Source organism: Butyricicoccus sp. AM32-19 (genome assembly GCF_003480365.1).
Taxonomy (GTDB): domain Bacteria; phylum Bacillota; class Clostridia; order Oscillospirales; family Butyricicoccaceae; genus Agathobaculum; species Agathobaculum butyriciproducens.
Map to the genome: position 1 here is coordinate 1 of NZ_QUIX01000018.1, position 54,427 is coordinate 54,427.

Here is a 54,427-nt window from a genome sequence, read left to right on the forward strand (position 1 = left end):
TAGCGGTCGAAGATGCAGCGACCGCGCTCATATCGTCATACGCGCTGCAGGACAGGCCCGCGAGCGTCGCCACGGTCTTGCCCATCGCCACGCCGCTGGCAGACAGCGCACGCCACATCAGTTCGTTCGCCATCATCGCCTTGCAGCGGTCCTCATCGCCGAGCAGCTCATCCCAGCTGTCGAACTCGTAATACTGCCCCATCCATGTGTAGACGGCATCATTCGCCACATCGCTGGCCAGCAGCATGGAGCGCAGCGTTTCGCTGTTGCGGTCCTCCTTGCCTACCGGCGTACCCAGCACGACGGACACACCGCCGAGATTCTTCGCAAACTCTTTCGCGTGGGTCGGATTTTCGAGCAGCGTTTCCATCTTGTGTACGCCCTTGCGGTAATTGCCCTTGAGGGCATTTGCATAGTTGATAAAGTCAAGCTGATTTACGCCTAACATTACCGTTCACCTCCGTATTCAATAGCCATGTAGCGAATTTTCACCGCTGTGGCTGTGGTTGTACTTCCGTTGACGAGCGTGTTCGCGCTATGCGACGGCGTTGATCCGGACGAGCCGCCGGTGTAGTAGCTTCCGGTGGAAAGCGTCCGCAGGCAGTACAGAAACCCGTCCGCCGTGATGCTTTTCACCTGCACGATGCCATCGAAGTCCTCTGCCTGGCAGACGACCTGCGGTGCGGCGTCGAACGCCTCCCTAAACTTAAACGTATTCCAGCCTGCGCCGCTGTTCGTGATAACACCGACCTCAAAGGCGGTGTCCTCCAGCTCGCCAACGTCACCGGAGCCGCCGCCGCTGGCCGCAAGCGCTGCGAGCATCTGGAACGCATCGTCCGGCACCATGGTTTCGGGATTGCCGCCGAGCATGGTACACGTTTCATCCTTTAGCAGCGTGTACGGATTGAGCGGATCACCCTCGACAACAGGATTGTCCGCACGCTCCATGACGGCGTATTTGGTCGAGCCGTCCTCAAACGTCAGCTTGATACGGCCCGGATTCAGGGCTTGTCTTGCTCTCATTTCACACCTCCCCGGCGTACAGATCGCCGCAGAAGTACCAGCACTGCATCGTGCGCTGCACCATGTCCTCTGCGTCGATCAGAATTTTCTCAATGTCATTGGCCTCATCAGCCGTGAACGGCCGCTTGCCGCTCGGTACGTTCGGCGTGCTCGCGAACAGCACAAGTGCCTTGCGGATAAGCCGCAGATTGTTCAGGTACCGCTTGGCGGCTGCCGGTGTGGCTCTGTCCGTCCACACCCAGTCCGTCCGCGGCGTGACTACCACATCAAAGCCGCAGGCACGCAGCCGTGCGGCAACGTACCGCATGGCCTGCCCGACACGGTTGAGGTCGGTAATGTTGTAGTAATCGCCCCGGGTGCGGTTTGTGATAAGCGTGTCGATAATACTCATGCGTTACCGTCCTCTCAGCGTAATGGTTTCCAGACCGCCGCCGGACAGGTCGGTCACAACGCGCTGGATATAGCCGGTCAGCGTGCGCCCGCCCAGACTGGACACCTCTGCCCGCTCTGCGGCCTGCTCCTGTCCGGGCAGGATCTGTCCCTCGTCGGTATAGCGCAGCTGATAATAGTCGTACAGCCGCCGGGCGGCGTCCTGCGCTTTGCCCGGGTCAACCAGTGTGGCGCTCGTGACGCTCTTTGCACTGGCCTTGGCACCGGCAGGCAGCGGTTCGGTCTTGACCGTGTAAACCGTCTTCGTGTCCTCGTACCCGTAACCGGACAGAATGACCTCTCCGGCCTTGGTGACGTTCACAATGCAGTAGTTCGGGTGCTTCTCCACGATAGCCGCACCGGAAACCGAAGTCACCGAAACCGGCGAGGAAAACGTGACAGTATGCTCCCCGACCTCAAAGGTCGCCTTGTTCAGCTCCTTCACCTCGTCCGTGATGAGCGTGTACTGGTGCGCGGTGATGTCCACCTGCGTGACAAGCGCCTCCATCGTAATTTTGTGCCCGACGATCTTCCGTTCCGGTGTGATGGTCTTGGTAATTTCGCTCGGTGCCGGATAGAACCGCACGATTTCCGTCCGTGCCGTATCGACCACCGCACCGATTGCAAACGCAATCTGCTGCAGCGCCGTCCGCTTGGAGCCAATGGCAAGGTAGCCGGTGAGCGTCACTCCGTCAAACGCCTTGTCAAGTTCAAATTCCACGTTCTCCGGCGTGAGAATATCGTCCAGCAGGTCGCTGACCGGCGTTTTCTCGTAGATACCGCCTTTGTACTCAACGGTATCCAGCACTCCGATCATATCCACGCACGAGAGTGCGGTCACCGCATCCACCGTGCCGGTTGCCTCCTGCAGATAATACTTGCCGAGCATGGTGCGCGTGCTGTCCACGGTCTTGTAGGCGGTCAGCTCCTGCTTCCACTGAAACAGGCGATACGCGCCTGCCGGGTCAAGCAGAGCAAAGCGGCTGTTCGGCGTATAGAACGATACCTCCGCCTTGTTGATCGGCAGCGTGAGCGCCACCGGACTGATCTCCTCTGTGAGATTTGCCGAGGTAACACGCGCATCGTCCAGAATCTCAAGCACACCGAACAGGATACTCGAGGCACGGAAAAACCGGTGCGCGTACTTCATGGATTTCACTGTCACGACCACCTTGTAGTAGTCCTCAACCTGCCAGTCGCAGAAATAATCGAATCGGTCAGGCGTGAAGTCCTTGTCAGCCAGCAGGCCGCCATCATAGCCGTACCATTTGATGTTCACGGTCTTAGGCAGCGTGGCAACGAATGTGAACGTAATACCGGCACTGCTGTGCGGTGTCGGCGTGCCGTCCTCGTTGTAGAACGTGACGGTCAGCGTGGGCGGGTTGGAAAAGGTCAGGTCGCCGCCGGATAGGTCGGTGCTCCACCATCCCCACTGTGTCAGGCGGGCGTTATCCGGCAGCCACTCCTTCGAGCCGTCCAGCGGAAAGCCGAAATCCGGCTCGAGTGTGGCGACATTCGGGAACACGATCGGGTCCTCCGCGTTGATGTCCTCGATACGGGCATAGTCCTGATTCTGCGACACGGCAAAGTGCGCGTCCCCTCTCGCCGTTACGTCCCAGAACCCGAACCGGAACTCACAGGTCGTTTTCATCGGCTACACCCCCAGCGGCTCGGTGCCGGTAAAGGACAGCGTGAGGTTGTCCCACAGAACGCCGTCCTCGTCCTCGGTGATGATCTCGTCGGAAACGCTGTCGAATGCGCCGACATAGGTTTCCGTGCCGGTGTGGCTGCTCGGCAGCTCTACGGCAATATCGTCGGTCGTCGAGCGCAGCAGCGCCATCAATCGGTCGTACTCTGCCGCACCGAAGCTGCCGAGGTTCAGCGCGAAATCCATGTAGGTGGCCTGCACCTCTCGATGGGTGCGGCCGTCCTCGGTTGTCACACGGTATTTCTCCGTGCGCCGCAGCGTGCGCGTTACCGACGCCACACCGACCGCGTAGACGGTGCCGTTCAGTTTGATATTCATGCTCAATCCTCCAGTGTATCGCCTACGCGGTTATCTTCTTCCTTGAGCCGCAGGCCGAGCATACGGACCAGCTCACCGGTCACGCCGTCCCCCTCGATGCGGGCGACCTTCTCGACCGTTTTCGTGCTGTTGTGCACCTCACGGGTGACACCGCCAGCGGCGGCTCTGCCCTCGCTCTGGGCGGCTGCGGCTACGCTGATTTTGCCGGTTTCTGCGGCAACGGCGTTCTGCATCTTGCGCCCCCAGCCGTCCATCTCGTCCTCGAAACCGACGATAAAGCCCTGCGCGGTCGGTGCGCCGACCAGATCGCGCATCTTGCGGGACGGACTGTGGATGTCCATGGCACGCTGCATCTCGCGGATGATGGCGTTGGCGATGGAACGCGCGGTTGCGATCGCGGTCTTGCCCGCCTCCGCCAGGCCCTCGTTAAAGCCCATCATTGCATCAACGCCGACGTCCTCCAGCTGATCGGTCAGCACGCCTAAATCCTCGGGCAGCCGATCGATAAAATCGTTCTGGAGTGTCGTGCGCTGGTCCTGATAGAACTGCGCGGCAACTTTCTGCGCGGCAGCCTGCTTTTCCTGCCACTTGACGATGTAGGCGTTGTACTGCTCCTCAGTCATTTGCAGCAGCTTCTGGCTGTACGCCAGACCGTCGTCGAGGCTCATGTCCGCAATGCCGGAGAGCAGCTCCTCCGGAATGTCGCGTTCCTTGAGTGCCTGCAGTGCATCGCCAAAGGCGTTGATCTGGTCGATGTCGTCCTGCAGGTCGCGAATCTTGAAGCTGTTGCCCAACTTGCCGCTCGTCTTCTCGAACAGGTCGCCGTAGTCGGCCAGTTTCTCAGCAAACTTGTCCTGCCGCTTCTCGATCTCATCGAGCGCTTTCTCGTACTCATCGCGGTACTTCTGCACGGCTTTCAGCTGGGTCTGGAGTGCCGTTTTCTGGTTCTCCTCGTCCTTTTCCAACTGTTCCTTGGCGTGCTTTTCCTTGAGCTCGGCAATCTCGTTGAGAATCTGCTGTTCGTTCTCCTTGGATGCCTTTTTCAGCTTGGCGTACTTCTCGTTCAGAGAATCCTGATACGCCTTTTCGCTCTCGGCCTCCTTGCGCTTAGTCGCGGCAACTTCCATATCGGTGAGCTGCTGCTGGAGATCCTCCTCCTGCTTGACAAGCGCGTTGTTCAACCGTTCGGCGGTTTTGAGCACAGTGTCCTGCGTTTTCTCCATACCGGCGGCAAAGCCGAGCATGGTAAACTTGCCGATTTCGGCGAACACCTTGGACGGGCTGTGAATCTTCAGCAGACCCTTAACGCTGTTCACGATGCCGGAGAAGAAACTGCTGACCTTGCTCCTGAGCCAGCCTGCCATCGAGGAAATACCCTGCCAGACACCCTGTGCAATCTGTACGCCGATGGACGTGATCGAACCCATCAGACCCCGGAACGCGCTGACGATCGCGGAAACGATTTGCGGCACAGCGGCAACGATGGTGTTGATAATGGTCGGCAGGTTGCGGACGAGCGCCACAAGCAGCTGCACACCGGCGCTTGCAATCTGCGGCGCGTTGGAAACCAGTGTGCTGACAACAGCCGTGATAATCTGCGGCAAGGCTGCCGTGATGGTCGAAATAATCGTCGGCAATGCCTGAATGAGTGCTACCAGCAGTGTGATACCGGCCTGCACGATCTGCGGCACGTTGCTGACGAGTGTTGTCACGATGCTGTTGATGATCTGCGGCAGTGCGGCTGTAATCGTCGAGATGATGGTCGGCAGCGCCTGCACGAGTGCAGTCAGCAGTGTAATGCCGGTCTGCACGATCTGCGGCACGGCGCTGACCAGGACGGATACCAGACCGTCAATGATGGTCGGCACAGCGGCCACCAGCACAGGGATTGCCGAGATAAGGCCCTCTGCCAGTCCCTCGATGAGCGTGATAGCTGCTTCGACCAGTGTCGGCAGCACCGCTAAAACGCCCTCGATAAAGCCGTTCAGCAGCGTGCCCGCCGATGCCACCAGCGTGGGAATGTTTGCAACAAGTCCCTGCACCAGTTCGTTGATGGCCTGTGCCGCGATGGGCAGCAGCGTCGGCAGAGCCGTACCCAGACCGTTCGCCAGCGCGGTGATGATCTGCACCGCTGTTGTCGCCAGCAGCGGCAGGACGGTCACAATGCCGTTCACCAGAGCGTTCACAATGCCCAGTGCGCTCGTCACCAGCGCCGGAAGATTCGACTGAATGCCCGTGACAAGCGAGGTGAGCAGCTGCACGCCTGCGTTTATCATCTGCGGCGCCAGACCGGCGATGTAGGACACCATCTGTGCCAGCGCATCACCGACCGCGCCCACAGCGGCAGTAATACCGCCCTGACTGAACGCATCCGAGATTTCACCGACCATGCTAGTGGCAAGCTGCACACTCTCGCGCAGCGGTCCGTTCATGCTCTCGTAGGCGGCAATGCCCAGACCCTCAAGGCCGGACTGCAAAATGGTAATGTCGCCCTGCAGGTTGTCCAGCTGGGTGTCTGCCATGTCCTGCATGGCGCCGCCGCTGTTTGCGATGGCATCCGCAAGGTTGTCGAACTCATCACCGCAGCCCGCAAGCAGCGCCTGTGCGGATTTGAGGTCAACCTTGTTGAAGATCTCGCTGAGTACCTTGGTCTTTTCGCCCTCGGTCATGTTCGCCATGGACTTGTTGAGGTCCTTGAACACCTCGTTGAGCGGGCGCATATTGCCTGCCGCATCGTAGACGTTCAGACCGAGCGAGTTCATCGCATCGGCGGCCTTGTCGGTCGGCGCGGACAGCGACAGGATAACGTTTCGCAGCGCCGTACCGCCCTCTGCGCCCTTGATGCCGCGGTTGGCGAGCACGCCGAGTGCAGCGTTCAGCTCGACCGTACCGCCTGCAAGGCTCTTTGCCGTGCCGCCGACGGTGAGGATGGCCTCACCGAGCTGTGCGACCGAGGTGTTGGCCTTGCTGGCGGTTTTCGCCATCTGGTCACCGAACTTGGTCAGGTTTTCGTTAGACGCCTCAATGCCGAGCGCCGCCATGGCGTCGGTTGCCAGGTCAGAAGCGTATGCTAAATCCATACCGCCCGCCGCTGCAAGGTTTAGGACAGCGGGCAGAGCGTCCGCCGCCGTCTGGGCGTCGTAACCGGCGAGGGCGAGGTAGTTGAGTGCCTCAGCAGCCTGCGAAGCGGAGAACGCGGTCGTCGCACCGGCATCCTTGGCCGCCTTACTGAGCAGCTCGAAGTCTGCGCTGCCGTTTGCGATCTCGTCGGTCGTGATGCCCATAGTGGCTGCCACCTGCGACATACTGCTCTCAAAGCCGCTGCCGACCTTGATGGCCGCCGCAGCCAGACCGCCGACAGCAGCCGTTGCGGCACCCACTGCCGTGCCGACACCCTTGAGGGCGCCGCCTGCAAGCGAACTCAGTCCGCCTAATGTCTTTTGAAACGCACTGGAATCGCCCTTAATGTCAATAATAACCGAGCCATCGGCCATAGTGTCACCTCTTTTACGGGACACCATCGGCACTCTGGCGCTACTTGGTGTTGATAATCACTTCAAATTCCTTTTTGCACTTCCGGCCCTTGCACCGTACCCAGATACCTGAGCACTGGGCGGTCTTAGGCTCGTACTGGATCGGCATAGAATAGCCGCAAAAAGGACATTTTACTTTTACTTTCTCAATGGGTATCACCCGCTTCCCTAAACCGGCGTGCAACGTATTCCTGCATCTGCCGGTCGCGCTCGGCAAGGCTCATTGCGCTTTCTACGCTGCGACTGTTCGTGAGGGCATAGAGTTTCCGCATCTTCTCGTAGAACTTCTTCTGTGCCTTGGGCATTCCCTTGAGGTCCGCCGTGCGGTAGCCCATGATCTTGACCAGCTCGCACTCCTGCGGCAAGGCACGGAACAGCGCACGGAATTTCCACCAGTGCATATTGCTGTCGGTCAGGTCGATGCCGTAGCAGGACAGGAACGCGGCGTAAATGTAGTCCGCATCCTGCTCAAAGCAGTACGCTTTCTTGTGATGTGCGCCGCCGCTTCCCTTGCCCTCTTTCGGGCTGTCTTCACCGCAGCGGTAGAACCACAGCAGCGCATCCAGCGCCGCACCGAGGTCGGCCGGAACGGTCGGGTAGCACAGCTCGAGCGCCGTCCGTACCTTGTCCGTGTCCGACAGATCAGCGTCCTGCATGGCAAGCTCAAACCGCACCCACACATGGAACGCGGTGTGGATGGGACAGCGCCTGCCGCCCACCTCCACACATACCGGCAGCTCCTCGGTCAGAATGTTCACGACGGCAGGCGGCGCGGTGCAGCACGGCGGGCAGCACGGTTGGGCGCAGCCGTCTGCGCGGACTGGATCTCCGCCGTGAGGGCGGTCAGATGCTCACGCTGCTTGGAAACGAGTTCGAGGAACTCCTTGAATGCCTGCAGGCACTCCATCATGTTGGTGCGCTGACCGAACAGCTCCTTGTGGAAGCCGTCACCGAACAGCGTGTCGAAGAACGCGAACACGGTATTGCACTGACGGCGGATACCGTCGGCAAGCGATTCGCCCTCCTTGGGTACAGCACTCTCGAGCACGGTCTGCACCGCACCCTCGTACACCTCGGCGGTGTCTGCATCGTAGATGTCAAAATCGACCTCAATATTGCGGAAAACCATGTTTTACTCCTCCTTAACCTGCTGCGGAATAGGTGTAGCTTGCCGGTGCATCGCCGGACTTCTTCAGCTCGATGTCGATCTCGCTGCTCTCACCGGCATCGCCTGCGCCGTCCGAGTTGACGATGATGGAGCACTTGCCCTTCTCGCCCTGACCGTTCAGCAGGCAGAAATAAACGTAGTCGCGGACAACGCTGTTGCCGGTGCCGTACTTAACGGCGTGCGACAGTGCAAAGTCCTGAAAATCATCGCCCACATAGCGGTCACCGGAAACGGCAAAGCTGCGCTGCGTGCCGGTCTTGGTGGTGGACTGGCCTGCGCGGATGTACTGCTTGTCCTGCGTTACCGGGTTGAGCTGTGCATCCAGGCCGGATACACCGATCTGCACCACGGCGTAGTCTGCCGCGCTCGCAGCGTTGCCTTCGGCGGAGCAGTCCACCGCAAGGACAAAGTCATCGTTTGTCACGAAGCCCTCAAAGCTCGTGCTCGGCGTGTGATTCTTCATCAGTTCGGAAAGTTTCATTTATCGTTCTCCTTTCTGGAAATAGGACAGGCGGCACTGGATCTGATACCGTGCCGTGTCCGTATCGGGTGCGAAAACATAGCCGGAGGTCGTGACCTCCAGTTTTCGCGCGTTTCGTCCGTCCCCGAGATCGGGGAACGAACGGGTTCGGTTCTGCTTGTCCAGCCACTCGGCAAATTCCTCGAAAAAGCACAGGTTGTCGAGCTGCTGGCGAACAAACTCGCCGTAATAAGTGCGGGTCGCCAGTACGAACAGGAACTGCCGCTGACTGGATCCATCCATGTACGCCTTGAGGACCGGCTTTACCGGCACAACGTCCACCGAGTAGGTGGCGGCCTCCGGCGGCAGGAAGTCCACGTTCAGCGTGCCGCCTTTCAGCAGCGGACAGGTTTGCAGGTACTTGCGTACCGCTTCGATAATGCTCATTTGGCTTTGCCTCCTACATAGCTTGCGACGGCTTTCACGACCTCGTCGCCTCTGTCGGCCATCATGCGCTTGTCCCAGTCCCTGCCGCGCATCGGTGCGCCGTTGTAGCTGAGCGCACGCCCTGCGCCGACCTTCTTCTCGCCGGACTTCGCCCACGGCGAACCGGAACGTGTGCCGACCATGACCTCACCGACGTACTGGAAGTGCGCGTACGGCCCTCGGTAGGTGATGCTCGAGCCATCCGGCGCGATGGTATACGCAGTTTTCATATGTGCGCCGGAGCCGCTGCTCATCGGCACATATGGGTCGCACAGCCGCACAACGGTCTGCGCGAGCATTTTCTGGGCGGCGTTGTCGCTGCCGAGGCCGCGTGCCCGCAGAATGGTTTCCGGCTTGATGTCGGTCCTGATACTCAGTTTCATTGTCCCACCACCGCCACATGAGGGATGCCGCCGCGGCGGTTGTCGGCTACGGCCATCACCTTGCGGGCGTGCAGCCGTGCCAGATCGGCAGGACGTTCGAGCGCTGTACCGTCCGGCAGTGCACCGTGTACGATGTGGTCACCCACCTCGGGCAGCGGTGCGCCGTCTTTCAGCACAGCCGCCGGAATCCGGACTTTCACGCTGTTCGCATATACCAGACCGGCGTTCTCGGTCTTGACCTGGGTGCGGTCGTACCAGCTCACACCGGATAGCGTGCTCACGGTGTAGCCCTCGCCGTTGTACTTGATGAGCGTGATAACATCGTTGCAGTAGAGCATTACCTCACCCCTCTGTACAGCAGGCCGGTCGGACCGAGGAACAGCGCCGCTGCTTCGTACAGCCGGCGGCCTTCGGTCTTTGAGTTGCTGATGCCCGCCACATAGGTCACGGAAACGCCGTCGTTGGTTTCCGAAGCAATACCGCCGCCCTGCTCATTCAGCAGGTAGGCATCCGCCACAGCGCAGAACGCCAGCTTTGCGCGTTCCTCGACGTCAGCGGTCAGCGTACCGGACGTCCGGCCCATGGTCAGCTCGTCCAGATAGGCGGACGACAGCACAGCCATACGGTCAAACTCCGCCTGTTCCATCTTCCCGTGATAGGTTTCGGTATAGAATTTGTAGTCCGCTGTCAGCACAGCGCCCGCCTCCTCTCTTACGGTGCCGGAGTGCCGTCCGGCTCGGTGTGTTTGTCCTTCAGGTGCTTCTCGAGGGATTCCTCGGTCTTGTATACCTTGCCGCAGTGCGGACAGGTGTAGACCGGCTCATCCTCGAACACCAGACCTACGATCTTACCCATAATGGCCTCCTTACGTTGCCTTGTGGTGCAGGTAGATGCCTGCGACCTTGTTCTTGTACACGTCCGCGATAGCCACCTGACGGTAGCCGAACTTATACGCATCGCCGTCCTGGTTGGCACCCGGCTCGATGATCTTGGGCGCGATGTGCTTGGAGAACTGGATCAGCGCAGGCTTGTGCAGGATCATGAAGTTGATGTCCTTGCCGCCTTCGGCCTTGGCGTAGCCGCCTGCCTCCTCGCCGGTCTTGCCGGACTTCTGCTCAATGGCAGTGTAGAAGCGGCTCTGCGGCACCTTGACCACCTTGGCGAAATTCTGCATGACCTCGCGGCTCTTGGTGGTGTCCATATCCTGCACATAGCCGAGCAGCAGCGGCGTGATGTACAGATAGCGCTCGTTTGCGGGCACCTCGTCCTCGTCCATCTTGGTGATGGCGGCACGCAGCGCCGCGATAACGGCCGCACCGTCCGCAAGCGATGCACCGGCAGCCACCTTGGAGATGCCGGTCTTGCCCGCATACTGGGCGAAGCGGAACGCATCCTCCTCGGGTGCTACCTTGGTGCGGATGAACTCGCCCGCCAGCTGACCGAACGCGATACCGGCGGTTTCGAGGTTGTCCATCGTGTCCACGTTGAACATACGGCCGCGGTCAAAGTTGCACTTGACCGTTTCGTTGGTGAGCGTTACATCGCCCTTGACGTAGCCTTCGTTGCGGGAATAGTCGCCCAGACCCTGCATGGACAGCATCGGGATGATCAGCTCGTTGGCATTCGCGCCCTGGCGTACCAGATCGGCATTGCCGTCCAGATCGGCGGTCAGCGAGGCCAGCTGATAGGTTTCGTCGAGCAGCGGCACAAACTGCTGCGCGAGAGTGATTGCATTAGGCATAAATCATTACTCCTTCTTAGTCGTCAGCCCGAACGCTGCACGCAGCGCATCCGAGCCGGTTGCGGGACCGCCGCCGCTGCCGCCCTTGGTAGCGATCGGGGTCTTGTCGTCGTTCTCCGGCAGAAACGCATTCGGGTCGGTTTCCTGATAGGTCTTGGTGAAATCCTCCAGACCCAGCAGTTTACCCTCCTGAACCGGCAGCTTCTTCGCGGTCAGGTCGGCCACAAAGGCTTTCCTTGCGCTCTCCGAGGAGAATTTCAGCGCGGCGGTCGCTTCCTTCACGGCAAAGCCGTATTCCGCTGCCGCCAGCTGATCCTTGAGCGTCTGGGTGTCCGTGTTATACTTGGATTCCCATTCGTCGGCCTTGGCCTTTACGCCCTCGATGTCCATGTCCTTGTAGGACTTGATGGTGTCGTTGGCGGTGGTGAGCTGCTCTTTCAGGCCGTCGCGCTCGGTGGTGAGGGTCGTGATCTGGTTGTTCTTTGCCTCGATGTCACGGCCGTTCTCGGCCATGATGGCGTCAATGGCACTCTTGGGCAGCTTTGCGCCCTCGCCCAGATCCAGACCTTCGAGAAATTCGCGTTTCATGCGTTGTCCTTCCTCCGCTACGCTTTTTTACGAGGGTCGCATCCTCCTGCGGTGTGCCCGTTTACGCCCGGCACTGGCGAATTTGGGTATGAAAAAACCGCCTTGTCGGCGGCTTGTTCGCGGTTTTGGGTATAAGAAAACCGCCTTGCTTTCGCTTGGCGGCTTAGGTATTCGGTTCGCTTACGCGGTACCAGCCGCATTTCGCGCACGCGGCATCTGCTTTGTTCAGGTCAAACGGTTCGGGCAGCAGTTCGGCATCCATGTTGTCCTCTCGGACTTCCTGCACCTCATAGCAGCCGCCTGCGCCGCCCCAGCTTATCTCACGCTGAAATAGCGGACAAAAGTGCCTTTCGGCGGGTTCTCGTGCTTTCATTGGTTCTCCTCCAGATAATCGTCGTACTTCTTCCGCCACTTCTGCGGAACAGCGGTAACCAGCTTGTGGTCAAAGTTCAGGACTGCGTAGCCATCCTCCGCCATGAATTTAAAGGTCTGGCGTTCCGGCTGATACAGGGTCAGCTTGGCGCTGTCCACAAAGGACTGTGCGCGTTCTGCCGTCATGTCGGCACGGTCGGTCTTGACCGCACGGTTCTCCACCGCATGAGCGCTTTCGCTCACGATCTTCGGCGCACCGGCAGAAACGATGATCTCCTTTTCGCTGATCCTCTGCTTGTATTCTACACCCTGCTGTTCCAGCAGGTCAATGATTGGTTTCTCTTTCAGGTACTCCCGCAGATTTTCCTCCGGACCGCTGAGTGAGAAATACCGGTTGGCCTTGTGCTGTGCCGAACGAGCCGAACCGCTTGCCTGCGCCGCTGTTTTGCGGCTCCAGCCTGCAATCTGCTCCCGATCACGCTGGCGTTTCAGTCCGGTCTGCGAGAGGAAATCCTTCTGCACGGTCTGCCACTGGGCGATCTTGACCGCGCTCTCAGTGGTATCCTGTCCGGCGGCCTTCATGGCGATATTCTCGCGCTTCCAGCGCCTCAGCTTGCGCTCAATGCCGCGCTGGGTCTGGAGTGCCTCGTACTCGGTCATTTTCTTGCCGTTATACTCGTAGTCCTTCGCCTTGTAGCTGTCGAGCAGCTTGTCCGAGTAGGTTCTCGGTAGCCCCTCGAAGAACGGGTAGAACGAATGCGAACAGTTCCAGCCGCCAAGCCCCTCGCCGGTGCCGTAGCCGGTCACCTGCACGAAATCCGGGTACTTGCGGCTCTTGCCCGACCGGCTGAACACCTGTCCCTGCCACTCGGCGTGAGATGGTCGTGCGCCGCTGTGCGCGGTGGTTTCCACCAGATCGCAACCGAGTTCGTCGGCTCTGGCCTCCTGCATCTGCAGGCAGGTCTGGTTGACGCCGGTAACGAGCGCACGCCGCACCGCGACCTCAAGCGTGTCAACGTGCCCGCTCGGATAGGTTATCGCGCCGACACCCTGCTGTGCAAGGTGCTTGATGGCGCTCCTGACCGCTGTGTTCGGGTCAAATGCACCGCTCGTCACCTGCATATAGGCGCGGTCGAGCGCGTTCTCGAACTGCCGTGTGGCCGTGTTGGCTGTTGTTTTTGTGAGGTTGCGGAACAGGCCGCCCGTCTTTTGCAGTCCGGCGTTCAGCACCTCCTGCACCGCAGGCGAGAGTTCCGACTTGCCGACCAGACCGGCAGCCTGATAGATCTTCTCATCAGCTGAGAGCGTTTCCACGCCTGCCTCCTGCATGATGGCGGCAATCTCTTTGCGGCTCTTGCCGGTCAGGCCGGACAGCTTGGAAATGATGTCTCTGCGGAGTGCGCCCATCTCCTCGAGCTGCTCCATCTGGTACTGCGCGGACGGAATGAACAGGTCAAAGCCGTTGATGCGCCGTGCCATGTCAGCGAGAATGTCCGCCTCTGCCTGTGCGTAGAGTTCCACCACGCTGTCCGGCAGCCGCTGGAGGTATTCCGGCGTGAGCATGGCTTACTCCTCCCCGAACAGCGGCGGCGATGCCGCAGGCATGAACGCCTTGGCCTCGTCCTCCGAGATACCGAAGTACCACGCGAGCAGCTTCTCCGGCGAGAGGTAGCCGCTGTCTACCAGTTCCTTGCGGCGCATATATTCCTTGTCGGTGTCCTGCAGTACGCCGTCGCCCCAGCTGAAGCTGACCTCGTACTCGCCCATCGGCGCGAGCTTGTACAGGCTGGCGTAAAAGTCCATCACCCAGATCAGATGCTCGAGTGCGCTCTGCAAGGCTCTCTGCACGTCGCACACAGCGGAGTAGGAACGCTGCTTGCTGCTCCTGATCTCCTCGGCGGTCTTGTCCACAGCCTGTGGGTCGGACAGCGTGCCGTAAGCGAGGTTGCAGTTGAACTCGATGCGCTTGAGCAGCTTGTCCAGTCCATTGAACAGCGAGGTGTCGCGGATGGCCGGATTGAACACCTTGTACAGATCGCCGCTCTGTCCCTGGTCGATCGCGAGTTCTCGGAACAGGCGCTTGCTGCGCGGCGGCAGCGTTGCCGGTCTGCCGTCCGGACCGCTTACCTGCAAGGCACCCTGACTGGCGTCGATGGCAAGCTCACTACCCTCGTACTCCCACAGGATGCGGCTGTACTGCCGGTCGGCTTCGCGGATCAGCCCGACGGCGCGGCTGTACACCGACACACCGAGCGGGCTTTCCGGGTCAACCGTGTTGCTGAACGGCAGCCGGAAGTACGCGAACAGCACGCCCTCGGGCGCGGTGCCGTCCTTGTAGCGGATGGTCAGCTCAGGTTCGAGGTCTGCCCATTCATCGACGGCGGCAAGGCTGCACGGATTGCCGAGCGTGCCCTGCGACAGCGACGAGTAAGCCAGATTGCGGATGTTGTAGCCGTCGTCGGTCAGCTGGTGGTGCTCCATGCGCGTGTAGTAGGTCTTTCCCTTGGTGACCTGCTCGACGAATACGGCTCCGGTCACCTCGCCGCGGCTGTTGAACGCCGTCGGCAGAAAGCGCCACGCCGGAACGCAGTCCACAGCTATCCGCTCGCCGTCCACATAGGGCTTGAACACCAGACCGCCGCCTGCGGCCGCTGTTTCGACCTGACTGCGGAGTTCGTTCAGCACCCGCTCGTACTCGCCCTGCAGGTAGTCTGCGCGTGCGCTGCCGGTGATGCTGCTCTCCAGCTCAACGGTCGTCAGGCGGGCAATCTCGCCCGCGATGGCGGCAGGCAGGCCGAGGCTCTGGGTCGTGTCGTCCAGCCACGGCGCACGGTCAATGAACATCATCGCCCACTGGTCAATGGCGGCCTGCATCTCCGTGCTGATGGCCACATCGACCTTGAGCGAGCGTTTTGCATCGTTGATATGCAGCATTTTTGTGAAAACACCTCGAATCCATGTTAAAAATCTTTGTAACATCACTGACCTCGTTTCTTCCAGACAGGTTCCAGTCCGTACCGCACCGCATCAATGTGGTGGTTGTTGGCATCGGGATAGCCTGCCGTGATCTCGCCGTCCGCGCCCCGCTCGTACTCGTACTCGCTGAATTCCTTCCAGGTGTCCGGGCACCGTACCGGGTCAATGACGATGCGGAGGAGCGACTGCAGCCACTTGTGCGAGTAGTCCACGCTGCCGGATCCCTTGATGGCGCCGCGGCAGAACAGGCCGTAGTTCTTGTAGTCCTGCACGGACTTCGGCTCGGCAGAATCCGCCGTGATGCGGTCAGCACCGGTCAGGCCGAACGCGAGCAGCGCATCGGCGGTTGCGCGGTTGCCCTGCTTGTACCGGGTCAGCTCCCCGAAGATGTACAGCGTGCGGCGTGCGGCATCGTAGTGCATCCGGTTGAACGCCCACGGGTCCGGGTAGAAGCCCCAGTCAACGCCGTTGTAGATGCGGTCGAAGCGGCTGATCTCCTCATCGGTGATGCGGCGGCTTTGCAGGTTGTCGAACACCTCAGCGCCCGAGCCGGTCACCTTGCCGAGATACTCATGCTCGTAGGCAGCTGGGTTTGTGTCGCGCAGGTGCTCGGCATCCATGATGAACTGCTCACCGAGCCATGCACGCGGCACGGTCAGATAGGTGCTGTGGTGATTGACCAGGTCGGATCTGTTCCAGTTTGCCGGGTTATTCACCCAATTCCTCTGAGATTTGGGCGGGTTGTAGGAAAAGAACACGGTGAATTGTTCGCCGCCACGCACAACGGACTGCCGCACACTGCGGATTTTCTCCGGGTTCTCAAACTCATCCAGCTCCTCAAACCACAGGTACTTGATATAGCCTTTGGAGACCTTGATGGACTTGGCCTTTTTGACCTTATCAGCGCCCCGGAACAGGATGACCTGCCCGGTGGGGATGTATGTGAGCCGCAGCGGGCTCACCGTTTCCTTCCACAGGTGAGCCACGCCCAGCTTGTTGATCGCCCATAGCAGCTGCTCAAAAACGCTGTCATGCAGCTGCTCCTTGTAGCGGCGGAACGCCACCGCATTGGTGATCTTGCCTGCCTGAGCATCCCTCATCATGTCAAGAATAATCTCCGTACCAACGAACGAAGACTTTGCGGAACCTCGCCCGCCGTCCAGCTTGTAGTAGGTGTGCCCGCCTGCGGCGATGTCGCGGTGCACCTCGTAGAACGACGGCGCGATGACGTCGGTCAGCTTAACCTGTTCCGCTGTCGGGAATGTCGTCAATAATCTGCACCCCCATATCTCCGGTCAGGTGCACGTTGTCGGTGAACATACCGAGGTGCTTGCCGAGCAGCTCCAGTGCTTTGAGCTTGTCCGCCATGCGGATCTCGCGCTCAATGCCCATCCCGGCATCGGTCGGGATCTGCTTGACCTTGACCGAGGCAATGGCGGCGGTATCGTCCGCGCTGGCGTTCGGCAGCAGCTTAGCGTTCTCAAAGTCCACCACATCGGCAGCGTTGACAAACGCCACCTTTGCCAGCTCACGCACAATGCGCTCTTGATTGACCCCCGTCCGGCGGGACAGCTCCGCCATGGCGGCATCAATGCGCGCGCGGATTTCAGGTTTGTGCAGGTTTTCCGAGCCGATAGACCCGGCGGTTTCCGGGCTGTATCCGGCACGGATCGCCGCCTGCGTGGCGCACAGGTCGATGAGGTATTCCTCGACGAACCGTTTCTGTTTGCTTGTCATGGTTTCACTTCCTTTCGGGCACGAAAAAGCACCCTTGTTTCCAAGAGTGCCTTTCCGGAGGTGTTTCCAATGCTATGAAGCAGGAGAAATGCGGGACCTTAGTTTCATTCCCGCTGAACTTCATGATACCAGTATAGCAGGAAACTATGTGAACTAACATGGCCTGTTCGCATTTTCTTTCAGAATTTTTTCTGCTGCCTGCAATGCTCTGCCATGCAGCCGCATGACCCAGCGCAGAGTGCGGTCTAAGTCAACCGCGATTTTCTCCCACTTCTCAAAGTTTAAGTACCGTTTTGTGAGAAGTGTCCGCAGGGTTGTATCCGGCACCTCGACAATCACCGCCGCGATCTCCTGCTTGATGCCCACCAGCTTGTCGATCTGGGCATCCACCTGTGCGGCAAAGTCGGCGTAGCGGCTCAGGCCGCCGTCTGAGGTACCGCCGCCGCCCGGTGCACCGCTCACCGATGCCACGCCGGACACGCAGCGGTCATATGCCCGGCGCTTGGCACTCTCCAAAGCCGTAATCTCGCGGTCGAGTGCCCACCCGCGGTTCAGCCAATCCTTAGTTGTCATAATCCTACCTCAACGTGATTCCGTAGTCTTCGAGTTCCTTTTCGAGATCGGCGATCGACACATAGCCCTTGGAAACGCTGTCCGCGAGGTAGTTTACCTCGTCCCAGACCCGCCGGAGCCGTGTGTAGCCGAAGCCCTCCTTATCCCGCAGCGCCGAGAAAAAGATTGCCCATGCTGTTGTTACCGCCTCGTTCTGCGCGGCTTTCTTTGCCTTTTGTACGTCCGCCAGTGTCGCCGGACGCCTGTGCGGATTGACACGCTTTTTCTTCATCGCCATACCTCCATGCTAAATAGCGCCGAACCTTGTCGCTGTATTTAGTCATGCGACGTCACCGTAACCGGAATGATCATCTCCGGCAGGAAATTCACCTCGTAGTGGAACTTGTCCACGTAAGCGCCGCTGACGTCCTCCACAACGTAGATCGTCCAGTCGTTGAGGTACACAAGGTGTTTCTTGTAAACGCCCTGCCCGGTCTCGACAGTCACCTCCAGCTCGTTCTCGCTGTTGTTCGAGATGGCGAAGTTGCCGATCAGCTCAAACACCGGCTTGTCCGTACGCGCGTTGATGACTTCCAGACGGCGCGTGACGTTGAAATTGTCCGCCTCCTTCGAGATGTTGTACGCAACGCGCTCGCTCTCCCTGCAGGCCGACAGACTACACATCATAGCACCGCAGAGCAGTGCCGCCATGATTTTCTTTTTCATTTTTGTTCCTCCAGATATTTTCTCATAATTCGGACCGCTACGCGGCACGCCTCGTCACAGTCGGTGCAGAGCCGCGCCTCCGGGTTCATATGACCGGTGCAGCCCATGCAGCCGCCGAGGCGCTTGAGCTGCGCAAGCAGCGTGTCGCGTTCCTTTGCGACCTGCTCCAGCGCGTGTTCATACAGGCTCAGCCGCACCGCGGCCTCCCGCGCGATCGCGCAGCCATGCACGCCGCAGTTGTGCTCATGCCCGCAGCCGAGGCAGACCAGCGAGCCGGTCTGCACTTTCAGACTTTGCAGTGACTTGATAAGCTCGTCAGTTTTCATCGGTCGTCACTTCCCATCTCAACTTCATTTCCGCCGGGTAGAGATCCGTTTCCGGACAGCGAGCGCCTGTCCAGCGCAGGCCGCCAGCCTTCCCCATACACTTCCAGCCAGCGGCTTTCAGGCTTGTCCCCGGTTCGCTTTCCAAAATGTACGTTATAAGTCGCTTGTATCCCATCGCCCGGGCAACTCGCCATGCGGCAGCGTAGAGCATGGAGCACGCATTGCGCGTGCCGTCCGTGCACAGACGATTGACCTCCAGTGTCAGTAATCATCCAAGTGGCGCGACACCGGTCGGCCTACAATAGCAACACCGACGATTTTATCTCCATCCGCACATGCAATCGAAAACTTATGTCCGACAGTCGGCTTGTGATGACGGTGATGATCTCTTACATAGGCATTTGCACCTCGCAGCGAGATCGGTATGATTTCAAGCGCCATGGTTCTCACCCCGTTCCAGCAGCTCCTTCCGCAGCTCCTTGAGCTTGTCCGTCAGCAGGCTCTCGGCCTTGCTCCCGGCTTTCAGCTTGCCGCCCTTATTGCAGAGATTGAAACGCGGACGATTGACGTTGCCCATGCTGCCGCCCGGAAAGAAGTCGTCGCCCTCATACCAGCTGGCCGTAAAGAACGAGCCGTCCGGCAGGTCGAGCCGGTACACGCTAAGCCCAATCTCGGGCGCTTTGTGCCAGATGCCCCAGTTACGCCAGTCAGACAGCACGGCCTTACGCTTGCTCTCGTTGGTCAGGGCGAGAATGTCCTTACCTGTCAGTCCCAGCATCATACCTCATTTCCTCCCATCCGCAGCAGCTCTGCGGCCACGCACTCCGAGCAGTGCTCGATCAGGTCGTCATGGTCCTCGATTTCTCGCGGAAATCTGCAATACTCGTCGCAGAACTCCTCCATCACCTTGTTTGCCCGCTGCTCCCAGCAGGCCGGATGGAACACGGGTGCAGTCCGCACACCCTGTCCACAGAATTTACATTTTGCCATTGTTCTCCTCCTCAAAACATCGTTTCAACTTCCCCGACGATCTTCTTCACCTCGGGGTTCTCGCTCTGCCGCAGCAGCTTCATTGCCGTACCGGCACGCAGCCACTCGGCCTCCTGCGCGAGGTTACGCTCGTAATCTTTTTTCAGCTCCTGCTTATACGCCACGCCCTCCTCACGGGTCAGGCCGCCGTGAAAATGCAGCTCATACAGCAGCCGCAGCGCCAGCCAGATCATGCGCTCGGCGGGTGTCAGACCGTCCGGCTCGGGTTTGCGGTCGTATGCCCGCTGGTTCATCTCCTCAAAGTCCATATCAGCCCTCCACCGGCTCGATGTGAATCCAGATGCCGGGCGTGTCCGCCCAGAATTTCTCCGTGATCTCCGAGCACACCAGCGCATCGTCCGTCCAGAAGTGCTCGGCGGTCATGCAGTCCTTGAGCAGCTTCTGCAGGTTGTCCGTATCCGGCTTTGTCGTACGGTAGCTGCCGTTCGGGTGTTTTCCTCGCGGGAACAGCCACTTCACTACGAGCCGCACACCGCCTGTATACGGCTGTTCCGGCCGGTGCTGCCCGAGGTGAGCGCACAGCTTTGCCCGAGCGGCGGCAAGCGCCTGCGGCTCGTAGAACTGCGGCTTGCCATGCACCACGCGCACCTGCTTCTCCTGCGCCGTACACGTCGGCGGGCGCATCGCCATGAAAAACTGCGTTACCATTTTCTTCTTCTCTCCTCTCGCGCGACGGGTCCAGTCGTGTGTGCGCTCTCCAACCATTTGTGAGGGGCGCCTTCCAAGCCCCCTCACATGGTGAGTGCGTTCACACACTGACCCACCTGGTTGTGTCACTTGTGACATTGTCAAAAATATATACGTAGTATATATATGGTCGTGTCGTCACTCTCGACATGACCATAATTTCAGGTCGTGTCGCAGGTTATGTCACTAACGACATGACCTGAACCGTAAGGTCGTGTCACAGGTTGTGTCGCAAGCGTCATAACCTTAACTTTCAGGTCATGTCGCAGGTCGTGTCATTCAAAATTTTTCCACTATTCTTATCCAGCGAATAACCATAATCCTTAATCCAACGGTAGACGGTTCTCGAAGTCGGCTTCTGCACCTCTCCGTTCTCATCCTGCTCGGTGTAGTATTCGATAACGTCCTGCACGGTCGGTGCATCCCCGCCCAGACACAGCGCGTTGTACGCCGTGTCGAACGCTTCCTTCTTGCTCTGCTTCGCCTGCTTCGCCTTGCCCTTGCGGGCCTTTGCGCCGCGCTGCCATGCCGGAGCGGCCTCGTCCGGATTGATGTCCTGCAAAGCGCCGTTGCCATCCGGCCGGTGCACCGGAAACTCGAACCACAGGTTGACCGGCGGGAACTTCGGGAACTCACGCAGCGTGCCCTCGATGCGCCACGCCGTCCGCGCCTGCACCTCTTTTCTCGTGTCCGCAATGCGGTCGAGCAGGTGATTATAGTCCACGCCGGAGAGCAGCCGCCTGCAGGCATCCATGGCGGCACGCTGGCTGCACAGGTCGTCCTGCGATACCTCGTCGCTCTTTCCTGCTGCCTCGAGCGCCGCGCCGCACACACGGCAGACGGCATTGTTCTCCATCTGAGTGCGTAAATCGTCCGACACCTCGAGTTCGATGAGGTCGAGCAGCGCATCCGGGTCGCGGGCGAACACGCCCGAGCCGCTCGCGCGGTCCATCGAGCGCTTGCCGCCCTGTGCACCCTTTGAATGGTGGTGGCAGTAGATGGTCGCGCAGCCGAGTTCGGTGCACACCTTGTCAAACTGGTTGCAGAAGTTCGCCATCTGGTCGGCAGAGTTCTCGTCGCCGGTGATGACCTTGTAAATGGGGTCGATGATGACCGCGATGTAGTCCTTCTTGACCGCTCTGCGAATCAGCTTGGGCGTGAGCCTGTCCATCGGCACGGACTTGCCGCGCAGGTTCCAGATGTCGATGTTGCCGAGGTGCTCAGGCTTCCAGCCGAGACAGCTGTACACATCCTTAAAACGGTGCAGGCAGGAGGCGCGGTCAAGCTCGAGGTTGACGTACAGCACTCTGCCCTGTGCACAGTCGAAGCCGAGCCAGCTTTTGCCCTCGGCGATGGCGATGGTCAGCTCGATCAGTGCGAACGACTTGCCCGCCTTGGACGGTCCGGCAAGCAGCATCTTGTGTCCCTGCCGGAGCACGCCGCTGATGAGTGCCGGTGCCAGCGGCGGCATTTCGTCCCAGACAGCGCTCATGCTCTCCGGATCGGGTAAATCGTCCGTTGCGCTCTCAATGAACTCGCGCCACTCGGCAAAGTTCGTCTTGCCGATGTTGGTGTCGATGAGAAACTGCTTGTGTCCCTTTCGCAGCACGCCCGGCATACGCGACAGGCGCGACGGATTGCGGTTCTGCTGGTCGAGTTCCAGACCGTTCTTGCGGCAGACCGTGTACAGGTATTCGACCCGCTTGCGGTACTCGGGATAGTCCGGTGCGTCGATGTGTACAATGGCGTGCACGCTCTTGCCGCCCGAGTGCACCAGACACGCCACCGGCAGCTCCAGCTCGCGGATGAGCGCGTTCTGGCGGTCGATGTCCATGCCGTCGCACTCGACGAGCGCATAGCGGAACGCGGTGACATTCTCGTTGCGGATGCCCTTGCCGTCGAGCGGGTTGAAGCGGATCCACGCGCCGACCGCCGGGTCGTAGTCACCGAGCACGCTGCCGATGTCGTCGCCGCAGGCAGAGAGCGCCTGCACCAGCTGACCGGCGGTTCGTGCCCAGTCGCCCTTGGTCGGCATGGCCTTGCCGTCCTCGTTCGAGAACGAGCGGGTGACGTAGCCGACGTGCTCCTCGCTGTCGAACAGCGTTTCGAGGTAGGTGATGAGCTGCTGCGCCGGATGCCACTCGGCGGGTTCGGCAATCTCCTGCGCCTCGACCCAGTGCGGGTCAATCACGCGGTAGGGTTCGTTCCCGCCGATCTCATCGTCCCAGCCGAGTTCACAGTCGCCGCCGTTCGGCTGCCAGCCGCCGCGCTGCGCCATCTGCACGATGGTTCCCGCCGTGATGGGCGTGTCCGTGCCGCGAAAGCTGTCCCACTTGCGGGCGCACTCGCCGGTGCGGTAGCGCCCGCCGTTCCGTCTTGACCAGTCCTCCCACAGACCGACGGGATAGCCTGCTTCTTTCAGCCCCATGCCGACGCCGACCCACTCGCTGTACGAGAGTTCTCTCGGGTCGATGTAGTCCAGCGCCTGCCGGAGATCGAGTTCGTCCTGCTTCATTTATCCTCCATTATCCCATGTAGGTTTTCGGGTCGATGCCGCGCGGAATGCGCCAGCCGTTGGCGGCAATGCGGTCGATGAGCTGCTTTGCCTGCTCAAACTGCCAGGTGCCGACGTGCGTAAAGCCCTTGCCCTCCAGAAAGCGAATCTGCTTGGGTGTTGTCAGACCCTCGGTGCGGCGTGCCGCCAGACGGTCGAGCAGCTTTGCTGCCTTGCCCGCGCATTCGATCTCGTCCGGACGGATGCCCCACTTTTCCAGTGCGCCGATCTGCTTTTCGCTCGGCGGCGCGATCTCCCAGCCAAAGGCGGGCGTGTAGCCTGCCAGATCCTCCGCCTGAATGGACAGCTCAAACTGTAACGGGTCCACCAGACGGCGCTTGCGGCTTTTCATCTCCGCCAGCTGCTTGGCGAGGGATTCCTCACGCTGCTGCACCACATCACTCTCGGCCTGCTCAGCGGCTTCCAGAATGTCCACCGGACCGCCCTGCTCGGCTGCGCTCTCGGTCATGCTCTCTGCAACTTCGGCGGTTTCGCAGACCAGATGCGCCGGTCTACAAAGCTCGTGCCGCTCGGTGTGCCACAGGAAATCCAGCAGCAGCAGGTCGGTCTTGCCGGGAAACAGGCGCGTGCCGCGGCCTACCATCTGGCTGTACAGGCTGCGTACTTTAGTCGGGCGCAGCACCACAACGCAGTTGACGCTCGGGCAGTCCCAGCCCTCGGTGAGCAGCATACTGTTGCACAGCACGTTGTACTCGCCGCGGTCGAATGCCGCAAGGATTTCCGCGCGGTCGGGCGATTCGCCGTTCACTTCTGCCGCACGGAAGCCGCGCGAACACAGAATATCGCGGAATTTCTGGCTGGTCTTGACCAGCGGCAGGAACACAACGGTCTTGCGGTCGGCACAGGTCTTTGCCATCTCGTCTGCGATCTGGTAGAGGTACGGGTCGAGCGCACTATCGAGGTCGCCCGGCTTAAAGTCGCCGGACTGCACGCCGACACCGCTTAAATCCATCTTGAGCGGCACGGTCAGTGCCTTAATGGGCACGAGGTAGCCCTCGCGGATAGCCTTTGTCAGCGAATACTCATACGCCAGCGACTGGAACACGCTGCCGAGGTTTCGCATATCACCTCGGTCGGGCGTTGCGGTTACGCCGAGCACCTTTGCGCTGTCGAAGTGATTCAGGATACGTCCGTAGCTGTCGGATACCGCGTGATGCGCTTCGTCGATGATGATGGTGCCGAAGTAGTCCCGCGGGAACGCCGCCAGCCGCTTGGGCCGCATAAGGGTCTGCACCGAGCCGACCGCCACGCGCAGCCAGCTGCCCAGACAGCTCTGCTCGGCTTTCTCGGTCGCGCAGGAAAGTCCGGTCGCGGTGTGCAGCTTGTCGGCGGCCTGATCGAGCAGCTCGCCGCGGTGCGCGAGGATGAGCACGCGGTCGCCCTGCCGCACCCTGTCCTCGGCAATCTTCGCAAAAATGACAGTCTTTCCGCAGCCGGTGGGAATAGAAAGCAGGGTGCTGTCGTCACCCTGCTCCCAGCGGTTCTCGACCGCCTCACGCGCCGCCTGCTGATACGGTCGCAGTTCCATATTAGAATGCTCCCGGCGTGAAGCCGCCCGCCTGCTGCATGGACGGCGCACCCAGCGGATCGAGGAACTCGTCCAGATCGTTGGTTTCGCGGTCTGCGCCGGTCTTGTCCTTGTAAGTACGCTTGGTAATGCGGCAGCGGCCGGTCTTGCCGGTGACGGCCGCCCAGTTCATACGCAGCTTTTCGCCGTGCTTACGCAGACCGATGCTTGTGAAGAACTGGCACAGCTTCCACTCAAAACGCTTGAGAAGAAACAGGTTGACGTTCATCTCACTCTCGCCGTCCGGCGCATCCACACGCAGGTGCAGGATAGCCTGATTGCACGGCGCTACCTTTTCGCTGCCTGCGTAGCGGGCACGCTCAAAGCCCAGTACGGTAAACGGGTACTCGCCCGGCTCGAGCACACGGCGCGGACTGCCCTCGTTTTCGATCTCGTCTTCCCAGCCGAGTTCCTGATCCAGAATGTTGTCGTTCATAATGATTGTCCTCCTTGATTAAAACGGAATGTCCTTGCGCTCCTTCAGAATGACCTGATAGAGCTGATCCCACGCACCGATCAGGCAGCCGTTTACAAAATCCGCCGGATAGTCGGTGATCTCCATGCCGAGCGGGAAATATCCCTTGGCGGAAACGGCGGTCTGAATGTCGGTCGCGGTGACGTTGTTGGCCTGCATCAGGTCGCGCAGCGCCTGCGGGATACCAGCCGGAATGTCCGGCACGGTGCCGTCCGGTTTCGCCGGTTCGCTTACTGCCGCCTGTGCGGGTGCATCGGAAACGTCCTTACACTTATCCGGCGTTTCGTCCGCAGAATTGACCGCTAACGGTTCATTTTCCGAAAAATTTTCCGAAATATTTTTGCCGTCCCCGATGATATGGGCGATTCCGGCATAATCGAACGGCATCTCGCCGGGCAGGCCGAAGCGGTTCTTGGCATCCCAGCACGGGTGATGGGTGGTGTACATCCGGCGCTCGCCGCCCTGCCCCTTGGTCTTGCCGTTCTCGGTCTTGACGGCGAACGTCTTGTAGTTAGCGAACAGCACCATGTCCGCCCACTCCTTGACGAGCGGCGCGGTCTTGGCGGACAGCTTCATCTCCCAGCGGTCGTATGCGCCGAGCTCGTCCGGCTGCTCAAATTTCCGCATCTTGGCGTGCGCCGTCACGACTACGTTCACGCCGCGCTCGACCAGCTCGTTCAGCGTATTCAGCAGGGCGCCGAACTCCTCCATCAGATAGGTGTAGCCCTTGCCGTAGCCGAACTCCTCGATGCTCTTTTTCTGGTTCTTGTCGCAGACGTAGCGGCTGCACAGCAGCTCCGCCCAGTCCATCGTGTCGATGATGAGCGTGCCGCACAGGCTCGGGTCGGCAATACACTCCTTGACCAGACCGAGCAGCATGACCCAGCTGGTCGGCTTAGGTGTGCGGGCAACGTCCATGTGCTTGGTGCCGCCCTCGGTGTCGATGAACAGCGGATTCGGGAACTGTGCGGCAAACGTAGACTTGCCGATGCCCTCCGGACCGTACACAACAACCTTGAGCGCGGTCTTCTGTTTTCCGCGGATGATCTGCATTAAAATGCACCTGCTTTCCATGTACTCTGCGGCTCGTCAGGTAAAGGCTGTTCCTCTCCCTGCACATAGCCGTCCTCGATGATGATGGAGCACTCGTCGCCGGTCGAAACGCGCGTTGCGATCGCCTGCAAGCCCTCGCTTTCCAGCCATGCGCCGAACTCGCGCAGCGTGCCGAGGTCCATCTGCTCCAGCTTATCGAGCAGCACGAAGCCGCACTGCGGCTTGAGGCAGCGCACAATGGCGGTCGCCACCCGCAGCTGCTCGCTGCCGGACATATTATCCCATTTCTGGCCGTGATAGGTCAGTGCGCCGTCCGCAACGCCGAGGCCCTCCATCGGCAGCTTGGCGCCGTCCAGCAGCGCGCGCTTGTCCTCGCGGAGCTGTTCAATTTCGGCGGTCAGGCTGTCGTACTGCTGCTGATAGGCACGGGCATCCTCCTCGGCCTTTTCGCGGTTGAGGTTGTCGCGCACCTTGGCGTTGATGGTTTCGATGTCGGCAATGCTGCGTTCCAGCTCCTCGGTGCTCTCGTCCACCAGCTGCTCGGCGGTCTTGCGGGCGGTGGCAAGGTCAGCCGTCTTAGCGGTGAGTTCGTCCTCGGCGGTTTGCAGCTGACGGTGCAGCTCATCCACACGCGCGGTCAGGGTACTCACCTGCTGCTCGAGCAGGCTTGCCATCGCCCGCTTGCTCTGGTTCTCGCCGTTGCGGGCAAGGATTGCCTGCTGCTGACGAATGAGGTCACTTGCGGAGATGAGTTCGTCCGGTGCATCCGGCCAGTACGGCTGCTCTTTCGCGTACTTTGCTTTCTGGTCGGCAATGCGGCCGATGGCAAGGCGCTCGTTGTACTGCTCCTGCTCTTTGCGTTCCAGTGCGGCAAGCTGTTCGCCCACGCCGATGATGCGGAGCAGCGTGTCCGCCTTTTCGCGGTCACTCGCCTGCATAAAGCGCGGCAGATCGAGTGCCAGCTGCTCGATAAAGGCATTGAGAAGCTGCTGTCCTGCCTTGCTGCCCGATGGATCGATGACCTTGAGGTCGCTGTTCTTGCCGCGGCGCTCGACGATCAGGCCGTTGGACAGCGTGACCTTGATGTGCGGCGGGATCGTGCTGCCCTCGCGGGTCGCCATAGAGGGACGGAAGCGGTCGCCGCCGAGCGCCCATGCGATCGTGTCCAGCAGCGAGGTCTTGCCCTGGTTGTTGTTCCCGCCGATGATGGTCAGGCCGGTTGCGCTCGGATGCAGCTGCACCGCACGCACGCGCTTGACGTTCTCCGCCTCGAGCGAGGTGATCTTAATGGGGTCGGTCATGGTTACATCTCCTCCAGCAAAGCCTTGACGATGTTCTTCGGCGTGCCGCGGCGCAGCAGGTCGGCAATGTCATCGCCGGTCAGCTTCGCGCCCTTGCGGACGAGTGCTGCATCGAGCGTTGCGTCCTCGCACGGCTCCGTGCTCCACGTCGGCGTACCCTTGCTTGCGATTGCGCGGATCAGCTTAACACGGAACTCCTCGGCAGCATTCTTGTCCTGCTCGCGCACGTTCGTGTAGATCGTCTTGACCGCGTAGCCGATCTGGCTGACTACCAGATCCATGTCGCCGCCCAGCGCAATCTCCGTGCGGTTGTTGTCGCCGTTTTCCGTACAGATAATCTTTACCATTGAAATTCTCCTAACTTCATGCTATTATGTGGTTGAATACATTTCTTTGCCGCTGATCGGGATTGCCGTCCTGACAGCGGCGTTTTTCATGCGCGGATCTCGTCATACGCGACGATAGCTGCGATCTGGCAGACCGATTCCTCTGTGTTCGGGTGTTCCCAAACGAGATATGCCAGCTCGTTCAACTGCTTCTCGATGGTCGTCAGCACCTTGCGCCAGCAGCCGGACATCGTGACGAAATCATCTACCTTGCCGACGACGTTGTCGAACGCCGTGAAGATCATGCGGTCGAGGTCAACATCAGTTGGGTTAAGGTCTTGCGACACTGGGTTAAGCTCTGGTTCCGGCTCAGCCTCGACGGACGGCTCGGTTTCAGCTTTCTGCTCCGGTTCTGCCTCGGCCTCGGGTACCGGTTCGGTACTCGGCTCCGGCGTCTTGCTGCCGGTCCGCTGCCGTGCTGCCATGGCGGCCAGCTTGGTGATGACCTTATCGCTCGACACGCCCAGCGCCTCCGCGATCTCGTTCGCAGACTTGCCCTCGTCGCGCAGCGTTGCCAGCTGCTCGAGCTGTTCATCTGTCCAGCGGAAGTACGGACGCTTGCTCGGCTTGATGCCGCGGCCGTGCTTTGCGGTGTCCTCTACGCCGAACTCGGATGCGACCGAGGCGAGAGTTTCTGCGAAATTGTTGTTTTGCATTGGATTTCCTTCTTTCTAAATTTTGTTGTTCTTGAACCCTGCGGATTGCGTCACCCAGAGATAAAAGGTCAATGTCGGAATGTAAAATGCGCGGTTGTGCGCATTTTTCTTGAGCCAGCCCAGTCCGAACGGACAGGAACCATGCTCCAGACACGCCCGCAGGCTTTCGCCCGCCATGCCGAGGAACGCTGCGCACTCCTCAATCGGGATTTTGCTGGGGTACTTCTCGCAAAGCTGCTCCAGCTCGTCCAGCTTTGTGATGATGGTGGTGGGTACTGCCATAGATGTTCACCTCCCTTTGTTATCGTATACGCAACATTCAGGGCAAAAAAATTTTGATGTCCGTATGGTATTCCCGCATAATCAACTCTGCCTCACTGACAGTGAAATCCGACTGACCGTTTACCTTCTGTGAAACAGTCGTCGGTGTGACACCGAGTAGTTCGGCAATATGCGAATAAATGATACCGTTTTCCCGCATAAATCCCTTGAATTTGTTATACGGTTCGTGAATGAGTTTCTTCTTCTCGACCATCGGCTTCTCCTCCCTTCGTTGCGTTTTCGATAACAAGACTATAACACCCTGCCGTTGCGTTGTCAATAACTATTTTTAATTTTGTTATCGAAAACGCAAATTTCCATATTGATTTTCTTAATTGTATGTGATACGATAAATTCAAAAGGAGGAAGCTATTATGGCTGACTTTGGTAAAATATTAAAAGATTTGCGCACCGAAAGCGGATATTCTCTCGAAAGCCTTGCTAAAACCTACAATGATCGTTTTGGCGGCCGCCTGAACAAGAGCACGATCAGCAGATATGAAAACGGTCTGCAGGAACCGATCATCACCGTGGTTTCTAATTTCGCAAGACTGTTTGATGTCAGCAGTGACTATCTGCTCGGCAATGTATCGGAACCGTTTTTTCATCTGGATAATGCCCGCACACTTCGTGAGGTCAATGCACGTGAACCTGAGGACAATCCGCTTGTTACAGTTCACTACGCAGGCCCGGTGGCTGCACACTTCGACGCAACACCCGATGATGCCTATGAACTGCGAACCATTCCTGCTGAATGGATAGGCCGCCGACGACCGGAAGACTTTTTCCTGGCGACCATCAGCGGCGACAGTATGTACCCGCAGTTTCAGGACGGCGACGACATTCTCTGTTTAAGATGCAGCGACATGGAGGTTCCCGGCCGGATCGGCATTATGCTGCTGGGTGACGGCGAGGCCACAGTTAAACGAATCAACTACAAGCCCGGCGAAGACTGGCTCGAGCTGGTTCCGATCAATCCCGAGTTCAAACCGAAACGGATCGAAGGCTCTGATTTGGAGAAATGCCGCGTTGTCGGCCGTGTAATCAAAGTCATTCGCACCGTAGATCAAATTTAAGGAGAACCGAATATGAAAAAGAGAATGTTAGCGTTAGTATTCGCCTGCTTCATGCTGACACTGCCGCTCACAGCCTGCGGTGGAAACGCATCGAACAGCACCGGCGCCGATGCCGCCGCCCAGCAGGAGGAAGCACCGCAGCCGCCCGATCTGACCGGCGAATGGGTGCAGGTGAACAGTGACAGCGAGGACAGCTACCAGACCGCCACAATCACGGCGGACACGATCACTGTCAACTGGAACGCACCGGACACCACCGCGCTGTACTGGGCGGGCAGCTTCGAGGCTCCGACCACAGCAGATGAGCCGTACAGTTGGGATTCTGCCAACGACACCGAGCAGACCGCAAACGCGCTCCTCGCCTCTCCGGACGAAACAAAGACGTTCACCTACGAGGACGGACAGATCAGCTACAGCGTATCTGCTATGGGCGTCACCACGACTGTGAAACTCGAGAAAAAATAAAGGGGTCGAATTCGACCCGGTTAAACGCATAAAAAATCCCGCCCCGGTGCTACCAACACCAGAGCGGGACATGGGGTACTGATAAAACATTGAGCCGTTACATCAGTACCCCTATTTTACCATACTTTTTTACGGTAAGAAAGGGGTTATTTTTATGCCGAGAAAAAAACCTACACGCAAGGACAACCGCTACGAATACAAGATCACGCTCGGCCGCGACATTCACGGCAAGCCGCTGCGCAAATCCTTTTACAGCACGGTCAGCCTTGCCGATGCGAAAAAGAAAGCCGAGGAGTTTCGCGTAGCCTCCGAGGTATCCGCACGGACCGGCGAAGCCTTTGTCCGGAAAAGCTACAACTTCGCTCAGTGGGCGCGCAAGTGGCTCAAGACCTACAAGCAGCCGTTTGTCAGTCCCAACACGCTCCAGACCTATGAGGAGATCGTGCGGCTGTATCTGGAGCCGTATTTCGGCAGTGTTGATCTGACCGACGTGCGGCCGGTCGATGTGCAGACGTTCGCCGCCATGCACAAGGGTCTGTCTGCATCGCATCTGAAGAAGATCCGTCTGTGCCTGGTGGACATCTTTGAAACGGCCATCGAGAACGACCTGTGCTACAAGAATCCGGCAAAGCGCGTGCAGTTCAGCAGCTCGGCGCACAAGCGCGTCAAGCGTGTACTGACCGAAAAGCAGATCGCCATTGTGCGCGAGGAAGCACTCGAAGCGTTTCCCGCTGCTGCGCTCCTGCTCGATACCGGTATGCGCCGCGGCGAGCTACTGGGAACCATGTGGACGGACTTCGTACTCGAGCCGGGTAACGGCTCACTGCATATTCAGCGCACTGTCGTTTCCGAGGTCGGCGTGCTCAAGCTGGCCGCGCCGAAGAAGAACAGCTTCCGCACCATTCCGATCTCGGACGAGTGTATCGCCCTGGTGCAGTCGCTGCCGCACGACAGTCTGTACCTTTTTCCCTCGCAGACCGGTGGCCTGCAGGATACCGACCACTTTTCTCAGCGGCTCAAGAAGTTTATGACCGGCGTGCACGAGCGTCACCCGGACATTCCGGTGCTCACCTCGCACGAGATGCGCCATACCTACGGCACCAGCCTGCGCCGGAACGGCGTGGACATCTACACGATCCAGAAGATCCTCGGCCACAAGGACATTCAGGTCACCGCCGAGATCTACGTCCACAACGAGCTGGAGGAACTCCGTGCAGCCGTATTCCATAAAACGCGCGGCGGCGACCGCAGGGAAACCATGTCGTAAACGTTCCCCGTGTCGTCAGAATGTCGTCAGAAAAATCTAAGTGCATAAAAAAATACCACCGAACAGTAGTTTCGGTGGTATTTTGCTGTTTTAGCGCTTGGAGAACTGCGGTGCACGACGTGCAGCCTTCAGACCGTACTTCTTACGTTCCTTCATACGCGGATCGCGGGTCAGGAAGCCTGCAGCCTTCAGAGCTGCGCGGTACTGGTCGGAATCAGCCTGCAGCAGAGCACGAGCGATGCCGTGACGGATTGCGCCAGCCTGGCCGGTGAAGCCGCCGCCGGTTACGGTGCACTCTACGTCGAACTTGCCCTCGGTGCCGGTTACTTCGAACGGCTGACGGCAAACCATCTTCAGGGTCTCGAGACCGAAGTAGTTGTCGATGGTGCGGTTGTTGATCTTGATCTCACCGGTGCCGCCCGGGAAAAGACGAACGCGGGCAACAGAGGACTTTCTTCTGCCGGTGCCATAGAAATATGCCTTCTTAGGTGTATACATCAGTTAATCCTCCCTTACTTTTCCCAGTTCTCGGGCTTCTGAGCCTGATGATTGTGGTTCTCGCCAGCAAATACCTTCAGACGGGTAGCGGACTGACGGCCGATGGAATTCTTCGGCAGCATGCCCTTAACTGCGAGCTGCATAGCGAACTCCGGCTTCTCAGCCATCAGGGTCTTGTACTGAACTTCCTTCAGACCGCCGACCCAGCCGGTGTGATGACGATAGTACTTCTGGGTGAGCTTCTTACCGGTCAGAACCGCCTTGTCAGCGTTGACGATGATTACGAAATCGCCGCAGTCAACATGGGGAGTGAACGTGGTCTTGTGCTTGCCGCGAAGCAGCATTGCAGCGGTTGCAGCAGTACGACCCAGCGGCTTGCCAGCTGCGTCCAGTACATACCACTTACGCTCGACATTTTCTGCCTTAGCCATAAAAGTAGACATGGTTTTTTCCTCCGTTTATATATATCAAAAATACTTTGACAACTGATTAATCGCTCGAAACGAGCATATTTATTAAAACACATCATTTTGCGCAAGTCAAGCGAAATTTTGAAAAAATATCTGCAATCCAATGCATTCTCTCGTTTTCTCTTTTAATCTCTCTTATACTCCCGAATACTCACTTTGCATTTCATTTTTTGCATTTGCGATTTTTGGCGTTTTCTGATAAATTTTAATATGTACGATCAAAAAGGAGACTGTTATGCAGAAAATGCTTTCCTATGTCCGCCGTGCGGTGGACCATTACCATATGATAGATGAGGGCGACAGGATTGCGGTCGGTGTTTCCGGCGGCAAGGACTCGCTCGCGCTGCTCGTGGCACTCAGTCAGCTGAGCCGCTTTTATCCGCACCACTTTACCGTCGTGGCTATTACATTGGAGATGGGCTATGATGAGATGGACTTCTCCCCTGTACAGACGCTGTGCGACAAGCTGGGCGTCGAGTACATCCGCGTCCCCACCCAGATCGGCCCTATTGTGTTTGATATCCGCCACGAGGAAAACCCCTGCTCGCTCTGTGCCAAGCTGCGCCGCGGCGCTCTGCACGATGCCGCCCGCAAGGCAGGCTGCAGCAAGGTTGCGCTCGGCCATCACTTTGACGATGTAGTGGAGACCTACATGCTTTCCTTATTTTATGAAGGCCGCATTTCGTGCTTTTCGCCGGTAACCTACCTCGACCGCGCCGACATCACGCTCATTCGTCCGCTGCTGTATGTGCCGGAGCATTATGTGCGCTCGTTCGCCAAACGGCACGAGCTGCCTATCGTGCACAATCCGTGTCCGGCGGACGGCAACACCAAGCGGCAGGAGATCAAGGATTTGCTGAAAAGTCTCGAAAAGACCATGCCCGGTGTACGCGAGCGCATTTTCGGCGCCATGCAGCGCTACCCGCTCGAGGGCTGGGAACCCGACAAGACCCGCCGCGATTACAAATGATCTGTTCCCTTTATAAAAAGAAAGGAGATGAGAACCATGATCCAGATTGGCTTTTGCGACGACGATCCCAGCGTGCTCGATGAACTGCACGAGCTGCTCGGCAGCTACCGTACGGAACACAACGCCGATATCGCCCCGACGGCCTTCCAAAGCCCGTTCGAGCTGCTGGCGTCCATCGAAAAGGGCGCACGCTTTGATATTCTGCTGCTCGATGTACTCATGCCCGGCGAAAACGGCATCGAAGCCGCTCGTGAGATCCGTCAGTACGACTCCAACGTGAAGATCATCTTTCTCACCTCATCCGCAGAGTTTGCCGTGCAGTCGTATACGGTGGGCGCGTATTTCTATCAGCTCAAGCCGATCTGGCCGGAGAGCTTCTTCCGGCTGATGGATTCGGTCATTGCCGCCTGCTCGCGCGAGAGCAGCGTCAGCCTGATCCTGCGCTGCAGAACCGGCATCACGCGCGTTGAACTGGACAAGCTGGAATACTGCGAGGTCATTCGCCGTTCCCTGCTGCTGCACAAGACTGACGGCACCGTGCTCGAAGCCGCCGGCAGCATGGACAGCCTGTGCGAAAGCCTTGCCGAACACAGGAATTTTCTGCGCATTCACCGCTCCTACCTTGTAAATTTAGAGCATATCCAGACGATCACGCCGAAAACGCTCGTCATGTCCAGCCGCGCCGAGCTGCCCATTCCGCGCGGACGCTACAACGACATCAAGGACGCGTACCTTGAACACGCCTTCCAGAAAGAACAGGTGTTCCTGACATGATCGCACTCGCTGTTGACCTTTGCAACTCCGTTGCCGTTACGCTGTTCGGCATCGCGCTCTCTGCGGCATTCTGCAATATCCACTGGACGCCCAAGGCGAAAAAGCGCATGCTGCTGTACACGCTGATGATCTTCTGCCTGTCCGGCATCGCCTACCTCGGTGTGGACCCCGGCTTCGGACGCTATCTGTATCCGCTGCACACCCACCTGCCGCTTGTGCTCGCGCTGTGCTCGCTCAGTCATGAACGTCTGTGGCCGGTGATTTCCGTGCTGACGGCGTACCTGTGCTGTCAGCTGCGGCGCTGGCTGGCGCTGATCGCGGTCGCCATCTTCTCCGGCGGAGACACCATGCAGTACGCTGTGGAAATAATCGTCACCGTGCCGATGCTCATTCTGCTGCTCAAGGCCGCACCTGCCATCCGGTCGGTGTCGCAGTATTCGCGGGCGGTGCAGTGTCAGTTCGGCATTGTGCCCGCGGTGTACTATGCGTTTGACTATGCCACCCGCGTTTACACCGACCTGCTGTTCTCCGGTTCGGCCGTAGTCGTGGAATTCATGCCGTTCGTGTGCAGTGCGGCGTATCTGCTGTTCCTGATTCACATTTCCAGAGAGCAGCACGCACGGCTGCGTTTGGAGGAGCTGAAAAGCAATCTTGACCTGCAGGTGCATCAGGCCGTCCGTGAGATTGAAGCACTGCGTATCTCTCAGCAGAAAACCCGTGCCTACCGGCATGATCTGCGGCATCATCTGCAGTACATCACCGCCTGCATCGAGAATGAGCAGTATGAGCAGGCACTGCAGTACATTCACTCCATCAGCGAGGAAATCGAAGCCAGCCGCGTGACCGTTTACTGCGAAAACGAGGCCGCAAACCTGATTCTCTCATCGTTTGCCGACCGCGCCAAGGCGCAGGGCATCCCGCTTGCGGTGCATGCCGTGCTGCCCAATCAGCTGCCGCTTGCCGAGAGCGACCTGTGCGTGCTGCTCTCCAACGCGCTTGAGAATGCGATTCACGCATGCAGCGAGCGCGCGGACGGCATTCCCGGACACATCGAGGTGCAGACATACGAAAAAGCCGGAAAGTTCTTCCTGCAGGTTGTCAACGACTGCACGCAGCCGGTGCAGTTCAGCCACGGCGTGCCGGTCTCCGACCGCGCCGGACACGGCATCGGCGTGCACAGCATTTGCAGCATCGTCGAGCGATACGGCGGTGTATATAGCTTTTCGGTCAGGAATCAGCAGTTTATCCTGCGAATTTCACTTTAATAATTGCATAAGAAAAAACGCTCTGTTTTCACAGAGCGTTTTCTTATAAACAGTAGCAAACACCGTGCGGAACTGTAGTTCCGCCGACAGCATTTTATCTCTTATTGGAGCGCTTCCAGATACGCATCTTCTCCGCTTCCTGAATCAGCTGCTCGCGGAAATCCGGATGCGCAACCGAGATCAGAGCCTCCGCACGCTGCCATGCAGTCAGACCCTTGAGGTTTACCTTGCCGTACTCGGTGACAAACCAGTGCGCGCACGGACGGGCATCGGTAACGACCGATCCGTTCTCGAGCGTCGGACGAATACGGCTCTCGAGCGTGCCGTCCTTCTTCTTAAAGGTGGACGAGCAGCAGATGAAGCTCTTGCCGCCCTTGGACAGATACGCGCCCAGAACGAAGTCCAGCTGGCCACCTGCACCGGAAATCTGCTTGATACCGGCACTTTCTGCGTTCATCTGACCGAACAGATCCACATCCACGATATTGTTGATGGAAATGAAGTTGTCGATCTGTGCAATGGTGCGCGCATCGTTGGTATAGGATACCGGTGCAGACATGCACTCCGGATTATCATTTACAAAATCGTACAGCTTCTGAGTGCCTGCGCCGAACGCGAACACCTGACGGCCGCGGTCGATGGCCTTCTTCGAGCCGTTGATCTTGCCTGCACGGGAAATGTCAACGAAAGCGTCAACGTACATCTCGGTATGAACGCCGAGGTCCTTCAGGTCGGACTCCGCGATCATCGAGCCTACGGTATTCGGCATGCCGCCGATGCCCAGCTGCAGGCACGCGCCGTTCGGGATTTCCTCCACGATCAGCTTTGCAACCGCCTTATCAACCTCGGTCGGCTCGCCGCCTGCGCCCATCTGCGGCATTTCGGTGTCGCTCTCAACGATCATATCCACCTGCGAAATGTGAATGCCGTCCTCAAAGCCGCCGAGGCAGCGCGGCATATACTTGTTGACCTCAACGATGATAACGTCGGATACATCGCAGATCGCCTTGAGGTGCGAAGCCTGCGGGCCGAAACTGAACCAGCCGTGTGCGTCCATCGGCGCCACCTGAATCATGGCTACATTGACATGACGGACGTTCTCGCGGTACCAACGCGGCATCTCGGAGTAGCGCAGTGCGCTGTAAAAGCCGAAGCCCTCCATACAGGCCTTGCGCTCAATGCCGGACATGTGCCACGAGTTCCAGGTGATCTTATCGGCTGCATCCGGAATATCGAATACCGCCGGTCGGCGCATGAGTACGCCGCCGCGGAAGTTTACGTCCTCCAGCTCGCCCATGCGGGCCGCAAGTGCCTTGTCCAGTGCAACAGGCGTACCCGTACACCAGCCGTAGTCTACCCAGTCACCCGATTTAACAACCTTAACGGCTTCATCCGCCGTTGTCAGCTTCTGCTGATACAGTGCAGTATAATCCACGCTGATTCCCTCCGTCTTACTTGTTCTTCATTGTTTATTCTTTAACAATCATGCTTACTTATGATTATAATCTCTTTTTTGGTACAGGTCAACACAGGTTCGCAAAAAAGAGTGAGAATCCGTCCCAACCGCTCCCCATCCTCTTTTCCATATATTTCACCCTGTTATTTTAGATTTTGCACAAAATACCGCCCGATTATCCTTCAAAAATGCTGAAAATCTGCATGAAAATCAGGGGTTGATTTTCTGCGCTAAAGTGTTATAATAGTAAACAAGATATGAACCGAATTACAGGAGGTTTTCTAAAAATGAAGACGAAGAAACTTCTCGCACTGCTGATGGCAGGCACTATGAGTGTATCCATGCTGTCCGGCTGCGGCGGCTCTGCTGCCAAGACCGACGACTCGAGTGCCGATGCGGCTGACACCTCGGCTTCCGCTGAGAGCGATGTGGATTATGTAAAGAGCAACGGCAAGCTGGTTATCGGCATCACGGATTTCGCGCCGATGGATTATAAGGAAGACGGCTCGGACGAGTGGGTCGGCTTTGACGCGGACATGGCAAAGGCTTTCGCTGAGAGCCTGGGCGTAAAAGCCGAGTTCATCGAGATCAACTGGGACAACAAGATCATGGAGCTGGATTCCAAGGGCGTTGACGCTGTTTGGAACGGCATGACCCTGACCGATGAGGTCAAGACCTCCATGAACTGCTCCGACCCGTATGCAACCAACGCACAGGTTGTTGTTGTTCCGTCCGACAAGGCTGATGCTGCCAAGGACATCGAGTCCATCAAGGATATGACCTTCGCTGTTGAGTCCGGTTCCGCCGGTGAGGCTGCTGCACAGGCTGCCGGTCTGAATGCAACCGCAGTTCAGTCTCAGGCTGACGCACTGATGGAGGTTGCCGCAGGCACCTCTGATGCCTGCGTGATCGATCTGCTGATGGCAGGCGCTATGATCGGCGAGGGCACCAGCTACCCGAACCTGACCTACACCGTAAACCTCAACGAGGCCAACGGCGAGGAGGACGAGAACTACGTTGTAGGCTTCCGCAAGGGTTCTGACCTGACCGAAGCATTCAACAACTTCTACAAGGGCGCCTACAAGGACGGCATTGTTCTTTCCTTCGCTCAGAAGTACGGCGTACAGGAAGCAATCGTAGATCCGGAGGCTTAATCTCCCATTCCCCAGTTCAATATAAGGCAGAAGGCGGACTACCGTCTTCTGCCTTATGTATCACAGGAAATAAAGTAAAAAAGAGGTAAAGAGGAAACGACATGTTTGCCAATGTAACACTCAGCCTGATGGGCGGCTTTGTTACCACCGTACAGCTTTTCTGCCTGACGCTGGTATTCGCTCTGCCGCTCGGCCTGCTTATCAGCTTCGGCTCGATGAGCCGCATTACTCCGCTGCGCGCACTCATCAAAATCATCGTCTGGATCGTCCGCGGCACACCGCTCATGCTCCAGATCATCATCATCTACTATGGCCCTGCTCTGGTGTGGGGACTCAAGCTGCCGCGCTTCAGCGCTGCTCTGCTGTCCTTTGTCATCAACTACGCCTGCTACTTCTCGGAGATCTTCCGCGGCGGCATTCAGGGTATCCCGAGCGGTCAGTATGAGGCCGGTCAGGTGCTCGGCATGACCAAGAGCCAGATTTTCTTCAAGGTAACGCTGCTGCAGGTCATCAAGCGCGTTATCCCGCCGATGGGCAACGAGTTTATCAACCTTGTTAAAGATACCGCTCTGGCGCGTACCATCGCGGTATACGAGGTGCTGTGGATGGGCGAAAAGTTCATCAAGAGCGCCGGTATCATCTGGCCGCTGTTCTACACCGCCGTATTCTACCTGCTGTTCAACGGTATTCTGACCCTGCTGTTCGGCTGGATCGAAAAGAAAATGGATTACTTTAAATAAGGAGGAGCCGTTATGCCTATTCTGGAGGTACAGCACCTTTATAAGAACTTCGGCTCTACCAAGGTGCTTAAAGACATCAGTTTTACATTGGAGCGCGGCAAGGCGCTTGCCATCATCGGCTCGTCCGGCTCGGGCAAGACCACGCTGCTGCGCTGCCTGAATTTTCTCGAAACCCCGAATGAGGGTAAGATCATCGTAAACGGCGAGACACTGCTCGACGCTGCCGACCATGCCGCCAAGAGCGATGCGCAGATTCGCAAGAACCGTCTGCACTTCGGCATGGTGTTCCAGTCGTTCAATCTGTTCCCGCAGTACACCGCACTCGAGAACGTCATGCTCGCTCCCCTGCTGCAGGCCAAGGAACGCCCGGACTACAAGCAGAAAAAACGCGAGATTCACGAGCAGATCGAGCACCGCGCCATCGAGCTGCTCGAGATGATGAGCCTCGAGGGCCGCATGAGCCACTATCCGCACCAGCTGTCCGGCGGGCAGCAGCAGCGCGTTGCCATTGCGCGTGCGCTCGCGCTCAAGCCGGATATCCTGTGCTTCGACGAGCCGACCTCGGCGCTCGACCCCGAGCTGACCGGCGAAGTGCTGCGCGTTATCCGCTCACTGGCGGACCAGCACACCACCATGATCATCGTCACCCACGAGATGGCGTTTGCCCGCGATGTGGCCGATCATGTCGTATTCATGGACGGCGGCACTATCGTTGAAGAGGGCACGCCGACAGAGGTATTTGAAAATACGCATAACGAGCGAACCCGCGCATTTTTGAGCCGTTTTTCGCAAAACAGCTAAAGAACGGAAATTTATACAAAAACTTTTCGGTACTTTTCACCATTACCCCATTTACAAATCACAATAAATACGTTAAAATAGTCCCGTAATAAGATTGCGGGACTTTTTATTGTCTTTTTGTACAGGTTTAGTTGGTCAATTTTTGATGAAATTATTGTTTGTTTGTGTTGAAGTTTTGGCGCAAATTTGCTACAATAAGAACACAGGAAAAAACCACCCTGTAAAATCATGTAATAAAAAGCCGCACGGCCTTTTATAAAATTTTTGATTGGAGATGTTTCTACTATGGCTATGGATGCTTTCAGCGCCTCCCTGATGAAGGACAAGAGAGAGATCGTCATTGCCCCGACTATTTACAAGTTTGACACCTTTGGTGCTTTCGCTGAGGAGTTCAAGCTGGGCGAGCGCGACGTCGTTCTGACCAACGAATTCATCTACAAGCCCTTCATGGAAGAGCTTGGCCTCAAGAGCAAGTTCGTATTCCAGGAGAAGTTCGGTGCAGGCGAGCCTTCCGAGGCTATGATCGAGACCATGTACGAGGCTATTCCGTACGATTCCTACGACCGCGTAATCGCAGTAGGCGGCGGTGCTATCATGGACCTTTGCAAGCTGCTCGGCTGCAAGCGCCCGACCTCCGTACATGAGCTGTACTTCAAGCGTGAGCCTGTTGTACATGAGAAGGAAGTTATCGCTATCCCGACCACCTGCGGTACCGGTTCTGAGGTTACCAACATTTCTGTTGCTATCGTTAAGGACGAGAAGGACGGCAAGCTGACCGGCGGCGATACCAAGCTCGGCCTGGTTTCCGACGACATCATCCCGAACAAGGTTTGCCTGGTTCCGGATCTGCTTAAGACCCTGCCGTACAAGCCGTTCGCAGCATCCGCTATCGATGCTCTGATCCACGCTACCGAGTCTTTCCTGTCCCCGCACCGCAAGACCGTTACCTCCGAGATGTTCTCCGTTAAGGCTATGGAGATGATCCTCGAGGGCTTCCGCCGCATCGCTCTGGAAGGCCCGGACGCTCGTATGGATTACCTCGGCGAGTTCGTTCATGCTTCCCTGTTCGCAGGCATCGCATTCCTGAAGGCTGGCTGTGCAACCGTACACGGCATGTCCTTCCCGCTCGGCGGCACCTACCATGTTCCGCACGGCGAGTCCAACTACGCTCTGTTCGGCAAGATCCTCGAGATGTACGACGAGTACGAGCCGGCTGGCGAGCTGGGCAAGTTCAAGGAAATCGTTGCTCGCTGCCTGGGCTGCACCAAGGACGACGCTCTGCGCACCCTGAATGTAACCCTGGAGAAGGTTCTGCACCTGAAGCCGCTGCATGAGTACGGCTTCAAGGAAGAGGACGTTAAGGCATTTGCACTGTCTGTTGATGCAAACCAGCAGCGTCTGATCACCAACTCTTACCGTCCGTGGAGCATCGAGCTCAGCGAGCGCGTATACAAAGAGTGCTTCTAATTTCCGTATGTAACGCCTGAATAGGGCGGGGAGTCCCGTCTCCCCGCCCTGTTTTCTTTATTCATGTTATGTGCACCAAATTGTAATGAGAAAGGATACTTGATCACTTATGATGACCAAAGACCAGTACATTGAATCCTTGCGCAAGCTGAACCTCAACCTGTATATGTTCGGCAAGAAGGTAGAGAACCCGGTTGACGACCCGGTTATCCGTCCTTCCCTGAACTCCTTCGCCGCTACCTACGAGCTGGCTGAGGACCCGCAGTATCAGGATCTGATGACTGCTACCTCCCACATCTCCGGCAAGAAGATCAACCGCTTCACCCACATGCATCAGTCCACCGACGACCTGATCAAGAAGGTTAAGATGCAGCGTCTGCTCGGTCAGAAGACTGCAGCCTGCTTCCAGCGCTGCGTAGGCATGGACGCTATGAACGCTGTATTCTCCTCCACCTACGAGATCGACGAGGCTTGCGGCACCAAGTACCATGAGAACTTCCTCAAGTTCCTGACCCGCGTGCAGGATGAGGATCTCGCAGTTGACGGCGCTATGACCGACGTTAAGGGCGACCGTTCCCTCGCTCCGTCCAAGCAGGCTGATCCGGATCTGTTCCTGCACGTTGTAGAGCGCACCGCTGACGGCGTATACGTTACCGGCGCTAAGGCTCACCAGACCGGCTTCGTAAACTCTCACGAGGTTCTGGTAATGCCGACCATCTCCATGCGTGAGGGCGACGAGGACTACGCGATCTCCTTCGCAGTTCCGACCGATTCCAAGGGCATCACCCTGATCTACGGCCGTCAGTCCTGCGACACCCGCAAGATGGAAGAGTACAACGACATCGACGTTGGCAACAAGGTATACGGCGGCCACGAAGTTCTCGTTATCTTCGACCGCGTATTCGTTCCGAACGACCGCATCTTCCTCAATGGCGAAGTTAAGTTTGCCGGCATGATCGTAGAGCGCTTCGCAGGCTATCACCGTCAGTCTTACGGCGGCTGCAAGGTCGGCGTAGGCGACGTTCTGATCGGCGCTACCGCTCTGGCTGGCGATATGGCTGGCTCCTCCAAGGCTTCCCACGTTAAGGACAAGCTGATCGAGATGACCCACCTGAACGAGACCCTGTACTGCTGCGGTATCGCTTGCTCCTCTCAGGGCACCAAGACCAAGGCAGGCAACTATCTGATCGACCTGCTGCTGGCTAACGTCTGCAAGCAGAACGTTACCCGCTTCCCGTACGAGATCGCTCGTCTGGCACAGGATCTGGCAGGCGGCCTGATGGTAACCCAGCCGTCCGAGGCTGATTACCGCAACCCGGAGCTCAAGCCGTACATCGAGAAGTACCTCAAGGGCGTTGCTTCCGTTCCGACTGAGGACCGTATGCGTCTGCTGCGCCTGATCGAGAACATGACCATGGGTACTGCAGCTGTCGGCTATCTGCCGGAGTCCATGCACGGTGCAGGCTCGCCGCAGGCTCAGCGCATCATGATTGCCCGTCAGTCCAACCTTGAAATGAAGAAGGAACTGGCAAAGAAGATTGCTCGCATCAAGTAATCTCTGAGCAAACTATAGGCACTCATGGAGCACCCGTGAGTGCCTGTGTTTGTGTTATTACCCATTGTTTCCCTATGGTAACATTCGGAAATGCTACATAGAAAGGGGTTGTGCGCCTTGCTTCGCTGCACAGTAAAATTCTGCGGCGGCTGCAATCCGCGCTATGAGCGCGGCGATGCCTACAAGGCGATTTGCGCTGCCCTTCTGGATACCGCCTCATTCTCCTATCCGGAGGACGGTGTTCCATATGACGTACTGCTGATCCTGCGCGGCTGCACCGGCTGCCCGTATCTCTATGAGGAGATCGAGGCCGCGCACCGTGTTGTTGTTGCCGCAGCGGATGAGATTCCGCAGGCGATAGATAGAATCAGGTCTTTCACGTCGCAGGCGTGACCACTGTAAAACCGGTCGCACTATTATCAGGAGGATTGATAAACATGAAGAAAGTAAGCATCATCACCGCGGAGGAAGCTGCTCTGAAGGTTCAGGACGGCGATACCATTGCTACCGGCGGTTTCGTATCCTGTGCTTGCCCGGAGACCCTGTCCAAGGCTCTCGAGAAGCGTTTTCTTGAGACCGGCCACCCGCAGAACCTGACCCTGTTCTTTGCAGCCGGTCAGGGCCACCGCGATGGCACCGGCGGTGACCATTACGGCCATGAAGGCATGGTTAAGCGCGTTATCGGCGGCCACTGGGACCGTGCTCCGAAGCTCGGCGAGCTGGCTCTGAACAATAAGATCGAGGCTTACAACCTGCCGCAGGGCGTTATCTCGCACATGTACCGCGATATCGCTGCGCACAACATCGGCACCATCACCCACGTTGGCCTGAAGACCTTCGCTGACCCGCGCAACGGCGGCGGCAAGCTGAACGACGTTACCAAGGAAGATCTGGTAAAGATCGTTAACATCGAGGGTCAGGAGCGCCTGCTGTACAAGGGCTTCCCGATCAACGTTGTATTCCTGCGTGCTTCCTACTGCGATGAGTACGGCAACTGCACCGTACATCGTGAGATCGGTCCTCTGGACGTAACTGCTATGGCTCAGGCGTGCAAGAACTCCGGCGGCAAGGTAATCGTTCAGGTTGAGAAGATCGTTCAGGGCGGTTCTCTGGACCCGAAGCTGGTTGCTATCCCGGGCATCTATGTTGACTCTGTTGTAGTCGGCACCGATGAGGAGAACATGCAGTGCCTCGGCATGCCGTACGACGGCGCGCTGACCGGCGAGTTCCGCATCCCGGTTGATGCTATCCCGCCGATCCCGATGGACGCTAAGAAGATCATCGCCCGCCGCGCTGCTATGGAGCTGCCGCAGGACGCTATCGTAAACCTCGGCACCGGCGCACCGGAGAAGATCGCTAACGTAGCTGCTGAAGAAGGCATCTCCGACAAGATGACCCTGACCGTTGAGGCAGGCTCCATCGCAGGTGTACCGTACGGCGGCACCCAGTTCGGCGCTGCTGCCAACGCACAGTGCATCATCCCGCACAATGTTCAGTTCGACTTCTATCAGGGCGGCGGTCTTGACGTTGCATTCCTCGGTCTGGCCGAGACTGCTCCGAACGGCGACCTGAACGTATCCAAGTTCGGCACCCGTCTGGCAGGTGCAGGCGGCTTCATCGATATCACCCAGAACGCCAAGAAGGTTGTTTACTGCGGCACCTTCACTGCAAAGGGCCTCAAGACTGAGTGCAAGGACGGCAAGCTCGTTATCACCCAGGAAGGCGCTAAGAAGAAGTTCGTTAAGCAGGTTGAGCACATCACCTTCTCCGGCGATTACGCTAACGAGGTACATCAGCCGGTTCTGTACATCACCGAGCGCTGCGTATTCGAGCTGCGTCCGGAAGGCGTTACCCTGACCGAGATCGCTCCGGGCATCGACCTGCAGACCCAGATCCTCGACCAGATGGACTTCGTTCCGAAGATGGCTGACGAGATCAAGACCATGGACGCTCGTATCTTCCGTGACGAGCTGATGGGTCTGGCTAACGACTAATCAATTCTATTTGTGCAGATTACGCAAACGGGAACTGGACTTTTCATATAATTTTACAGAATCGACCAATTCCCCTTGCATTCTGCAGAATAGTTTGATAAAATATTAACGAACTCAAAAATCGAGTTTCCATCACCATGCGGCGGCATAGTTTTTTCGCCGCATCAGTAGAAAAGGAGAAACAGCTAAATGAACGTTTACATCTGTTCCGCTGCCCGTACCGCAATCGGCACTTACGGCGGCACCCTCCGCGATGTACACTCCTCCGAGCTTGGCACCGCTGCTGCAAAGGCAGCTATCGAGCGTGCAGGCGTTGACAAGGAAGCAATCGACGAGGTTCTGTTCGGTCAGGTACTGCAGGGCGGCGTAGGCCAGAACGTAGCACGTCAGGTTTGCCTGAAGTCCGGTCTGCCGATCACCACCCCGGCTATGACCCTGAACAAGGTTTGCGCTTCCTCCATGCGTGCCATCTCCCTCGGCACCCAGATCATCCGTTCCGGCGAGAACAAGATGATGCTGGTAGGCGGCTGCGAGTCTATGTCTGGTGCTCCGTACATCTCCCGCGATACCCGTTGGGGTGCTCGCATGGGCGACAAGAAGCTGGTCGACATGATGGTATACGACGGCGTATTTGATGTATTCAACCAGTACCACATGGGCATCACTGCAGAAAACGTAGCTGAAAAGTACGGCATCACCCGCGAGATGCAGGACGAGATCGCTCTCGCTTCCCAGCAGAAGGCAGCTGCTGCCATCGCTAACGGCCGCTTCAAGGACGAGATCGTTCCGATCGAGGTTAAGAAGAAGAAGGAAACCGTTATCTTTGATACCGACGAGCATGTAAAGCCGAACACCACTCTGGAGATCCTCGGCAAGCTGCGCCCGGCATTCAAGAAGGACGGCGGCACCGTAACCGCAGGCAACGCTTCCGGCATCAATGATGCAGGCGCTGCAATGATCATCGCTTCCGAGGAGTTCGTTAAGGCAAACGGCCTCAAGCCGCTGGCTAAGGTTCGTGCCTGGGGCTCTGTAGGCTGCGATCCGTCCATCATGGGCGTAGGTCCGATCGAGTCCACCCGTCAGGCTCTGTCCCGCGCAGGTCTGACCGTTGCTGACCTCGACCTGATCGAGTCCAACGAGGCATTTGCTGCACAGGCTGCTGCTGTTAACCGTGAGCTTGGCTTTGATATGGACAAGGTTAACGTAAACGGCGGCGCAATCGCTCTGGGTCACCCGATCGGTGCAGCCGGCTGCCGCATCACCACCACCCTGATCTACGAAATGATCAAGCGCGACCTGACCATCGGTCTGGCTACCATGTGCATCGGCGGCGGTATGGGCGAAGCTATCATCGTTGAGCGCGACGAGCTCTGCAAGTAAATTATAGGGGGTACCCAGTACCCCCTATATACCAAAATCAGTTCCGTAGAAACTGATTTTGGATACCCGAACGACGCCGCCCACGGCGGTTGGGTCGGGGTGTAAAAACCCACGCGCATGTCGCGGGTTTTTACGAACAGAAGCTCGCTTCTGTTCTATTTTGACTGCAAACATCCTTTGGATGTTTGGTAATCTCCGAACGGAGATTGCTTTTGAGCGTTTTACGCTCATAGCACATATTCTGAAAGGAAGTCTTAAAAATGACTGACGTAGTAATCGAAAAAAAGGGTCATGTTGCGATTGTTAAGATCGAGCACATGAAGGCTATGAACGCTCTGTCCACCGACATGTACGCACAGCTGGAAGAGGCATTCGACGAGCTGGCTAAGGATCTGGACAACGTTTATGCAGTAGTTCTGACCGGTTCTTCCACCGTTAACAAGAAGGGCAAGACCGTTAACTCCTTCGTTGCAGGCGCTGACATCTCCGAGATGGCTACCAAGACCTGTGCAGAGGGCAAGCTGTTCGGCAACGAGTCCAACCGCGTTTGCTGGAAGATCGAGAACTTCAAGCGTCCGGTTATCGCTGCCATCAACGGCTTCTGCCTCGGCGGCGGCTGCGAGCTGGCTATGTCCTGCGACATCCGTCTCGCTTCCGAGAACGCTTCCTTCGGTCAGCCTGAAGTTGGTCTGGGCATCACCCCGGGCTGCGGCGGCACCCAGCGTCTGGCTCGCTTCGTAGGCGCAGGCAAGGCTAAGGAAATGCTGTACACCGCTCGCGCTAACTACACCGCTCAGGACGCTCTGGACATGGGCCTGGTTAACTACGTATATCCGCTGGAGAACCTGCTCGACGAGGCTGTAAAGCTGGCTGAGGAGATCGCTGCTCAGGCTCCGATCGCTGTTTCTCTGGTTAAGGAAGCTGTAAACGTTGGCATGCAGACCGACCTGAACTCCGCTCTGAAGTTCGAGGGCAACTGCTTCGCACAGTGCTTCGCTACCGAGGATCAGAAGTACGGCATGGCTTACTTCCTGGACAAGAACCGCGACAAGCCGGCTAAGGAATTCAAGAATAAGTAAGCATTGAGACAGTCGGACCGCACAATTCAAAACCAGATTGTGCGGTTTTGACTAATCAATATTCGCAATACCTGTTCATCCATCCGCAAAGAGTGAGAGAGAGGTTAATTTAGCATGAAAGTTTGTGTATTCGGCGCTGGCAACATGGGCGCACGCATCACTGAGGTATTTCTGAACGCAGGTCATGACGTTACCATGATCGACATCAAGCCGGAGTTCACCGAGCGCGGCAAGACCGTTATCACACACGATTACGATTTTCTCGTAAGCAAGGGCAAGATGACCGCAGAGCGCAAGGACGAGCTGCTCGCTTCCCTCAAGACCTCGGTTGACCGCAAGGACGCTGCCGATGCTGACTTCATCATGGAAGTTATTCTGGAGCGCATGGATCTGAAGAAGGACCTGCTGGAGGATCTGGACAAGATCTGCCCCGCTCACACCATCTTCGCTTCCAACACTTCCGGTCTGTCCATCACCGAGATGGCTGCCTGCATCCCGCACCGTTCGGACAAGTTCATCGGCTGCCACTTCTTCAACCCGGCTCAGATCATGAAGCTGGTTGAGGTTACCCGCGCGATCCAGACTTCGGACGAAACCTTCCAGACCGCATTTGACCTGATGGCATCCCTGGGCAAGACCCCGGTTGCCGTTAAGGAAGGTCCTGGTTTCGTTGTAAACCGCATCCTGATCCCGATGATGAACGAGGCAATGGGTATCGTTGCTGACGGCATCGCTTCCCCTGCTGATGTCGACGTTGCCATGCAGCTTGGCGCAGGCATGAAGTCCGGCCCGCTGCACACCGCTGACCTTGTTGGCCACGATGTAAACCTCGCAATCATGGAGACGCTGTACCGCGAGACCGGCGACCCGAAGTACCGTCCGCATCCGCTGATGCGTCAGATGGTTCGTGCCGGCTGGCTGGGCGTTAAGACCGGCAAGGGCTTCTTCGACTATGATGGTCCTTTCGGCAAGGAGATCGTAAAGAAGTAATCGCTTTGCAATATGAAAAGCATCTGTGCTTCGGCATAGATGCTTTTTATTTTCTCAGCCTGTATTTTTCGCATATTGCACAAAGAATACAAGTAATGTTTATTTAATTCGCTAATTTTTGACATAAGCTATGGTAATTTTTTAACATACACGATATAATATTAATTGTATGGGAAATATATTCTAACCAATGCTGCAGAGACGGTAAATGCTGCCAGATCACCGCACAATGCCGCAAATACAGCATATCTGGTTCGGTTTAAACCAAGGTGCCCGCTGTACACGCTGATCGTGTACAGGCTGGTTTCCGAGGCTCCCAGCATCACTGCGGCCACGCGTCCGGCATAGCTGTCCGGTCCGCAGCGTCGTATAATTTCACTGCCCATCGCCAGTCCTCCTCCTCCGCTGATCGGCTTCAGCAGGGTCAGGGCTGTGCATTCTTTCGGTATGCCCAGTATACGCAGTGCGGGCGCGAGCACGCTTGCCGCAATATCAACGGCACCTGAGGCGCGCAGCATGAACACGACTGTCAGCATCCCGACCATAACAGGCAGTATCTGCACCGCGGTTTTCAAACCGACGGCTGCACCGCGCAGAAAAGTTGGAAATACGTCCACGCCTTTGCACAGCGCATACAGGCTGATTCCCGCCAAAAGTGCCGGAATGAGCGCGTTCTGCAAAATCTGCAACAATCTCCCTCCTTGTATTATTTCCCTCGTTTGGAAATTTTTTGAGAATTGTTTGCTTATTCGACAAATTTCTTGCTTTTCATGTGTGATAATACTACTTGTAAGGCGCACTTACCTGTCCCGCTATTCCCCATCCGGAAAAAAAGGACGCAGCAGCTTGCTGCTGAGCAGCACCGCCGCAACGGAAGCCGCAGAAGCTCCCCACACCGGCAGCATAATATCAAATGGCGCGTGTGCTCCGCAAGCCGCACGAACCGCCGCCACCGTAGACGGAATCAGCTGAATTGAGGTTGCGTTCAGCACGATCAGCGTCAGCACGGTATCCGGCGCTCCGCTCCGCCCTGCAAGAACATACAGCCGCTCTGACGCACGCAATCCCAACGGCGTTGCCGCGTTGGATAACCCCAGCAAATTTGCCGTTACATTGGCGCTTACCGCTTCCATCGCCTGCTTATCCTGCGATGCGCTTCCGAACAAGGGACGCAGAACAGGAGCCATCAGACGGGACAGCCGCTCTGCCAGTCCGGAAGCCTGCAGCAGCTCCATCACACCGCTCCAGAAGCACATCAGCCCGGTGATACTGATCGCCAGCGTGATCGCTTCCGCAGCCCCTGTGGGTACCGCTGCCGTAACCTCTGCCAGCCTGCCCGTGACCGCACCGCATAGCAGCGCCATACAAAGGAACACCGTCCAGATAACGGACAGCATATCGTGTTCCCCCCTTCCGTCCAACATCCCAAGTGAGTGGGATTTGGTAATACATTTTTTATGATAAAGAAATGGAGTGTGTTGAAAATGAAATCCACCGGTATTGTTCGTAAGGTTGATGAACTTGGTCGCATCGTGCTCCCGATTGAGCTGCGCCGCACTATGGGCATCGAAGTAAAGGACGCTCTGGAAATCTACGTTGACGGCGATCATATCGTCCTCAAGAAGTACGAGCCGTCCTGCGTATTCTGCGGTAACGCAAAGGACATTATCCACTTCAAGGGTAAGAATGTCTGCAGCGATTGTGCACATGAGCTCGGCCTGCTTTAAGCCTTTACATAGCAACACTGTCACGCTGCTTCTGTTTGCCGACTTTCCGCTTGGAAAGTCGGTTTTTTTATTTTTCACCGCGTCGCTGCGCCGCTTCGGCGCGGTATTTCGCCTGTGTGGCTCTGCCGCCGCGTATATGCCGCTCCCGCTTGTTCACCTGCAGAACGGTCTGTACGCGCTCATACAGCTCGGTATTCAGCTTTTGCAGGCGCGTTGTGATATCCTTATGTACAGTTGACTTGGATATTCCGAACCGTGCCGCAGTCTGCCGCACGGTGGCCTTCTGCTCGATCATGTACTGCGCCAGACGGATCGTGCGCTCCTCCGGTAAGCCCTTCACCGCTGTTTCCCTCCTGCCTGATGAGGTTTCATCTGTGACAGTGTATGTTGGTTCGGGGACAGTTAGAACGCATTTGTATCCGTTTGAGGGCAAAAGAAAACGCGCTGCTTACTGCAGCGCGTCAGTCTGTCAAAAAAGTATTATTTTAATTTTTACGCTTCGTGCGGTAGCACGCATAAAATAGAATTTGCGAAGCAAATTCATAATTCCCGGGGGCGTGTACCTCGGGAATTATACAAGGGACGAAAAATTGTGCCCGCAGGGCGCGGCTTTTCGTCAAGATTCGATTGAAAGCGTGGTTTCAATCGAGAGGCTGCTCGAAAAACGGAGTTTTTCGACAGCCTCACGCGCTGCTTACTGCAGCGCGTGCATTCCCTGTGTGTGATAGGTAATCAGCTGATTCAGTCCGGCACGGACCTCGCTCGGGCGAACGCGGTTCTTGAGGATATGCACCGTCCCGTCCACCAGATTGCGTGCCATGATCTGCGCCATCATCGGGCTGTTCTCCTCGTCGGCCAGCATGGGCACGATCTTGGACGCAATCAGTTCAATCATTACCGGCCGCAGGTTTTCATATCGAGTGCCGTTGGCCTGCTCCATGATAAGAAGAAGGCCGTATTTCTCCGCCAGCAGCAGCGAGAGTACCTCCTCAGTGAGCAGCATGCGGAATTCCTGCGCGTCCATGTTCAGGTCAAACCGCATGCTGCGGAAGCGCAGGATCATGCGCTTCAGGCCGTCTGCAGCGCTGTCGGTCAGCTCGTAGAACAGCTCCTCCTTGTTTTTGAAGTAGTGGTAGAGATTGCTCTTGCTGATATTTACCTTGTCCGCGATCATCTGCAGTGAGGTGCGGTCGTACCCGCGCTGCAGGAATAAATGCTCGGATTCGAGCAGAATTTTGTGTCGAAGTTCGTCTTTTAGTACCTGCACAATAAGGACCACCCGTTCATTTCTTACATTTATTATAAAACAGGGCGACATAAATTGTCAAGAAAGCATAAAAAATTGAGAATGCAAGATGGAGAATTAGCGTGATGTTTTACCTTTGCGTGGGAGCACAATGTGCTCTCCTTACGGGATATCGTGTGCATCCCGTTACAAATTGATTTTCAATTCTTCTCAACCAAAAGAGTGCAAAAAAAGAACCCGATAATTCGGGTTCTTTTGCTTTGTACTTACGCGCCGAATACCTTGAGGACAAAGCCTGCGGCAACAGCGGAGCCGATGACACCGGCTACGTTCGGGCCCATCGCGTGCATGAGCAGGAAGTTTGCCGGATTGGCCTTCTGACCCTCAACCTGCGAAACGCGGGCTGCCATCGGAACGGCAGATACACCGGCCGAGCCGATCAGCGGGTTTACCTTGCCGCCGGTCAGCTTATACATAACCTTGCCGAACAGCAGGCCGCCGACGGTCGAGAATGTGAACGCAATCAGGCCAAGGATGATGATCTTGATGGTCTCCCAGGTCAGGAAGGTGGACGCAATCGCCTTGCAGCCTACCGACAAACCGAGGAAGATGGTGACGATGTTGCACAGCGCGTTCTGCGCGGTGTCGCTCAGGCGGTCGGTTACGCCGCACTCACGCAGCAGGTTGCCCAGCATGAGCATGCCGATCAGCGGAGCGGTATCCGGAATCAGCAGGATAACAATGATGGCAACTGCGATCGGGAATACGATCTTCTCGGTCTTGGAAACCTGACGCAGCTGCTCCATCTTGACCTCGCGCTCCTTCTTGGTTGTCAGCAGGCGCATGATCGGCGGCTGGATAAGCGGTATGAGCGCCATATACGAGTACGCCGCAATAGCAATGGCGGGCAGGTAATCCGGCGCCAGACGGGAAGCGACCAGAATGGAGGTCGGACCGTCCGCACCGCCGATGATGGCGATGGCTGCCGCTACTGCGCCCGGGAAGCCGAGCACCAGCGCCAGCAGGAATGCAGAAAAGATGCCGAGCTGTGCCGCTGCACCCAGCAGCAGCGAGGACGGGCGCGCGATCAGCGGGCCGAAGTCGGTCATGGCACCGATGCCCAGAAAAATGATGGACGGATAAATCGCATGCTGGACGCCCTGATAGAACACCCACAGCATGCCGGGACTGGAACCGTCAACCGGTGCATTGAGCAAACCGGTCAGCGGCAGATTGGCCAGCAGCATGCCGAATGCAATCGGAACGAGCAGCAGCGGCTCAAACTTTTTGCCGATACCCATGTACAGCAGCACGCATGCAATGATGATCATGATTAGGCTGCGCGGGTCCTCCGCGAAGGACGCGAAGCCCGAGCTTGCCAGAATGCTGCCTAATGCACCGAAAAACGAAAATTGCATAGTACGCGCCTCCCGTTACATCGTGCAGAGTGCTGCGCCGGTCTGTACGGAAGCGCCCTTCTGTACGCAGACAGAGCCGACCGTGCCGTCATGCGGTGCGCAGATCTCGTTCTCCATCTTCATGGCCTCGAGAATAAACAGCACATCGCCGCCCTTAACGGCCTGACCTGCCGTGCATCGGATATCCAGAATGGTGCCCGGCATGGGCGCTGCGACGGTCTCGCCACCTGCAGGCGCTGCTGCGGGTGCTGCTGCCGGAGCCGGCGCTACCGCGGGTGCCGGTGCTGCTGCAGCCGGTGCCGGTGCGGGAGCCGCGCCGGTCGGAACTGCGCTTACCGACCCCTTTTCTACTTCTACTTCAAACTGCTTGCCGTTAAGCGATACCTGATATTTCATGTTTCTTTTCTCCCCTTAAACCGCCTTGATGGACTTAAATACAAGCTGATCGAGCGGAATGCCCGTTTCGTGGCTGACGATAGCCATAACGCAGGCCGCCTCCACCTCGCTGACGCCTTCCAGCTTGACCTGCGGAGCAGGTGCCGGTGCTGCTGCCGGAGCTGCAGCCGCCGGAGCCGCTGCACCGACCGAAGCCGGATGCGCGGTGTGCTTTTCGAGCGCGCCCATCACACGGGAAATAACAGCGATGACACCCCAGAGAAGTGCCAGCATCAAAAATACAATAACGATACCGGACAGGGCGATCATGAGCGCGTCCAGTACGCTAATCGGATCGTGTACCATGCTCACTTAACCTCCTTGAACGAATAGCTTGCGGTGAAGGTCTGTTCCCGACGCTCAAAGAACTGCTCTGCCTGCTGCGGGAATGCGATATAGGACAGGACGTCCTCTTCACTGCGGGCATGCGTGCCGAGATGCTCGCGTGCAGCCGGAAATTCCGGCTCAAGCGTATCGGCAAAGCGGCCGGTCATCGGCTGCTCGTCGCCGAGCACCTGCTTGGCGAGTTCGGGATTGACTTCGCCCGGTGCCTTGCCGTATTCGCCGCGGATGTAGCTCTTGATCTCCTTGCCGATCGACTTGTAACGGCCGCCGAGGAGAACGTTGACCGTTGCCTGTACGCCGACCATCTGCGAAAGCGGCGTTACCAGCGGCGGATAGCCCATATCGGCACGCACGCGCGGCGTTTCGGCGAGTACCTCATCGAGACGGTCGATTGCGTTCTGTGCCTTCAGCTGTGCCACCAGATTGGACAGCATGCCGCCCGGGATCTGGTACACGAGCGCATCGGTCTTGGTGGACAGGACATACGGGTCGAACATACCGCTCGCCGCGAACTTGTCCTTGACCGGCACGAAAAATTCGTTGATCTCATGCAGCGTTTTGGAATCCACGCCGCAGTCATAGCCCATCTGCTGGAGCGCGTAGACCATGGACTCGGTCGCCGGCTGGCTGGTGCCGCCCGACATGCACGAGGTCGCACAGTCGATGCCGTCCGCACCGGCTTCCGCTGCCTTCAGATAAGTCATATAACCCAGACCGGTGGTCGCGTGTGTATGCACATAAACCGGAATTTTGATGTTCTGCTTGAGTGCGGTAACCAGGTCATAGCACTCCTGCGGAGACATAATGCCCGCCATATCCTTAATGCACAGCGAGTTACAGCCCATGGCTTCGATCTGCCTGCCGAGCGAAACGAACATCTCCAGATTGTGGATCGGACTCAGTGTGTAACAGATACAGCCCTGTGCATGGCCGCCTGCCTTGAGACATTCGTCCACAGCGGTCTCGATGTTGCGCAGATCGTTCAGCGCATCAAAAATACGGATGATATCCATGCCGTTCTCGATGCTCTTGCGGACAAAACGGCGCACGGTATCATCCGAATAATGGTGATAGCCGAGCAGGTTCTGACCGCGCAGCAGCATCTGCAGCTTGGTGTTCTTCATGTGAGATTTGATCTTGCGCAAACGCTCCCACGGATCCTCATGCAGATAGCGCAGGCAGGAATCAAAGGTCGCACCGCCCCAGCACTCAATCGAGTGATAACCGGCCTGATCCATCTCATCGAGAATGCCCTCAA

The 54,427-nt window shown here is 57.6% G+C and carries 66 protein-coding genes and 1 pseudogene (1 of these 67 cut by a window edge); 17 read left to right on the plus strand and 50 right to left on the minus strand.

The window, feature by feature from the left end; translation table 11 throughout:
- The 39 genes and pseudogenes from DW806_RS12530 to DW806_RS12720 all read right to left on the minus strand — a co-directional run.
- A partial coding sequence (locus DW806_RS12530) for a hypothetical protein (RefSeq protein WP_147358104.1) occupies positions 1-448 on the minus strand: 448 nt, incomplete at its 3' end.
- Positions 448-1,023, minus strand: coding sequence for a hypothetical protein (locus DW806_RS12535; RefSeq protein ID WP_118730161.1), 576 nt, complete (start codon positions 1,021-1,023; stop codon positions 448-450). The genes DW806_RS12530 and DW806_RS12535, both read right to left, overlap by 1 nt.
- A gap of 1 nt (position 1,024) precedes the next feature.
- A complete protein-coding gene (locus tag DW806_RS12540) occupies positions 1,025-1,414 on the minus strand; it encodes a hypothetical protein (RefSeq protein ID WP_118730162.1) in 390 nt (129 codons plus the stop codon).
- Between the two features lie 3 nt (positions 1,415-1,417).
- Positions 1,418-3,103 carry a hypothetical protein gene (locus tag DW806_RS12545; protein WP_118730163.1) on the minus strand — a complete coding sequence of 562 codons (1,686 nt, stop codon included), beginning with the start codon at positions 3,101-3,103 and terminating at the stop codon, positions 1,418-1,420.
- 3 nt (positions 3,104-3,106) lie between these two features.
- Positions 3,107-3,478, minus strand: a complete 372-nt coding sequence (locus DW806_RS12550; protein WP_118730164.1) for a hypothetical protein — start codon at positions 3,476-3,478, stop codon at positions 3,107-3,109.
- Positions 3,479-3,480: 2 nt separating this feature from the next.
- The gene (locus tag DW806_RS12555; RefSeq protein WP_243022746.1) at positions 3,481-6,972 is read right to left on the minus strand and encodes a phage tail tape measure protein; all 3,492 of its coding nucleotides are present in this window, start codon (positions 6,970-6,972) and stop codon (positions 3,481-3,483) included.
- A gap of 185 nt (positions 6,973-7,157) precedes the next feature.
- Complete coding sequence (locus DW806_RS12560; protein WP_118730166.1) at positions 7,158-7,769, minus strand: bacteriophage Gp15 family protein; 612 nt, start codon at positions 7,767-7,769, stop codon at positions 7,158-7,160.
- Positions 7,766-8,140, minus strand: a complete 375-nt coding sequence (locus DW806_RS12565; RefSeq protein WP_118730167.1) for a DUF6673 family protein — start codon at positions 8,138-8,140, stop codon at positions 7,766-7,768. Before DW806_RS12565 ends, DW806_RS12560 begins: the two co-directional genes overlap by 4 nt.
- Positions 8,141-8,153: 13 nt before the next feature.
- A complete protein-coding gene (locus DW806_RS12570) occupies positions 8,154-8,660 on the minus strand; it encodes a phage tail tube protein (protein ID WP_118730168.1) in 507 nt (168 codons plus the stop codon).
- Positions 8,661-9,086, minus strand: a complete 426-nt coding sequence (locus DW806_RS12575; RefSeq protein WP_118730169.1) for a hypothetical protein — start codon at positions 9,084-9,086, stop codon at positions 8,661-8,663.
- A complete protein-coding gene (locus tag DW806_RS12580; RefSeq protein WP_118730170.1) occupies positions 9,083-9,508 on the minus strand; it encodes a minor capsid protein in 426 nt (141 codons plus the stop codon). The genes DW806_RS12575 and DW806_RS12580 overlap by 4 nt, the downstream gene beginning before the upstream one ends.
- On the minus strand, positions 9,505-9,846 hold the full coding sequence (locus tag DW806_RS12585) for a DUF6751 family protein (RefSeq protein ID WP_118730171.1): 342 nt from the start codon (positions 9,844-9,846) through the stop codon (positions 9,505-9,507). The genes DW806_RS12580 and DW806_RS12585 overlap by 4 nt, the downstream gene beginning before the upstream one ends.
- A complete protein-coding gene (locus DW806_RS12590; protein ID WP_118730172.1) occupies positions 9,846-10,202 on the minus strand; it encodes a hypothetical protein in 357 nt (118 codons plus the stop codon). The genes DW806_RS12585 and DW806_RS12590 overlap by 1 nt, the downstream gene beginning before the upstream one ends.
- Positions 10,203-10,219: 17 nt before the next feature.
- Positions 10,220-10,363 (minus strand): C2H2-type zinc finger protein, encoded by a 144-nt coding sequence (locus DW806_RS15260; protein ID WP_158578374.1) that lies wholly within the window; start codon positions 10,361-10,363, stop codon positions 10,220-10,222.
- Positions 10,364-10,373: 10 nt separating this feature from the next.
- Complete coding sequence (locus DW806_RS12600) at positions 10,374-11,249, minus strand: hypothetical protein (RefSeq protein ID WP_118730174.1); 876 nt, start codon at positions 11,247-11,249, stop codon at positions 10,374-10,376.
- Positions 11,250-11,255: 6 nt separating this feature from the next.
- Entirely contained in the window at positions 11,256-11,837 is a 582-nt protein-coding gene (locus DW806_RS12605; RefSeq protein ID WP_118730175.1) for a phage scaffolding protein, read from the minus strand.
- Positions 11,838-12,000: 163 nt separating this feature from the next.
- Positions 12,001-12,210, minus strand: coding sequence for a hypothetical protein (locus tag DW806_RS12610; protein ID WP_118730176.1), 210 nt, complete (start codon positions 12,208-12,210; stop codon positions 12,001-12,003).
- Positions 12,207-13,772 (minus strand): phage minor capsid protein, encoded by a 1,566-nt coding sequence (locus DW806_RS12615; RefSeq protein WP_118730177.1) that lies wholly within the window; start codon positions 13,770-13,772, stop codon positions 12,207-12,209. Before DW806_RS12615 ends, DW806_RS12610 begins: the two co-directional genes overlap by 4 nt.
- Before the next feature lie 3 nt (positions 13,773-13,775).
- Entirely contained in the window at positions 13,776-15,143 is a 1,368-nt protein-coding gene (locus DW806_RS12620) for a phage capsid protein (RefSeq protein WP_243022749.1), read from the minus strand.
- A gap of 44 nt (positions 15,144-15,187) precedes the next feature.
- Positions 15,188-16,456 carry a PBSX family phage terminase large subunit gene (locus DW806_RS12625; protein WP_118730179.1) on the minus strand — a complete coding sequence of 423 codons (1,269 nt, stop codon included), beginning with the start codon at positions 16,454-16,456 and terminating at the stop codon, positions 15,188-15,190.
- Positions 16,425-16,922 (minus strand): terminase small subunit, encoded by a 498-nt coding sequence (locus DW806_RS12630; RefSeq protein ID WP_118730180.1) that lies wholly within the window; start codon positions 16,920-16,922, stop codon positions 16,425-16,427. Before DW806_RS12630 ends, DW806_RS12625 begins: the two co-directional genes overlap by 32 nt.
- A gap of 153 nt (positions 16,923-17,075) precedes the next feature.
- Entirely contained in the window at positions 17,076-17,495 is a 420-nt protein-coding gene (locus tag DW806_RS12635; protein ID WP_118730181.1) for a hypothetical protein, read from the minus strand.
- Between the two features lie 4 nt (positions 17,496-17,499).
- Entirely contained in the window at positions 17,500-17,766 is a 267-nt protein-coding gene (locus DW806_RS12640) for a hypothetical protein (RefSeq protein WP_118730182.1), read from the minus strand.
- Between the two features lie 44 nt (positions 17,767-17,810).
- On the minus strand, positions 17,811-18,200 hold the full coding sequence (locus DW806_RS12645) for a beta-sandwich lipoprotein (protein WP_118648008.1): 390 nt from the start codon (positions 18,198-18,200) through the stop codon (positions 17,811-17,813).
- Entirely contained in the window at positions 18,197-18,526 is a 330-nt protein-coding gene (locus DW806_RS12650; protein ID WP_118730183.1) for a hypothetical protein, read from the minus strand. The genes DW806_RS12645 and DW806_RS12650 overlap by 4 nt, the downstream gene beginning before the upstream one ends.
- Positions 18,516-18,967: pseudogene (locus tag DW806_RS12655) on the minus strand (XF1762 family protein). Before DW806_RS12655 ends, DW806_RS12650 begins: the two are co-directional and overlap by 11 nt.
- A complete protein-coding gene (locus tag DW806_RS12660; RefSeq protein ID WP_118730184.1) occupies positions 18,957-19,307 on the minus strand; it encodes a hypothetical protein in 351 nt (116 codons plus the stop codon). Before DW806_RS12660 ends, DW806_RS12655 begins: the two are co-directional and overlap by 11 nt.
- The gene (locus DW806_RS12665; RefSeq protein ID WP_118685325.1) at positions 19,304-19,516 is read right to left on the minus strand and encodes a hypothetical protein; all 213 of its coding nucleotides are present in this window, start codon (positions 19,514-19,516) and stop codon (positions 19,304-19,306) included. Before DW806_RS12665 ends, DW806_RS12660 begins: the two co-directional genes overlap by 4 nt.
- An 11-nt stretch (positions 19,517-19,527) precedes the next feature.
- Positions 19,528-19,824: a hypothetical protein gene (locus tag DW806_RS12670; protein WP_118730185.1), complete on the minus strand. Its 297-nt coding sequence runs from the start codon at positions 19,822-19,824 to the stop codon at positions 19,528-19,530.
- A gap of 1 nt (position 19,825) precedes the next feature.
- Positions 19,826-20,224 (minus strand): RusA family crossover junction endodeoxyribonuclease, encoded by a 399-nt coding sequence (locus DW806_RS12675; RefSeq protein WP_118722272.1) that lies wholly within the window; start codon positions 20,222-20,224, stop codon positions 19,826-19,828.
- A 292-nt stretch (positions 20,225-20,516) separates the two neighbouring features.
- The gene (locus DW806_RS12680; protein WP_118730186.1) at positions 20,517-22,778 is read right to left on the minus strand and encodes an AAA family ATPase; all 2,262 of its coding nucleotides are present in this window, start codon (positions 22,776-22,778) and stop codon (positions 20,517-20,519) included.
- Positions 22,779-22,788: 10 nt separating this feature from the next.
- A complete protein-coding gene (locus DW806_RS12685; protein WP_118730187.1) occupies positions 22,789-24,366 on the minus strand; it encodes a DEAD/DEAH box helicase in 1,578 nt (525 codons plus the stop codon).
- A 1-nt stretch (position 24,367) separates the two neighbouring features.
- Entirely contained in the window at positions 24,368-24,841 is a 474-nt protein-coding gene (locus tag DW806_RS12690) for a DUF669 domain-containing protein (protein WP_118730188.1), read from the minus strand.
- 18 nt (positions 24,842-24,859) lie between these two features.
- Positions 24,860-25,933: an ATP-binding protein gene (locus DW806_RS12695; RefSeq protein ID WP_118730189.1), complete on the minus strand. Its 1,074-nt coding sequence runs from the start codon at positions 25,931-25,933 to the stop codon at positions 24,860-24,862.
- On the minus strand, positions 25,933-27,234 hold the full coding sequence (locus DW806_RS12700; RefSeq protein WP_118730190.1) for an AAA family ATPase: 1,302 nt from the start codon (positions 27,232-27,234) through the stop codon (positions 25,933-25,935). Before DW806_RS12700 ends, DW806_RS12695 begins: the two co-directional genes overlap by 1 nt.
- A gap of 2 nt (positions 27,235-27,236) precedes the next feature.
- Positions 27,237-27,581, minus strand: coding sequence for a hypothetical protein (locus tag DW806_RS12705; RefSeq protein WP_118730191.1), 345 nt, complete (start codon positions 27,579-27,581; stop codon positions 27,237-27,239).
- An 86-nt stretch (positions 27,582-27,667) separates the two neighbouring features.
- Complete coding sequence (locus tag DW806_RS12710) at positions 27,668-28,276, minus strand: GcrA family cell cycle regulator (protein ID WP_118730192.1); 609 nt, start codon at positions 28,274-28,276, stop codon at positions 27,668-27,670.
- A 15-nt stretch (positions 28,277-28,291) separates the two neighbouring features.
- A complete protein-coding gene (locus DW806_RS12715) occupies positions 28,292-28,558 on the minus strand; it encodes a hypothetical protein (protein ID WP_118722280.1) in 267 nt (88 codons plus the stop codon).
- A 37-nt stretch (positions 28,559-28,595) separates the two neighbouring features.
- Positions 28,596-28,811 carry a helix-turn-helix domain-containing protein gene (locus DW806_RS12720; protein ID WP_118730193.1) on the minus strand — a complete coding sequence of 72 codons (216 nt, stop codon included), beginning with the start codon at positions 28,809-28,811 and terminating at the stop codon, positions 28,596-28,598.
- A gap of 160 nt (positions 28,812-28,971) precedes the next feature.
- Here DW806_RS12720 and DW806_RS12725 point away from each other — a divergent pair, with 160 nt between their 5' ends.
- The 3 genes from DW806_RS12725 to DW806_RS12735 all read left to right on the plus strand — a co-directional run bounded on the left by DW806_RS12725 (position 28,972) and on the right by DW806_RS12735 (position 31,405).
- Complete coding sequence (locus DW806_RS12725) at positions 28,972-29,673, plus strand: helix-turn-helix domain-containing protein (protein ID WP_118730194.1); 702 nt, start codon at positions 28,972-28,974, stop codon at positions 29,671-29,673.
- Positions 29,674-29,685: 12 nt separating this feature from the next.
- Complete coding sequence (locus DW806_RS12730) at positions 29,686-30,138, plus strand: hypothetical protein (protein ID WP_118730195.1); 453 nt, start codon at positions 29,686-29,688, stop codon at positions 30,136-30,138.
- A 154-nt stretch (positions 30,139-30,292) separates the two neighbouring features.
- The gene (locus tag DW806_RS12735; protein WP_118730196.1) at positions 30,293-31,405 is read left to right on the plus strand and encodes a tyrosine-type recombinase/integrase; all 1,113 of its coding nucleotides are present in this window, start codon (positions 30,293-30,295) and stop codon (positions 31,403-31,405) included.
- Positions 31,406-31,495: 90 nt separating this feature from the next.
- Here DW806_RS12735 and rpsI read toward each other — a convergent pair whose 3' ends face one another.
- Together rpsI and rplM are read right to left on the minus strand one after the other, a co-directional pair.
- On the minus strand, positions 31,496-31,903 hold the full coding sequence (gene rpsI, locus DW806_RS12740; RefSeq protein WP_110437409.1) for a 30S ribosomal protein S9: 408 nt from the start codon (positions 31,901-31,903) through the stop codon (positions 31,496-31,498).
- A gap of 14 nt (positions 31,904-31,917) precedes the next feature.
- Positions 31,918-32,346, minus strand: a complete 429-nt coding sequence (rplM, locus tag DW806_RS12745) for a 50S ribosomal protein L13 (protein ID WP_116704844.1) — start codon at positions 32,344-32,346, stop codon at positions 31,918-31,920.
- A gap of 262 nt (positions 32,347-32,608) precedes the next feature.
- On the opposite strand from rplM, the gene DW806_RS12750 reads away from it, so the two are divergent.
- The 3 genes from DW806_RS12750 to DW806_RS12760 are packed head-to-tail and all read left to right on the plus strand — an operon-like array spanning position 32,609 to position 35,382.
- A complete protein-coding gene (locus DW806_RS12750) occupies positions 32,609-33,343 on the plus strand; it encodes a tRNA lysidine(34) synthetase (protein ID WP_110437407.1) in 735 nt (244 codons plus the stop codon).
- Positions 33,344-33,379: 36 nt separating this feature from the next.
- On the plus strand, positions 33,380-34,117 hold the full coding sequence (locus DW806_RS12755; RefSeq protein WP_118730197.1) for a LytR/AlgR family response regulator transcription factor: 738 nt from the start codon (positions 33,380-33,382) through the stop codon (positions 34,115-34,117).
- Positions 34,114-35,382: a sensor histidine kinase gene (locus DW806_RS12760; RefSeq protein ID WP_118730198.1), complete on the plus strand. Its 1,269-nt coding sequence runs from the start codon at positions 34,114-34,116 to the stop codon at positions 35,380-35,382. The genes DW806_RS12755 and DW806_RS12760 overlap by 4 nt, the downstream gene beginning before the upstream one ends.
- Positions 35,383-35,476: 94 nt before the next feature.
- Here DW806_RS12760 and DW806_RS12765 read toward each other — a convergent pair whose 3' ends face one another.
- Positions 35,477-36,817, minus strand: a complete 1,341-nt coding sequence (locus DW806_RS12765; protein WP_118481068.1) for a butyryl-CoA:acetate CoA-transferase — start codon at positions 36,815-36,817, stop codon at positions 35,477-35,479.
- A gap of 308 nt (positions 36,818-37,125) precedes the next feature.
- Between DW806_RS12765 and DW806_RS12770 the strand changes: the two genes are divergently transcribed.
- The 10 genes from DW806_RS12770 to DW806_RS12815 all read left to right on the plus strand — a co-directional run bounded on the left by DW806_RS12770 (position 37,126) and on the right by DW806_RS12815 (position 47,998).
- Entirely contained in the window at positions 37,126-37,992 is an 867-nt protein-coding gene (locus DW806_RS12770) for a transporter substrate-binding domain-containing protein (RefSeq protein ID WP_118730199.1), read from the plus strand.
- A 101-nt stretch (positions 37,993-38,093) separates the two neighbouring features.
- Positions 38,094-38,732: an amino acid ABC transporter permease gene (locus DW806_RS12775; protein ID WP_118730200.1), complete on the plus strand. Its 639-nt coding sequence runs from the start codon at positions 38,094-38,096 to the stop codon at positions 38,730-38,732.
- Positions 38,733-38,744: 12 nt separating this feature from the next.
- Positions 38,745-39,533: an amino acid ABC transporter ATP-binding protein gene (locus tag DW806_RS12780; protein ID WP_118647860.1), complete on the plus strand. Its 789-nt coding sequence runs from the start codon at positions 38,745-38,747 to the stop codon at positions 39,531-39,533.
- A 285-nt stretch (positions 39,534-39,818) separates the two neighbouring features.
- Entirely contained in the window at positions 39,819-41,000 is a 1,182-nt protein-coding gene (locus DW806_RS12785) for a 4-hydroxybutyrate dehydrogenase (protein WP_227109720.1), read from the plus strand.
- 109 nt (positions 41,001-41,109) lie between these two features.
- On the plus strand, positions 41,110-42,555 hold the full coding sequence (locus tag DW806_RS12790; RefSeq protein ID WP_118481065.1) for a 4-hydroxyphenylacetate 3-hydroxylase family protein: 1,446 nt from the start codon (positions 41,110-41,112) through the stop codon (positions 42,553-42,555).
- Between the two features lie 117 nt (positions 42,556-42,672).
- The gene (locus tag DW806_RS12795; RefSeq protein ID WP_118730201.1) at positions 42,673-42,948 is read left to right on the plus strand and encodes a hypothetical protein; all 276 of its coding nucleotides are present in this window, start codon (positions 42,673-42,675) and stop codon (positions 42,946-42,948) included.
- A gap of 44 nt (positions 42,949-42,992) precedes the next feature.
- Positions 42,993-44,549 carry an acyl CoA:acetate/3-ketoacid CoA transferase gene (locus DW806_RS12800; protein WP_118730202.1) on the plus strand — a complete coding sequence of 519 codons (1,557 nt, stop codon included), beginning with the start codon at positions 42,993-42,995 and terminating at the stop codon, positions 44,547-44,549.
- Positions 44,550-44,738: 189 nt separating this feature from the next.
- Positions 44,739-45,929 carry an acetyl-CoA C-acetyltransferase gene (locus tag DW806_RS12805; protein ID WP_117492167.1) on the plus strand — a complete coding sequence of 397 codons (1,191 nt, stop codon included), beginning with the start codon at positions 44,739-44,741 and terminating at the stop codon, positions 45,927-45,929.
- A gap of 260 nt (positions 45,930-46,189) precedes the next feature.
- The gene (locus tag DW806_RS12810) at positions 46,190-47,008 is read left to right on the plus strand and encodes an enoyl-CoA hydratase-related protein (RefSeq protein ID WP_117492168.1); all 819 of its coding nucleotides are present in this window, start codon (positions 46,190-46,192) and stop codon (positions 47,006-47,008) included.
- A 114-nt stretch (positions 47,009-47,122) separates the two neighbouring features.
- Positions 47,123-47,998, plus strand: coding sequence for a 3-hydroxyacyl-CoA dehydrogenase family protein (locus DW806_RS12815; protein ID WP_118730203.1), 876 nt, complete (start codon positions 47,123-47,125; stop codon positions 47,996-47,998).
- A gap of 161 nt (positions 47,999-48,159) precedes the next feature.
- Here the strand turns inward: DW806_RS12815 and DW806_RS12820 are convergent, their stop codons facing one another.
- The gene (locus tag DW806_RS12820; protein WP_330425279.1) at positions 48,160-48,687 is read right to left on the minus strand and encodes a nucleoside recognition domain-containing protein; all 528 of its coding nucleotides are present in this window, start codon (positions 48,685-48,687) and stop codon (positions 48,160-48,162) included.
- Between the two features lie 123 nt (positions 48,688-48,810).
- Positions 48,811-49,395 carry a nucleoside recognition domain-containing protein gene (locus tag DW806_RS12825; RefSeq protein WP_227600689.1) on the minus strand — a complete coding sequence of 195 codons (585 nt, stop codon included), beginning with the start codon at positions 49,393-49,395 and terminating at the stop codon, positions 48,811-48,813.
- 87 nt (positions 49,396-49,482) lie between these two features.
- On the opposite strand from DW806_RS12825, the gene DW806_RS12830 reads away from it, so the two are divergent.
- The gene (locus DW806_RS12830; protein ID WP_110437393.1) at positions 49,483-49,725 is read left to right on the plus strand and encodes an AbrB/MazE/SpoVT family DNA-binding domain-containing protein; all 243 of its coding nucleotides are present in this window, start codon (positions 49,483-49,485) and stop codon (positions 49,723-49,725) included.
- A gap of 67 nt (positions 49,726-49,792) precedes the next feature.
- On the opposite strand, the gene spoIIID is transcribed toward DW806_RS12830, so the two are convergent.
- From spoIIID to DW806_RS12860, 6 genes are all read right to left on the minus strand, one after another.
- The gene (gene spoIIID, locus DW806_RS12835) at positions 49,793-50,065 is read right to left on the minus strand and encodes a sporulation transcriptional regulator SpoIIID (RefSeq protein ID WP_118730204.1); all 273 of its coding nucleotides are present in this window, start codon (positions 50,063-50,065) and stop codon (positions 49,793-49,795) included.
- Between the two features lie 354 nt (positions 50,066-50,419).
- On the minus strand, positions 50,420-50,992 hold the full coding sequence (locus tag DW806_RS12840) for a TetR/AcrR family transcriptional regulator (RefSeq protein ID WP_158557297.1): 573 nt from the start codon (positions 50,990-50,992) through the stop codon (positions 50,420-50,422).
- Between the two features lie 245 nt (positions 50,993-51,237).
- Positions 51,238-52,389, minus strand: a complete 1,152-nt coding sequence (locus tag DW806_RS12845; protein WP_118564533.1) for a sodium ion-translocating decarboxylase subunit beta — start codon at positions 52,387-52,389, stop codon at positions 51,238-51,240.
- A gap of 15 nt (positions 52,390-52,404) precedes the next feature.
- Positions 52,405-52,785 (minus strand): biotin/lipoyl-containing protein, encoded by a 381-nt coding sequence (locus tag DW806_RS12850; protein WP_118730205.1) that lies wholly within the window; start codon positions 52,783-52,785, stop codon positions 52,405-52,407.
- A gap of 15 nt (positions 52,786-52,800) precedes the next feature.
- Entirely contained in the window at positions 52,801-53,130 is a 330-nt protein-coding gene (locus tag DW806_RS12855; protein WP_118481060.1) for an OadG family protein, read from the minus strand.
- 2 nt (positions 53,131-53,132) lie between these two features.
- Positions 53,133-54,427 carry the 3' portion of a pyruvate carboxylase subunit B gene (locus DW806_RS12860; protein WP_243022750.1) on the minus strand. 73 nt of this gene lie beyond the right edge of the window, so 1,295 of the gene's 1,368 nt are visible here — the last part of the coding sequence; the start codon falls outside the window, past its right edge; it ends in the stop codon at positions 53,133-53,135.

What these genes read in the sequence shown, in the direction of transcription:
- DW806_RS12785 (WP_227109720.1), top strand. Translation starts at nt 39,819, where the DNA reads ATGGCTATGGATGCTTTCAGCGCCTCCCTGATGAAGGACAAGAGAGAG.
- DW806_RS12645 (WP_118648008.1), bottom strand. Translation starts at nt 18,200, where the DNA reads ATGAAAAAGAAAATCATGGCGGCACTGCTCTGCGGTGCTATGATGTGT.
- DW806_RS12830 (WP_110437393.1), top strand. Translation starts at nt 49,483, where the DNA reads ATGAAATCCACCGGTATTGTTCGTAAGGTTGATGAACTTGGTCGCATC.
- DW806_RS12660 (WP_118730184.1), bottom strand. Translation starts at nt 19,307, where the DNA reads ATGATGCTGGGACTGACAGGTAAGGACATTCTCGCCCTGACCAACGAG.
- DW806_RS12555 (WP_243022746.1), bottom strand. Translation starts at nt 6,972, where the DNA reads ATGGCCGATGGCTCGGTTATTATTGACATTAAGGGCGATTCCAGTGCG.
- DW806_RS12710 (WP_118730192.1), bottom strand. Translation starts at nt 28,276, where the DNA reads ATGCAAAACAACAATTTCGCAGAAACTCTCGCCTCGGTCGCATCCGAG.
- DW806_RS12685 (WP_118730187.1), bottom strand. Translation starts at nt 24,366, where the DNA reads ATGGAACTGCGACCGTATCAGCAGGCGGCGCGTGAGGCGGTCGAGAAC.
- DW806_RS12680 (WP_118730186.1), bottom strand. Translation starts at nt 22,778, where the DNA reads ATGAAGCAGGACGAACTCGATCTCCGGCAGGCGCTGGACTACATCGAC.
- DW806_RS12650 (WP_118730183.1), bottom strand. Translation starts at nt 18,526, where the DNA reads ATGAAAACTGACGAGCTTATCAAGTCACTGCAAAGTCTGAAAGTGCAG.
- DW806_RS12705 (WP_118730191.1), bottom strand. Translation starts at nt 27,581, where the DNA reads ATGGTAAAGATTATCTGTACGGAAAACGGCGACAACAACCGCACGGAG.
- DW806_RS12695 (WP_118730189.1), bottom strand. Translation starts at nt 25,933, where the DNA reads ATGCAGATCATCCGCGGAAAACAGAAGACCGCGCTCAAGGTTGTTGTG.
- DW806_RS12850 (WP_118730205.1), bottom strand. Translation starts at nt 52,785, where the DNA reads ATGAAATATCAGGTATCGCTTAACGGCAAGCAGTTTGAAGTAGAAGTA.
- DW806_RS12535 (WP_118730161.1), bottom strand. Translation starts at nt 1,023, where the DNA reads ATGAGAGCAAGACAAGCCCTGAATCCGGGCCGTATCAAGCTGACGTTT.
- DW806_RS12610 (WP_118730176.1), bottom strand. Translation starts at nt 12,210, where the DNA reads ATGAAAGCACGAGAACCCGCCGAAAGGCACTTTTGTCCGCTATTTCAG.
- DW806_RS12730 (WP_118730195.1), top strand. Translation starts at nt 29,686, where the DNA reads ATGAAAAAGAGAATGTTAGCGTTAGTATTCGCCTGCTTCATGCTGACA.
- DW806_RS12845 (WP_118564533.1), bottom strand. Translation starts at nt 52,389, where the DNA reads ATGCAATTTTCGTTTTTCGGTGCATTAGGCAGCATTCTGGCAAGCTCG.
- rplM (WP_116704844.1), bottom strand. Translation starts at nt 32,346, where the DNA reads ATGTCTACTTTTATGGCTAAGGCAGAAAATGTCGAGCGTAAGTGGTAT.
- DW806_RS12715 (WP_118722280.1), bottom strand. Translation starts at nt 28,558, where the DNA reads ATGGCAGTACCCACCACCATCATCACAAAGCTGGACGAGCTGGAGCAG.
- DW806_RS12750 (WP_110437407.1), top strand. Translation starts at nt 32,609, where the DNA reads ATGCAGAAAATGCTTTCCTATGTCCGCCGTGCGGTGGACCATTACCAT.
- DW806_RS12690 (WP_118730188.1), bottom strand. Translation starts at nt 24,841, where the DNA reads ATGAACGACAACATTCTGGATCAGGAACTCGGCTGGGAAGACGAGATC.
- DW806_RS12800 (WP_118730202.1), top strand. Translation starts at nt 42,993, where the DNA reads ATGAAGAAAGTAAGCATCATCACCGCGGAGGAAGCTGCTCTGAAGGTT.
- DW806_RS12825 (WP_227600689.1), bottom strand. Translation starts at nt 49,395, where the DNA reads ATGCTGTCCGTTATCTGGACGGTGTTCCTTTGTATGGCGCTGCTATGC.
- DW806_RS12755 (WP_118730197.1), top strand. Translation starts at nt 33,380, where the DNA reads ATGATCCAGATTGGCTTTTGCGACGACGATCCCAGCGTGCTCGATGAA.
- DW806_RS12620 (WP_243022749.1), bottom strand. Translation starts at nt 15,143, where the DNA reads ATGCTGCATATCAACGATGCAAAACGCTCGCTCAAGGTCGATGTGGCC.
- rpsI (WP_110437409.1), bottom strand. Translation starts at nt 31,903, where the DNA reads ATGTATACACCTAAGAAGGCATATTTCTATGGCACCGGCAGAAGAAAG.
- DW806_RS12570 (WP_118730168.1), bottom strand. Translation starts at nt 8,660, where the DNA reads ATGAAACTTTCCGAACTGATGAAGAATCACACGCCGAGCACGAGCTTT.
- DW806_RS12675 (WP_118722272.1), bottom strand. Translation starts at nt 20,224, where the DNA reads ATGGTAACGCAGTTTTTCATGGCGATGCGCCCGCCGACGTGTACGGCG.
- DW806_RS12600 (WP_118730174.1), bottom strand. Translation starts at nt 11,249, where the DNA reads ATGCCTAATGCAATCACTCTCGCGCAGCAGTTTGTGCCGCTGCTCGAC.
- DW806_RS12670 (WP_118730185.1), bottom strand. Translation starts at nt 19,824, where the DNA reads ATGGACTTTGAGGAGATGAACCAGCGGGCATACGACCGCAAACCCGAG.
- DW806_RS12780 (WP_118647860.1), top strand. Translation starts at nt 38,745, where the DNA reads ATGCCTATTCTGGAGGTACAGCACCTTTATAAGAACTTCGGCTCTACC.
- DW806_RS12855 (WP_118481060.1), bottom strand. Translation starts at nt 53,130, where the DNA reads ATGGTACACGATCCGATTAGCGTACTGGACGCGCTCATGATCGCCCTG.
- DW806_RS12725 (WP_118730194.1), top strand. Translation starts at nt 28,972, where the DNA reads ATGGCTGACTTTGGTAAAATATTAAAAGATTTGCGCACCGAAAGCGGA.
- DW806_RS12760 (WP_118730198.1), top strand. Translation starts at nt 34,114, where the DNA reads ATGATCGCACTCGCTGTTGACCTTTGCAACTCCGTTGCCGTTACGCTG.
- DW806_RS12805 (WP_117492167.1), top strand. Translation starts at nt 44,739, where the DNA reads ATGAACGTTTACATCTGTTCCGCTGCCCGTACCGCAATCGGCACTTAC.
- DW806_RS12810 (WP_117492168.1), top strand. Translation starts at nt 46,190, where the DNA reads ATGACTGACGTAGTAATCGAAAAAAAGGGTCATGTTGCGATTGTTAAG.
- DW806_RS12540 (WP_118730162.1), bottom strand. Translation starts at nt 1,414, where the DNA reads ATGAGTATTATCGACACGCTTATCACAAACCGCACCCGGGGCGATTAC.
- DW806_RS12720 (WP_118730193.1), bottom strand. Translation starts at nt 28,811, where the DNA reads ATGGTCGAGAAGAAGAAACTCATTCACGAACCGTATAACAAATTCAAG.
- DW806_RS12665 (WP_118685325.1), bottom strand. Translation starts at nt 19,516, where the DNA reads ATGGCAAAATGTAAATTCTGTGGACAGGGTGTGCGGACTGCACCCGTG.
- DW806_RS12580 (WP_118730170.1), bottom strand. Translation starts at nt 9,508, where the DNA reads ATGAAACTGAGTATCAGGACCGACATCAAGCCGGAAACCATTCTGCGG.
- DW806_RS15260 (WP_158578374.1), bottom strand. Translation starts at nt 10,363, where the DNA reads ATGGGTAAGATCGTAGGTCTGGTGTTCGAGGATGAGCCGGTCTACACC.
- DW806_RS12550 (WP_118730164.1), bottom strand. Translation starts at nt 3,478, where the DNA reads ATGAATATCAAACTGAACGGCACCGTCTACGCGGTCGGTGTGGCGTCG.
- DW806_RS12815 (WP_118730203.1), top strand. Translation starts at nt 47,123, where the DNA reads ATGAAAGTTTGTGTATTCGGCGCTGGCAACATGGGCGCACGCATCACT.
- DW806_RS12735 (WP_118730196.1), top strand. Translation starts at nt 30,293, where the DNA reads ATGCCGAGAAAAAAACCTACACGCAAGGACAACCGCTACGAATACAAG.
- DW806_RS12790 (WP_118481065.1), top strand. Translation starts at nt 41,110, where the DNA reads ATGATGACCAAAGACCAGTACATTGAATCCTTGCGCAAGCTGAACCTC.
- DW806_RS12605 (WP_118730175.1), bottom strand. Translation starts at nt 11,837, where the DNA reads ATGAAACGCGAATTTCTCGAAGGTCTGGATCTGGGCGAGGGCGCAAAG.
- DW806_RS12615 (WP_118730177.1), bottom strand. Translation starts at nt 13,772, where the DNA reads ATGCTCACGCCGGAATACCTCCAGCGGCTGCCGGACAGCGTGGTGGAA.
- DW806_RS12770 (WP_118730199.1), top strand. Translation starts at nt 37,126, where the DNA reads ATGAAGACGAAGAAACTTCTCGCACTGCTGATGGCAGGCACTATGAGT.
- DW806_RS12775 (WP_118730200.1), top strand. Translation starts at nt 38,094, where the DNA reads ATGTTTGCCAATGTAACACTCAGCCTGATGGGCGGCTTTGTTACCACC.
- DW806_RS12630 (WP_118730180.1), bottom strand. Translation starts at nt 16,922, where the DNA reads ATGACAAGCAAACAGAAACGGTTCGTCGAGGAATACCTCATCGACCTG.
- DW806_RS12545 (WP_118730163.1), bottom strand. Translation starts at nt 3,103, where the DNA reads ATGAAAACGACCTGTGAGTTCCGGTTCGGGTTCTGGGACGTAACGGCG.
- DW806_RS12700 (WP_118730190.1), bottom strand. Translation starts at nt 27,234, where the DNA reads ATGACCGACCCCATTAAGATCACCTCGCTCGAGGCGGAGAACGTCAAG.
- DW806_RS12640 (WP_118730182.1), bottom strand. Translation starts at nt 17,766, where the DNA reads ATGAAGAAAAAGCGTGTCAATCCGCACAGGCGTCCGGCGACACTGGCG.
- DW806_RS12585 (WP_118730171.1), bottom strand. Translation starts at nt 9,846, where the DNA reads ATGCTCTACTGCAACGATGTTATCACGCTCATCAAGTACAACGGCGAG.
- DW806_RS12635 (WP_118730181.1), bottom strand. Translation starts at nt 17,495, where the DNA reads ATGACAACTAAGGATTGGCTGAACCGCGGGTGGGCACTCGACCGCGAG.
- DW806_RS12575 (WP_118730169.1), bottom strand. Translation starts at nt 9,086, where the DNA reads ATGAGCATTATCGAAGCGGTACGCAAGTACCTGCAAACCTGTCCGCTG.
- DW806_RS12565 (WP_118730167.1), bottom strand. Translation starts at nt 8,140, where the DNA reads ATGGTTTTCCGCAATATTGAGGTCGATTTTGACATCTACGATGCAGAC.